Below are 44,854 nucleotides of genomic sequence, written 5' to 3'. Positions count from 1 at the left end.
GCTGGCTTTGACACGCTGACTGTTGACTATTCCGGCAGCCTTCCTGATGGCCGGACCATCCGGGGGGCAAGTTTAAATTCCACCGGGGGCGGTTATTTTTTGAGCGGCTCGTCCGGTTCTACATTGTTTACCGTGGACGGCTGGGAAAGTTTCAAAATCACCGGCAGTGCATTTGCGGATGCGTTTGAAGGAGCCAGCGGCCCTAACCACCTAATCGGAGTTGGTGGCAATGACCATCTGGTTGGCAACGGCAGCGCCGATATCCTCGATGGCGGTGAGGGCGATGATTCGCTTGATGGGGGTTTGGGAACTGATAAGGCTTCTTTTTCGGCAACACGCGCGCAGTCTACCGTAATTGTTGGACCTAATGCTCTGACAATCAGTTCGGCATTGGACGGCACTGATACGTTGGTTCGGGTCGAACAAATCCAGTTTGCTGATGGGCTCTATTCATTCACTTTCAGGAACCCCGGCGCGACGGTCATCGCAAACTTCAACCCTGCCAATGGTTGGGCCTCGCAGGATCAGTTTCCGCGCCACATTGCAGATGTTAACGGCGATGGCTTTGCCGACGTCGTGGGCTTTGGTTTTTCGGGTGTACTCGTCTCGTTTGGATCGGCAAACGGGGGCTTTTCCAGCACGAGCCTTGTAGTCGCCAACTTTGGTCAGACTGCCGGGTGGGCGTCAGACAATCAATTCCACCGCGCATTGGCAGATGTAAATGGCGATGGACGAGACGATATTCTAGGCTTTGGCTTTGCTGGAACGCTAGTCTCTCTCGCCCGCGCCGATGGCACTTTTGCCAACCCCACTACCGGCATAGCCGACTTCGGCACCAATCAAGGTTGGTCAAGCCAGAACGGCTTTGCGCGCATCGTGGGTGACGTAGACGGTGATGGCAAAGCTGACATCATCGGGTTTGGCTCCGCCGGGACATTAGTATCGCTTGGCAACGGCGATGGAACATTCAAGTCTGTCCAGACTGGCATTGCAGACTTTGGTGTGGCCCAAGGTTGGACCAGTGACAACAATTTCACCCGTGCCGTAGCCGATGTGAACGGCGATGGCCGCGATGACATTATTGGCTTCGGGATTGCCGGAACACTCGTCGCATTGTCCAATGGCAATGGCACTTTCGGTCCTGCACAACTGGTGTTGAGCGATTTCGGCGTTAATCAGGGCTGGGAGAATAACGATGCCTTCCCGCGCTTGGTTGCGGATGTGAACGGCGATGAAATTGCCGATTTAGTGGGCTTTGGAATCGCGGGCACACTCGTGTCATATGGCAAAGGCGACGGCACATTCACCACTGCCGGTTTGGATCTTGCCAACTTCGGCAAAAATCAAGGCTGGAGCAGTAACAACACTTTCTACCGTGATGTGGCCGATGTCGACAACGATGGTCTCGCCGACATTGTCGGCTTCGGCATATCCGGGGTCCTTATCGGATACAACCAAGGTGGCTTCTTGTTGTGATGTCTAATCGCTTGCGTTGTGTCGCAATGTCGCAATGTCGCAATGTCGCAATTGTCGCAGGGGGGTCAGGTCTCGGCCCGAATTGGTGTGACGTTCGAACCGTCTGCCACGGGTGAAGTGCAGTAATCTGCCCATGCTTCCATAAGCTTCACCCTTTTGGGGAACAGGCTTCCCCGCTGGTATGCCGCCTCGGCCTTGTCTGCCAATTGGTGGGAAAGCGCATGTTCTACCACTTCCCGAGCGTATGCGGTTGTTTCGCCCGCCCATTCGCGAAACGTAGAGCGGAAACCGTGAACGGTAATGTCTGGCCGTTCCATGCGCCGCAACAGCATTGCCATTGCCATGCCAGACAATTGCCCGCCGCTATTGCCGGGAAAAATCGCAGCTTCTTTAAGGCCGGTTGTGTTCAGGCCCTGAACTTCTTTCAGGATTTCCACTGCACGGGCAGACAGGGGAACGCGATGTTCCTTGGCCGCTTTCATCCGGTCCGCCGGTATCGTCCAGACTGCCCCGTCCAGATCGATTTCAGCCCATGAAGCGCCAAGCACTTCGCCTGAACGGGTTGCTGTCAGAATGGCGAATTGCAGGGCTTTGGCTGCCAAGGCTTCCCGCCCTTTCAGATCGGCCATGAATGCAGGCAGCTCAGCATAAGACAGGGAAGCATGATGCCCGCGCGCAAGTTTGTTTGGCTTGGGCAAAAGGAAATCCAGATGCCCGCGCCACCGTGCCGGATTTTCGCCCGAGCGCAGGCCTTGAACCTTGGCCGCGTCCATCACGTTCTCGATGCGCCCGCGCAACCGGCTGGCCGTCTCGGGCTTGCTGGTCCAGATCGGGCGCAAGACGTCCATAACGTGGTCGGTCGTTACCTCGGCAACGGGCATATTGCCGAATTCAGGGTAGGCATAAGTTTCCAGCGTCGAACGCCACTGCGCCTTGTGCTTGGCATTGCGCCAGCCGCTTTCCTTCAAGTCGATATAGCCCTCGGCAACTTGTTTGAATGCCTTGGCCTTGGATTGTTCCGCCAAGGCTGCCTTTGCATCCTTCGCCCGCTTCGTCCGGTCCGAAACCGGAACTGCACCGCTGGCAGCTTCCCGCGCCTTTTCCCGTGCCAGTTCCCGCGCCTGCGCCAATGTGATCGCACCGGGCGCAGCCGAACCTAAACCAATGTCGCGAACCTTGCCCGCAATGGTTGCACGGAACAGCCAAGACTTGGCCCCGCTTTCCTTCACCAACAGGTAAAGCCCTGCGCCGTCTGCATGGCGTCCGGGCTTGGCACTCTTAACCGCCAAGGGGGTAAGGGCATTGTGCAAGATGCGCGGCATTCGTTCGGCTCCCGGTTAAGGGAACAGCGCCAGCCGTGCCCATAACGATACCCTTAATAGATTACCGCCTTTAAGGGAACTAGAATGTGCAGGAATGAGCGCAGGCGGATTGAACTTTTACTAATTCCCTTATTTAAATGGGCTTTATGGTCATCTCTGAACTATGCTGAACGGGGGTTTGGCGGAATCCATCTCCGCCATTTCCTTGTCAAAAACAGCTTCTTAGCAAAAACCGCCCTTCGGGGCTTGTTGTTTTGGATTTGGCAGTCCTCCTTGGGCTTCTAGCGTATTTCTAGCCGCAAGCTCATCGGTGCAGTATTGCACATAGCTATTTGGGTGTTGGCAAAAGACAAATTCACCTACTTGCGACGCACGGACGCAAGCGTCAGTATCAATCGATGACTGAAAATCCTTACGAAGACCACGATGTGGATTGGGTTAAGCGCTATCGTGCGCGAGCGCGCAAGGGGATCGATTGGCTGGTTCGATTCACGGAATTGGTAGTCTTAACAGCAGCGCTCCAATTCGCAGCTTCAAAAACCCATAATGCTACACTCGGCTTGCTGACCCTCCTTCTCGGCTTCGCAGTGTTGTTTTACGTTTGCGATTTTGTAAATTTCCTCAGTCAGCCTTGGACTCGCCTTGGGAAACGCAAATGGTGGCAATGGCTCCTTACCATAATCGCTACATCATACTTCTTATGGGTAGTTTACCGAGGAATCGAAAATGTTACGTCGGCGATAGAGGTCTTAGCCAAAGCTCAAGGCCAATGAAATTTGGTGTTTTCATCGCGCAAATACCGAACTTTCCCATTCCCGCAGTGCAGCGACCACGACAATCATATCCTCACCATCAAGCGCACCGCTCTCCACCACCGGCAGCACAGTTTGCTCAATCCATGCGTCGAATGAACCATACCAAACCACAATAAGCGATGGCCGTGGCTTTCCCGCCTTCTCCAACTTGGCAGTCCGCCGCTGGAGTGCGCGCAGACTCATGTGGTCAGCTAAACCCCAGACGCTGACGCAGATTGTCGGGGCGAGCGCGCTTGCTGATGACCACAAGAGGCGGCGCAACATGCTGCACGCCTTCAGCTTGAGTCACCGGTAAAGGTACAGGTACAGGTACAGGCCAATGTAGTGCCCTCAATTCTGGCTTTCAGAATAGGATCAAGGCCATAGAATATTAGACAGCGTTGCTCAGGTTATCGCAGATCAATGACGCGCGGCTTCCCATGACGGTATGTCCCCGTGGCCTGGCACGAAGCGGCGAGCGGCAAAGCTGAACGGCACGTCCGGACTGCCGCCATAAAGCTCGTGATGCGGTGCCGCCTCGGCAAAGGCGGCGGCGAGGCAGAACAGATTGCTTTGTCCCTCGTCCATACCCTCCAGCGTCACCGTGGCAAGGTAGTCCAGAATCTCTGGCAGGCGGGGCATCACGGCGGCATAGAAGGCCGCGAAATCAGCTAGCCCGGCAGACCAGCGAATGTCACTTCGCTCGTTCTCGGTCGACCTCGCCCAGATGCGCGCAAGGGGGGCCAGATCGGCAAAGGCCTGAGGCAAATGCATGGTATCAGTCATAACGGGATTCCTTAGCGGGCCAGCTGGGTATCAAGGGTTCGCGCGGCGTGTCGGATCAGAAACTCCTGATCCATCAGGAACATATCGTCGATCGCCCCGGAACGGATTCCCGTAAAAGTATCTTCCATCGTGCCGGTATCTTCCAGCCAGGCATTGCGGTGAATTGCATTGGTGTGCAGTTGCGCCACGCGTTCCGCCGCATTGCGTGCCGGTCGAAAGTAGTTGACGCCCTCCCACAAAGTACGCCCGTGAGCGAGAGGCCAGAACTGATGGGTGAAGTAGGCGATCCCCGGATAGCCACAGCCCGCTGCCAAATGGATGAGAAAGTTCGGGAAGATATTGGGCAGCTCGAACTGGAAATCCGGCCGCCGCATGGGGTTGATCCCCGGCGGCAGCAAGTCGGGCCGGGGGCCGTGTTCGGCATCGGCATGGAGAACGCCGGCGAATTGCGCGGTGGATTCAGCAGATTCCATCCCCAGCCCGTAGATTGTAGACGAGGCATGGGGGCCGATAAGCTTGAAATCGCTGTGTTCTATACCACGAAAGCCCGGTAGCGATCCGGCGTGGATGGTCGGCACATGATACCCTTCGGAAAAGGCATAAAGCGCGACCTTCCAGTTGCATTCCAGCACGGTGGCATAGCGAAAGGCGCTGGTCGCCTCGGCATATGGGTAGCCCGCAAAAAGTTTGCCGAAATCGCCGAGGAATTCAGCCAGTGACTGTTCCGGCTTATCAGCAAAATTGATGAATACAAAGCCCTCCCAGATATCGCAGGCAATCTCGCGCAAACCGAGGCAGGCCTTGTCAAGCTTGCCAAAGCCATCCTCCATAGGCACCGAACGCAACGAACCATCGGTGGAGAAGACCCAGCCGTGGAACCGGCAGGACAACACATTCGCCCGCGACTTGCCGAATGTTTCGAAGCCGCTGGTCGGCACGACCTTGTTGCCGCGATGGGTGCAGACATTGTGGAAAGCACGAACCTTGCCATCTTTACCCCGCACGATCAGGACCGAAGCATCGGCAACCGGCATTTCCTTCACTTTGTAATCCCCTTTTTCAGGGATTTCCCATTCGGTCGCCACCTTTAACCAGGTCCGCTTGAAGATCTTCTCGCGTTCCAGTGCATAGACGGCGGGCTCCCTGATTGCCGCGACCGAGACCGGCTCCACGCCGAGTTCGCTGCGGATCTGTTGGGTCGAGCGGCCAAGGTGGCCGAAGGCGTCGGCACCCGGAACGGGCGTGTTGCCAGACAGTTCATTCATCGGCACTCTCTCCAGTCTTTAGGGCTTTTGCTCAGGCGTTCGCCAGAATTTCGGGCTTGGACGTCCAGCCCTGCGGATAATGGGAAATGACATCGGCTTTCAGTTCCAGGTGGCTAAAGCGCCAAGCTTCGCCATCAACCACGGCCAGCGCCTCGTAACGCCCGCCGATCCAGTAGGCTTTGCCGCTGACCGCTGTGGCGATTTCCCAAAGATAGAATTCCACCTCTGCTGTCTCGTCCCCTGTGGTCAACGCAACGCGAGGTGAAACAAGGTAATGCAGCGTCCAGCAAAAGCCGCTTTCGGCGTTGCCAGCAACGCCTTCGGCAATGCCATCGCAGCCTTCCAGCGTTCCATACCGGTCAATCACAAACCGCGCGTCGGCTGTAAAAAGGGGCCGTAAGGCCTCCGCGCTTGGACCAGCGTCAAAAGCACGGCCAAGGTCCGCAATCAGGTCGTCTATGGCGCGCAAGGCTTCAAGCCGACGGACACGCGCACCAAGTGAGGTGTCATCCACCGCATCACTCCCAAAGGAGGCGGAGAGAGGGTTGCCCCCCTCTCCACCGGTCTTGTTCAGAACTTGTAGCGCGCGCTCAGATACCATTCGCGCGGCCGCCCATACACGCCCTCGGTGATGCCACCGAAGGAGTCGGCATAGCCGGAACCAAGGTAGACTTCCTTGGTCAGGTTCTTGACACCGAGTGTCATCCCCCAAGTTTCGGTTGGGTCGTTAAAGGCAACCGAAGCGTTGATCAGGTGGTAACCTTCCTGCACCAGCAGCGGAGTATTGACCGCATCGTTGTAGACGCGCGACCGGTAGGACCAGTCAACGCGAGGCTGGAAGCTGCCGATATCGCCGGCCTCGATAGCGTAAGATACGCCTGCACTCATCGTCCACTCCGGCGCATTCTGCAGCTTGGTGTTGGTCGTGACACCGGCATTCAGCGCACGGATATCCACCTTGCGGTACTTGGCATCAAGATAACCAAGCCCCGCATCGATCCGCAGACCGGCCACCGGGACCGCCAGAAGTTCCAGCTCGAAGCCCTGAATCCGGGCCTCGGCAGCGTTCTGAATAATCGGCGCGAAGCCGAGCGTCGGATCGTTGACGGTGATCTGCAGGTTCTTGTAATTGTTCATGAACACTGCGCCATTCAGACGCACTGCCCGGTCTAGCAGATCCGTCTTGAAGCCGAATTCATAAGTTTCGCTGGTTTCCGGCTGAAACGAGGGGATAAAGGCAAACGGAGGGAACACGCGCTGGGTAAATCCGCCGCCCTTGAACCCCTTGGAATAAGACAGGTAGGTCAGGACTTCCGGGCTGAAACGGTAAGACAGACTGGCCATAGGCGTCCAGGCCTTGTCCTTGATTGTTGATGTCTGCCCCAGTGGTCCCATGAGCGGATCGCCATCCTGCAGGCCCGAACCATCGGGATTGAACGGCGCACCGGTGAGGAAACCTGCCTCGACGACGAACTGGTTGGCATTGCCAAAGGTCTTCTCGTCCTCGGTCCAGCGGATACCACCGGTCAGATTAAGTCCCGGAGCCAATTCGTAAGTAGCCTGACCGAAAAAGGCGAGGCTTTTGCCCTCCAGCACTGCACCGCTGAGAAACACAGCATCGACAATGTTGACCAGATCCTGATGGTTGCCCGCCTCGTCGGCATAATAGCCGCCAAGAACCCAGTTCAACTTGCCATCGGCCAGATCACCCAGAAGTTGGACTTCCTGCGAGAACTGGTCCTGCTTCCAATCGCTATTAGTCTGAATAATCGAGGCAGGGCTGTGGTCGGAATCGCGCGTCCAGAAGCCGGTCACCTTGCGATAGGCGGTGATAGACTTGAAAGTGACGTTATCTGCCAGCTTCCATTCCAGTGTGCCGGACACACCCCAAATGTTTACGTCGGAGCCGGATTGGTAAGGCTTGGGATTACCGTTGGCAAAGATCGGCGAGATGGCCGAGAAAGTGCCGCCGTGGCGATATGGGCCAACAGCCCATTGGCTGTTGAAGCACGCCGGGTTTGTAAACCGCGCAGGGTTGGTCGTGCTTGTGCAGGTGGCTGCAGCACCTGAATAAGCAGCATTCCAATACTGTGCTGCGGGGGCGTTTTCATCAATGGCGATGGCGACATTTGGCGCAGAGTTTTCACGGGTGCGCGATCCATCGACAGCAAGATCGATGGTCAGGTCGCTGGATGGCTCAAGCCGCAAAGCGAAGCGCCCGGCCAAGTTGTCTGTATCGCCAAGGTCTGGCGCACCGGGCACGATGCCTTTCACGTACCCGTCCCGCTTGTGATAGAAGCCTGCCAAGCTGGAATAGATGCCCTCGCCCAGCGGCAGATCGATATTGCCCTTGATTTGGACACGGCCGAACTGGCCCGTTGTGCCTTCGACCAATCCAGCCAATTCCCGGCCTGGCTTTTTCGTCACCACGCTAACGGCGCCGCCAATGGTGTTGCGACCAAACAGGGTGCCCTGTGGCCCGCGCAGCACTTCGATGCGTGCAATGTTCAAGACGTCCAGGACGTTGCCCACACCGCGCGAAATGAAGACCCCGTCAAGATAGAGCCCGACGCCGGGATCGGCTGAAAGCTGGTAATCGTTCTGGCCGATACCGCGGATGAAGATCGCTGCGGTGGCATTGCTCGCTGACACAGGGACCGAGCTGTTGAACTTCACGTTGGGCGTGAAGTCGCCGATCTGGGTAACGTTCTCGATGCCGCGCGCCTGCAAGCCTTCGCCAGTCACAGCGGAGATAGCAATCGGCGTATCCTGCATCGATTCCGCCCGGCGGCGGGCCGTGACGGTAATAACCTCAATGCCGGAAGCAGGGCTTTCACTGGCCTCGGTCTGGACCTGCGCCATGGCAGGACCTGCCGGAATGACCAGCGCCGCCAACACCGCGCCAACCAACGGCCCGAATTCTATGCAAGACCGCAATCCGTGTCCGGTCGGCTGGCGGCGAACCTGCTTTGATCCCTGTTTCGTCATGACTTTCTCCCTAGGTGCAGCCGAAGTTGCCTCGGCGACCGTGTTGTCTCGAATTGCCGGCCGGAACGGGGGATGCCGTTTCCGCCACGACCCTCCCGTGGCGTGAATCCCCGCAGCGACTTCGCAGTTGCACCTTCCTGCCAAAGCGATCCGCCCGCTATCCTCTGACCGCCATCGGCGACACCTGAGCGCCGCCAAATCGTCACAAACCGGACACATCGGCCACACGGCAGCAATGGCTAGGCTAACGCACTGGGAAGAGAGACTTCCGGGCGCCTCAAGCCCTATCGGTAATGTAGCGGCGGGAGCGGCGGGGCTGTGCTTTAACCCCGAGCGATCAATGGCTGCCCATGCGCTTCAGCGTTGCCGAAGGGCGTTCACCAAAGCGCTCGAAATAGTCGCGGGCGAACTTGGACAAGTGGGTAAAGCCGCAGGCGAGGGCAACTTCGGTAACCGTCAAGCCGCTATCGGCCCCGTCACGCAATTGGCGGTGAGCAAGCACCAGTCGGCTGTTCTTGAGGAAGGTCATTGGTGTGGTGCCGCGAAAGCGGCGGAACCCGGTGTGGAGCGAACGCGCGGAAACACCCGATACGACGATCATCTCGTCCAGCGTGATTGGATCAGCGGCATGCTGGTGGATGAATTCCTCCACGCGGCGGACATAGTAAGGCGCGGGGGCAGAAACCGGCGTATTGAAAAGTTCGGCATGATTATGCGGCACGGCAGCCAGCAGCAGACGCCGTAGCGCCTGTTCAACAGCCCCCACCGCGCGCGAATGGCTGAAGGCAGAAGCGCCATTATCCAGATCGTCGCAAATGGTCCGGGCGAGCTGGGCAAAAGCCACAGCGGCACCTTCCAAACGGATCGGCGCAGGGGAAAATCGCAATTCGCCGGGCCGGAAGCCCAGTTCCTGCGCCAGCACAGCTTCCATGCCGCTCTTAGTCAGTTTCACGGTGAAGTGCTTATAGCCCTCGCCGAACAACTGCTCCACCCGCGACGCAGGATTGAGCACGCACATATGTCCGGGCTTGAGATCGAAAGAGGTATCGTCTTGGGTGATGCGCGCCACGCCCGAAAGCGAGAACTGGACGAGGTATAGTGATTCCATCGGTGGAATTCGGACCGCGATCCGGCCGAACGGATTGCCGTAGTCCGTGGCGTTGAAGCTGACCGATTGGAGCGATGCGTGGTGATGGCGGAAATCCAGCGGCGGCACCCCGCCTTCCAGCCGCAGATCATGGGGGCAAAACATCTCGCTCATATGGTTATGAACCGCGCCCAGATCCCTGGAAATGAACCGTGGCCGGTTGGCCAGCGGCAATCCCGATCCTTCCCAGTGGCTTTGCATCTGTCCTGCCAACATTGTTGCTCACCGTTCGTGTGAAAGGGCGCCGGTATTCAACCGCCGAGAAAAACCGAATCCATGGTGCTGCCAGGTGAAAGCCAAGTGGCCTTGCTGTGGCTCAAGCCAAGTGCCAGCAGCATCTCGCAGGTCTTGTATCCGACCAGACCGGGATTAATCACCGGCACCTCCAGCCTTTCGGCCAGAAACGCGTGGGACTGGTGCATTGTGGTGGAGCCCAGAATCAGGAGATCGGCACCGTCTTCGTCGATGGCGCGGCGGGCTGCATCAAGCAGCAAAGGAAATACGCTATCCTCCTTGCCGGATAACAATTCCGCAGTATCCGGCCGCACACCGATAGACCGGATCGAGGCAAGCCGGTGTTCCATGCCCTGCTCGTGCAATACCTTGTCATACAGCCACCGCCAGCGATCCCACATTGAAATGATGGAGAACCGACGGCCAAGCTGCGTTGCCAAAGCATAAGTTGCTTGGGCAGTACCCACCACGGGTATCGAAAGACGCGAACGCAAGGCAGCCACGCCAGAGTCGCTCATCGAATTGATGCAGACTGCCGCACAACCTTCTTCCTCGGCGCGCGCACCAGCCTCAAGACACCAGGCATCAGCGATGGCGCCTTCATAATGGGAATCGAGTGCAGTGCCGCCGCGCGCCGCGCAGGTGAACTCCACCGATACACCGGGCATGAGCAAATGCTGCGGAATCTGCGCTGCAAACGCCTCCAACGCTGCCTGTGGCACAGGCACGGGCACGATCATTCTGATCCTTCGGTCCACCAGTTTAGCTCCCTGCTGGCTCCGGTCCCTCTCCCTTGCGATCGCGGCAGGCCACCGGGCCGGTGCAACGCGACGAAGGCTGCCTTGCCCATTCGGCCAAGTCCAATACCGAATTGCCGTAAAATCAGACCTGGAAGGTATGGTTGTCACCATCAAGCATCGGCGTTTTACTGACTGTGACAGGCGGCTGCGCTTATTCCGCGCTCAGCGGTCATGCGCTGCACAGGAAGGATAGCGCAGCCGACGCCAAAGCTGCAGCCTTAGGATGATCAAAGGCTCGGAGAGCATGCATGGCAGACGGACTTCCTGACGGTTTCGAAGACCTCCTCCCCTTTCTCGACTGGGCCTGCCCCACAGAGTTGGGGCGCAACGAAAGACGCTGGGCCGCCACTATGGCGGAAAGCCAGACTTTCTATGACACCATGCTGGCGCGCGGCGCAGCGGCATTGGAGTATCTCGGCCAGTTTTCGCTCGACGAAATCGCTGACGAAAACCTTGCACTTCTCAACATGTGCCTGGCTCTCGCGGAATGTTCGGCGACGGTCGAAATGTACGAGAACCCGCAACCCAAATACGTCTTCCCGATCAAGCGCTTCGTGCCGATGCACGACGCGTGGCCCCTTGCTGCCGCCGGAGTCCGCCCATGACCTTCGAACCCCGTCGCTTCATGAACCGCTACCCCGAAGAGGGCAACGATCCGGTTCCGGTCGAACGCTATACCTCGCCAGACTACTTCGAGCTTGAACGCGAACGCGTTTTCCGGCGAAAATGGCTCAACGTGGGTAATATTCTCCAGGCGCCGAAACCGGGCGACTATTTCGTGGTCGAGCTCAAGATCCTCGATACCTCGCTACTCGTCATTCATGGCAAGGATGGTGTTTTCCGTGCGTTTCACAACATGTGTTCGCACCGCGGCGCACCGGTCGCCTGGGATGCGCAAGGGTCATGCAAAGGGTATCTCGCCTGCCGTTTCCACGGCTGGGTTTATGATACCACCGGCAAGCTGGTCCACATTTCCGACGCCGAAAACTTCCCCGGCGTGAAAGCCGAGGAGAACGGCCTGACTGCCGTCCATTGTGAGGTCTGGGAAAGCTTTGTTTTTATCAACATGGCAGAGCAGTCCGAAGAAACCTTGCAAGAGCATCTCGCTCCGGTATCCGCCGAGATCAGCCGGTTCGATTTCAGCGGCTTTACGCCAGCCTTTTCCTATCGCATCGATGAGGCGGTCAATTGGAAGACCCTGCAGGAAGCTCAGCTGGAAGGCTGGCACCTGCCGTTCCTGCACGAGAAGACCCTGGCCCGCGCGGTAAAAATCGAAGGTGGGCAGTATCGCCATGCCGGAATCGAGCTTTATGGCCTGCACGGGGTGCTGGGATCACCCGCGCCGGACAACTTCACGCCCTCCCCCGTAGCGCAACTGGCCAGCCAGTTCGGTACCGGTACGGTCCAGGCCTTTGGCAGCAAGTTGGAAAACGATGGCGAAGGTTACCACTTCCGCGGATCGTTCGATTTCTGGCACATCTTCCCCAACTTCTTCGTCGGACTGCTGAACGGCCTCTATTTTACCTTCAACATCTGGCCGATTTCCGTCGATCGCAGCATCTGGGAGATCAAGGGATATTATCCCCCGGTGCGCACCGCCGGAGAGCTCTTCGCCCGCGAATACTCCAAGGTGGGCCTGCGCGATCCGATGATGGAGGACTGCTTCACCCATGAACTGATCTGCGCTCAGATGAAGTCTGGCGCGAAGAAGCACATCCATTTCCAGGATGAGGAAATCCTTGCACGACATCTCGGCAACGGGGTCGATCTTTGCGTTCGCGGACTGGCCTGAACGCAGGTTCCGGGAACAATCTGACATGGGAGAGCAGGTAAGGCCGCGAACCGCCACGCGCCAATCGTTGGCACGCGGAATTCTGGCACGGCAAGCACCGCCTGCTCCTCATGGCCTCTGCCTAATTGTGGCCATCGAGGTGATTGGTGTGGAGCGCACAGCTCACTTCGATGAGCTTCTCGAGTTCGCTGGAGATGTCTCCGACACGATGGATCATCATGATCGGCGATCGGGCACCCCGTTCAAGGATCGGCAAATAGCGCACGTCGTCGCGACGCAGGCGCTGAACGGATTCGGGCACAATGCTAAAGCCAGCGTGCGCAGCAACCAATCCGATCGCGGTCTGCAATTCGCGCACCTCGATCACATCGCGCACTTGCAGACCAAGGTCCTGATAGACGCTGAATATCTGGTCGGCATAGCTTGGTCGGGCCGGACGCGGATAAACGATCAATGGCTCGTCCAGAAGCTGCGCCAGATGGAGCGCCTCACCCCGCTGCGCCAGCGGATGATCAGCCGGCACAACGGCGACCAGCGGCTCCTCGGCCAGAACGATGCGGCGGATACCGGGGGACTCCACGCGGAGCCGTCCGAACCCGACATCGATGCGCCCGTCTTTCAAGGCAGCGATCTGCTCCACCGTCGAACATTCCAGCAGCGACACATCGACATGGCTCGCGCAATCGCGAAACTTTCGGATCACCGCAGGCAACAGACCGTAAAGCGTCGAGCCGACAAAGCCGATGACGAAGCGCCTCCGACCCACTTCGGACAAACGGTGCAAGGACGAACGCAATTGTTCGACGCCAGACAGGACGTGCACGGCCTGCTCGTAAAGCAGCCTCCCGGCCTCGGTCAGACGCAAAGGCCGGCTTTGGCGGTCAATCAGTTCCGAGCCGACTTCCTCCTCAAGCTGTCGAATTTGCCGACTGAGCGGCGGCTGGGCGATGTTCAGAACCTCGGCCGCGCGGGTGAAGTTCCGTTCGTTGGCCACGGCCACGAAGTAGCGCAAGTGTCGCAGTTCCATTTCATACCTAAAAGATACCGTAATAGACCGAGACGGTCTTTTGCCGATGGCGCAACAAACCATAGCATAAGCCTAATTTCAATGCCTTTAACGGAAATACGATGCCACTAAAGATCGAAAAAATTGATACCTGGATTGTAGATATACCGACAATCCGCCCACACGTGCTGTCGATGATTTCAATCCACAGCCAGTCCATGATGCTAGTGCGATTGCGCTACTCTGATGGCAGTGAAGGGTTGGGCGAAGGCACGACGATCGGCGGTCTGGCTTATGGCGACGAAAGCCCCGAAGGGATGAAGCTGGCCATTGACCGCTACTTTGCCCCGCTGCTAGTCGAACGGGAAGCGCAGCAGCCAGCGGTACTGATGGCACGGCTGCGGAGCCATATCGTTGGCAACCATTTTGCCACGCACGCAATCGAAACCGCCCTGCTCGACGGCGCGGCGCGGCGCGCAGGATTGCCGCTTTCGGCGCTGCTCGGTGGCGCACAACACAGCCGTCTCCCGGTACTGTGGACGCTGGCCAGCGGCGATACCGTCCGCGATATTGAAGAGGCCGAGGCTATGATAGCCGCGCGGCGTCACAACATCTTCAAGCTCAAGATTGGCAAGCGCGCCTTGGCCGATGATGTTGCCCACGTCGCTGCAATCAAGCGCGCGCTGGGAGATCGGGCCTCGGTGCGGGTCGACGTCAATCAGGCATGGGACTACCTATCTGCCCAGCGCGGTGCAGAAATGCTCGCTGATGCCGGCGTAGACCTGATCGAACAACCCCTTCCCCGCGACGACCGTTTGGGCATGGCCAGGCTGACGGCTAGTTCCCCGATTGCAATCATGGCCGATGAGGCGCTGCGCGGGCCGCACGATGCGCTGCAATTCGTCCGCGACGTGGGTGCCCATGCCTTTTCGCTGAAGCCCGCGCAGGCCGGTGGTCTGTTCGCAGCGCGCGAAGTCGCGGCCATCGCCCAAGCAGGCCGTATCGGCCTTTATGGCGGCACCATGCTCGAAGGCAGCGTCGGAACGGCGGCTTCCGCCCATCTGTTCGCCACCTTGCCCGAAATGGTCTGGGGGACCGAACTGTTCGGACCGTTGCTACAGACCGAGCAGATCCTCAGCCATCCGCTGACCTACCAAGATTTCGCGCTGGAAGTGCCGACTGGCCCGGGCCTGGGCATCTCGCTCGACTGGGATAAGGTCGCCCGCTTCCGCCGCGACGGGCCGTCGCGCACCATCTCCGGCCCCATCGCAAAGGAGACTACCTGATGCTTTTCATGGTTCGCATGGACGTTCATGTCCCCCACCATCTTGAACCGGCTACGTTCGACGCGCTCAAGGCCACCGAGAAGGCCCGGGCTGAAGACCTGCAACGTATCGGCAAATGGGTGCACCTGTGGCGGATCGCCGGGCAATACTCGAACATAAGCGTTTTCGACGTCGCCGACGCGGGCGAGCTGCACGATATCATGATCGGCCTCCCGTTGTTCCCCTTCATGACCACCGAGGTGACAGCACTGTGCCGCCACCCATCTGCAATTATCGCCTGACCGGCGACGCCAAGGAGGATGCCATGACCAACATCGTCAAGTCACCCGAAGTCCAAGCCCTGTTTGACCGTGCCGCCGGGCTTGATCAGGAAGGGGGCAATCACCGGCTCAAAGCCATCATGCGCGATCTGCTCGAAAGCCTCGCCGTGATCGTCGAACGTCACGATATCAGCGAAAGCGAGTTCTGGATCGCACTGAAGTTCCTGCAGGACGGAGCAGGCGAATTCGGCCTGATCGCGCCGGGTGTGGGGATCGAACATTTCCTAGACTTGCACATGGATGCAAAGGATGCCGAAGTCGGCCTGCTTGGCGGCACACCACGCACCATTGAAGGTCCGCTCTATGTCGCGGGCGCGCCGCTGGTTGATGGCGACCTGTCTCGCACCAATGACGTCAACCTGACAACCGATCCCGATGACACCGAAACGCTGACCATGGCAGGCCGTATCACCGGGCCGGATGGCGAGCCGGTGAAGGATGCCGTCCTCCATGTCTGGCATGCCAATTCGCAGGGCGTTTATTCTCATTTCGACCCAACGGGAGTCCAGTCTCCGTTCAACAACCGGCGGCGTATCCAGTTGGGCGTGGACGGCCGCTATTCCTTCCGCTCGAAAATGCCCCGCGGCTATTCCTGTCCTCTAGGCGGGGCCACGGAAAAGCTGATGCAAGCGCTGGGCCGCCATGGTGACCGACCCGCCCATGTCCATTTCTTCGTCGAGGCACCGGGTTATCGTACACTGACCACCCAGATCAACTTCGGTGATGATCCGCACGCACGCGACGACTTCGCCTTTGGCTCGCGCGAAGGCCTGCTGCCGGTGCCGGATCGAAGCGGCGGCAATCCGCACATCGAATTTGACTTCCGGCTGCAACGCACCGGCAGCAAAGCCACCTCAGCCCTTTCCGGCAGGCCGCGTGCGGCAGCATGAACAAGGTCTATCCGTCTCCGGGCGCCGCTCTGGAAGGGCTGCTGTTTGATGGCATGACGATCATGTCGGGCGGATTCGGGCTCGCGGGTAATCCCGAGAGCCTGATCCCGGAGATTCGCGCGAATGGCGTGAGCGGGCTGACGGTCATCTCGAACAATGCGGGTGCCGAGGGTTTCGGCCTGTGGACCTTGCTGCAAACCCGCCAAATCCGCCGGATGATCAGTTCCTACATTGGCAGCAACAAGTTGTTCGAACAGCAATATCTGGCCGGTGAACTGGAATTGGAACTCAGCCCGCAAGGGACTCTGGCGGAACGTATCCGCGCGGGCGGCGCGGGCATCCCGGCCTTCTATACACGCACCGGCGTCGGCACGGTGGTGGCAGAAGGCAAGCCCTGTGAAGAGTTCGAGGGCAAAGAATACATCCGCGAAACTTGGCTGCGTGCCGATCTGGCCATCATCAAGGCTTGGCGGGCAGATACAGCAGGCAACCTGATGTTTCGAAAGACCGCGCGCAACTTCAATCCCGACATGGCTACCGCAGCACGCGTTACTGTTGTCGAGGCCGAAGAGATCGTTCCTGAAGGTATGATCGACCCGGATCATGTCCACACACCTGGTATCTACGTGGACCGGATCGTTGCCTGCACGGTGAATGAGAAACGCATTGAACAGCGCACCATTCGCCAGCGGGAGAGTGCCTGATGCCTTGGTCACGCGAAGAGATGGCCGCCCGTGCGGCCCGTGAATTGCGCAATGGGGACTATGTCAACTTGGGCATAGGCATACCGCCACTGGTGGCAAACCACGTACCGCTTAGCGTTGAGGTCGTGCTCCAGTCCGAAAACGGCATGCTGGGCATGGGGCCTTTTCCTTATGAAGACGAAATCGACGCCGATCTGATCAACGCCGGCAAGCAAACTGTGACCCAGTTGCCCTCATCCAGTTTTTTCTCCTCCTCGCAAAGCTTCGCAATGATCCGGGGCGGCCATATCGACATTGCCGTTTTGGGGGCCATGGAAGTAAGCGCTGCGGGCGATATCGCCAACTGGACGGTGCCAGGCAAGATGGTCAAGGGCATCGGCGGTGCCATGGACCTTGTCGCCGGGGTGCGGCAGGTGGTGGTCGTTATGGAACATTGCGGCAAAGACGGCACCTCAAAGATCGTGCCGGAATGCACCCTGCCGCTTACCGGGCGACGGGCTGTTGACCTGATCATCACCAATCTGGGCGTGATCGCGTGCGATAAGGCAATAGGCGGTCTTCGCCTTGTCGAATTGGCACCAGGTGTAACAGTGGACGAGATCACCAACTGCACCGCCGCGACACTAGACACCTCTGCCTTTGTCTGAAGGAATGCCCCGATGAATACCCCCCAAGGCTTCGCGATCATGATCGACGGTTGTCGTATCGCCTGGCGGATGGACGGGCCGGCCGATGCCCCGGTACTCGTCCTGTCCAATTCGCTGGGCACGGCGATGGCGATGTGGGAGGATCAGGTTCCGGCTCTGGCCGAACGTTTCCGCGTGTTGCGCTATGACACGCGCGGGCATGGGGCGTCATCAGTCATGCCCGGCGAAACTTCGCTGGATCGCTTGGGGCGCGACGTCATCGAATTGCTCGACCAACTTGGCATCGATACCGCACATTTCTGCGGACTGTCGTTGGGCGGTATGACGGGGCAGTGGCTCGGCGTCCATGCTGCGGAGCGGTTGGACAGGCTGGTGATCGCCAACAGTACTTCCTACATGGGGCCACCAGAAGCATGGCAGCAGCGCATGACAGTGGTGCGCGAGCAAGGCATGGGGGCGATCACTCCGGCGGTGCTGGAACGCTGGTTCACTTCTGCCTTTGCCGTTTGTGAGACACCCGGGCTGGCCCGCACCCGCGAACAGCTTCTCGACACCGCGCCTGATGGTTATGCTGCGTGCTGTGCTGCCATCCGCGACATGGACTTGCGTCGTGTGGTCAACCTCGTCAATCGCCCGACGCTGGTAATCGCCGGACGTCAGGACCCAGCAACGCCCCCGGACCATGCTGAAGCGATTGTGCAAGCTATTGCCAGCGCGCGGCTGGTGTCGCTAGAGGCGGCGCACCTGTCAAATATCGAGCAGCCCGAGGCCTTTACCAGCGCGCTGCTCGACTTCCTGGGGTGATCCCGTTCAGCGTTCGATCAACAACTCGCCAGCGCGTTCGGTCACTGCATAGGCACGGATCGGCTCGGAACAGGGAGCAGCGCGCGGCTCACCGGTGCTAATGCAAAATGATCCCATGTGGTACGGACAAAAAATCTGACCACCTTCTAAATAGCCTTCCGATAGCGAAGCCTCACCGTGGGAGCAAAGATCATCGGTGCAGTAGAACTGGCCTTCCCAGCGATAAACGCTAACTGCATGGTCGTCTGCCAGCACGACCCTCAATGGTTCGTCTGCCGGCACATCTTCTACCTTGCACAATGTCTGCACGCACTCATCCTCCGGTTTGTTCGTCATTTTACCCGCTGTTTCAGTCATGGTAGACCTTCCCTGTCCAAGGGGTTGCATTTGGGCTGTCTATGCGCGGATGGAGTTGCACATGGTCGAACAACCAGACGCCGTCGTGGACACTCAAACGACTGTCGTACCAGCCGCCATACCAAGTATCGGCCTCTGTCCCGTCAGCCTGCTTCATCGTCGCCAGTTCCCACAAGTACCAGCGGCAAGTGGCAGACAGGGCATCCTTGGCCAGTTCGATCAGCGGCGAAACCATGTAATGCACAGACCACGTCACGTACGTCTTCGCGATCTGCGACAAGCCTGCGGCAATGGCTTCGCGCCCGATAAGATGCGCCACGCCGATCAGTTGCCACTCGGCATCGGTGCCAAACAGCGGGCCAAGGATAGCGGGGTCGTTCTTACGGTCCGCACCAACGGCATAAGTCGCGATCAGTTGGCGGATCGCCTCGGCGGCCTCGATCCGCCGCAGCCGCAGGTCCAGTTCAGGCTCCACGTTCATCGCGGCCCGTTAGGCGGCAGGGCACGCCAGGTTTCATCTGCGCCGTGGACAGCGATGAACCGCTCTTCTTCGAAGGCATAAGGCACCCCCGGATCGCCACGATAAAACTCAACGTGTGGTGCAATCTCTGCCATCGACAAGGCAATATTAAAGATGCCCCTGTGGCTTTCCGGCAATTCCCCGAGGGCAAAACCATCGCACGCGTCAAGAATTGCCTCCACGTGCGACAAGACCGCATCGTAGAATTCACGCAAGTCCTCACTACTCGCCTCGCGGCGTGCCTTTGTGCGCTGGTCAGCGGTTGGCAAGGCCCAGCGTGAAAAGCGAACGAGTTCTTCAAAACCTGAGGGAAGGGCCATTGGCGTCTGCATCGTCATCATCTTTCTCCCCGCGCTCAGGAATTCACGAATTCGTCTACGACCACGCAATTGTGGCGGATCAGAATTTCTTCGTCTTGGAGGTGCTGGACAGTCTTGGCGCCGGACAGCATCGCACGATACGTGTCTTCCATCGTCGCGGTATCTTCGAGCCAGGCATTACGCTGCAGAACCATCGCGCGTTCGAAACCCCACAATTCGGAATGCGTGGTCGGCTTCTTCAGGTAGTACTTGCCTTCCCACAGTGTTTTGTCGTGAGCAATTGGCCAGAACTGGTGGGTAAACCAGATGCCTTCCGAAACATGCAGCAGCACGCTGGGGAACAGAACGCTCAATTCAAAGGCCCAGTCCGGATCACGGTTCGGGTTCAGTGTCGATGGCAGACTTGAACTGCCGCCCTGCGCCGCCAGCGAGCTGCGCGAACGCGCATTGGCCATATCACCGATAGGCGTGGACGGCAGGTTGCCCACCTGAAGGCGCACCGAACAGGTCCGGTGCGGGCCAAACAATTCTACATCCTCGATCCCGGACTGGAACACGTTGGGGAACGACCCGGCATGAATTGTGTCGACGTGATAGGCTTCGGCAAAGGCGTCCGAGGCGACCTTCCAGTTGCAGTTCAGCGTGGTGTGATACGTAAACCCGTAATCGCATGCGGCAAAGTCAAAGGTACCGAAATGCTCGCCATAACCGCCCAGGAAATCTTTCAGCGACTGGACCGGACCTTGATCGACATTGACAAAGACGAAGCCAGCCCAGGTTTCGCAATGAACCTGCGTCAGGCCGTTTTCCGCCTTGTTGAAGCAGCCATAGAAGCGGTCTTCGTGCGGTACGTTCACCAGTTCGCCCTGGGCATTATAGACCCAGCCGTGAAACCGGCAGGTAACGACCCCGGCGCGGTTGCGACCGTAGGTTTCCTGACCAGCCTCTGTCACCACCGTATTGCCGCGATGCGAACAGGCGTTGTGGAAAGCGCGGATCACATTGTCCTTGCCGCGAATGATGATAACCGAGGTATCGGCGCAGTCCAGCCGGCGGACCTTGTAAGAGCCTGCATCGGGCACTTCGCGTTCAAGCGCGACATAAAGCCACTGCTTTTTGAAAATCCGGGCCTTTTCCTTTTCGTAGTATTCAGGATCGACATATGGACCAACCGGCAGCGGTTCCTGTCCCAAGTGGGGATACTTGCGAGCCCAGCGGCCGGGCGCCTTATCGACTGTGATTGTCTGGGTTACCATTGCCTGTCTCCTGCTCCGCTTTATGCCTGGACCTTAGCCGGGCGGTGGCAGCGGCGGCTATCCCGGCACTGCATCGCATTGTCCGCCCGGCGCAGATTTCGTCTCAGTCGTATTGTTCCTGGACCAGATGCAGGATGCCCATCCGGGCGAGGATCGCCTTGGGACAGAGGAACGTCACCCGCACCACGCCCGGCAGACGGCTGATTTCGATCGAACCGACAATAGTGGCGCGGTTGAGCACTTCGTCATAGGCGATGCCGGTGATCTTCGAGGCACGGTCAAGCCCGTTTTTGGTGGCATCGTTAAGGTTGGCACCGGTGCCGATGAAAGTGATCGGTGCGTTGTCTTCGATCTCGGACTGGCCGTATTTCGCACCCAACGCTTTGACCGCTACTTGCTCTGCCGCGTCCATCGGTCGGGCAAGGAAAGGCAGGTCATCCAGCGTCTGCAAAAGGATCGGGCCATCTATCGCCAGCCCCTTGATCACTTCCACCTGCAATTCCACTTCGCCTGCAACATCGGTCGCATGTCCGGCGATCTCGCCGTTGCCCTGTTGTGCGTGCATATCGCCCATGTAGACACCACCGCCCGGCACCTTCACCGGGCAAATCAGGATCGCGCCCTCACGCACCGAATTGGTGTCCATGTGACCGTCAGTCTTATGCTGGTCGAGCTCTTCTTGGGTAAAGCTGTAGCCATGCGGCGCGCCCAGCAGGAAAGAGCCGAAGTCTCCGGCATTATGGGAATCAGGAAGATCGCGCGACGGGATTGTGCCGATGTTGCCAAGGAATGGCCGCATCCGCGCGGCAAGGCCGGAAATGTCGGCCCGGGCAAGCGACAGGATCGAATGCTGGTCGGAATGTTCCGGGATGGCAGCGTAAACCTTTGCATCGGCGGCCAGACGTTCGGCCACCTCTTTGTTCACTGTCAGCGAAACCTTGTTTTCCCTGTCCAGCACAATCACGTAGCCGTTCCCGAAGCGAAAAGCGTTCACTTCCGCGCCGCAATTATCGCAATGCACGGCGCTGTCGCCGATACCTTCGATATGGCTGGACGGGCGGGTGGTCCCACAGACCGAACACAGCTTGGCGACGAAAGGATCGCCAACATAGCGCCCGTCGACAAATTCCATAACGCCCGATGAGGTGGCAAGCGAAGTAACCTGCACTTTTCTCAGCCGGATGGCGATGGCATCGCCAATTTCAGCACCCTCGACCATGACCGGGCGGGTCACTTCATGACCACCCTGGAACTTGGGGGTGATCATCGGCCCCCAGCATCCTGGCGGCGTACCGGTACGGATGATACCGCCGCTACGCACCGTGGCGGCAGGTGCGATCCCGGGACCGACAATCCCGCCGCTGTATTCATAGACGCCAACCTCGTCGCGAACGCTCGCCATTTTGTGCTCCTCGAAAGTCGAAAACCCGGAATTCCGGACAGCGCACCTTACGGGCAGGATGGCAGGTGCAAAAAGGCCGTGACCGCAGCCAATAGCCACCCAGCGAAGCAAACTATCCGCCGCCAGCTTTGCTGCGCCTGGTAGATCGTTTTAGCGGGTAAATGGCCGATTGCGACGACGTCGCACACGACGAAGCCTTCGCCGCCCAAGGCTTGCGCTGGAGAGGGTTTGATCAGTTAAACTTGCGCAGCGTCTGCGAGGGCAGCTCGCCGTATATCCGCTTGTATTCGGCGGCAAACCGCCCGAACTGGAAAAAGCCCCAGCGGCATGCGATGGCAGTCACCGTATCACTTGGCCCGGCGTTCTGCAGATCCTCGCGCACTTGCGCCAGCCGGACCGTCTTCAGGTAAACCATCGGTGATGTGCCGCGAAACCGGCGAAACCCGTCAAACAGGGCGCGCGCGCTGACCCCGCCAACTTCGATCAGCTGTTCCAAAGTCACCAACTGGTCGGCATTGTCGACGATGAAGCGTTCCACTTTGCGCACATGATACGGTGCGATCTTGCAGGGCTGCGGCTGCAACTGGTCCGAATAATTGTTCGGCTGGCTCTCTAGCAGCTTGTGGATGAACATGGTCTCGAGACTATCGATCAAGGTGCTTCCCTGACCGTTCGTCCGTCCGGACACTTCCATGCTGAGCAAGGCGGCATAGTTCCAGCACGAGGCCATGGCCGGATCAATTGCCATGGTATCGGAAAAGCGAAGCTTTCGGGTCAGCGGACGGCCGATCAGCATAGTGGCGTAATCTTCCAATACCCGATTGCTGATCTGCACGACCCTCTGGGTGCAGTCGGCAGACCAGCGCATCCGCCTTAGGTCCGCAGTATCGACCACAGAAGCCACCTGCGGCGAAATGGTGGTCGAGTGTTCGGACGTACCGATTTCTGCCGAACCGGCCAGCGGCTGCATCAGCAGCAGCATGTCCTTGTCCTCGATGCCTTCAATCGACACGTTGCGACCATAGGCCATAACGCCGATATCGAGCTTGCCGAAGCTGCGATGGTTCAGCCAGGCGTCAAGCTGTCCGCCGCGCTGTTCAATATGCAGATTGTGGGGACAATATGTTCGGCCGATATGTTCCCGCACCTCGAAGATATCCCGCGAGGTGAACACAGAAGCCCCTGGCAGCAGCTCTGCGAGCGTGACGCCGCCAATAGCAGGTAAGATAGCAACACTGTCGTTCAAACTACATCCCGCGAACAATCGCCTTCTTTGCCCATAACAGCTTGTGATCCTTAACAAGAGCGCGAGTCAATAGCGCCATCAGGCCTGCGCCTCGCAAGTCCGCATTCTACCGCGCCGGTGGGCCAAGTCTTGCGCTTCAGTGTTCCATGAGCGTAGCGATCGGGACTTCGCCGCGTTCGGGTCCCATGGCGAGATAGCCGCCATCCACCCGGATTTCAGTGCCGACGACAAAGCTCGATGCCCCTGAACAGAGGAACAGCACAGCACCGGCGATCTCGGCAGCCTCGGCAATACGGCCGGGCATGTGGAATGGACCGCCAACGGCATCGACTTTCGCACGGTCATTCCCGCTGAGAGCAGAAAGCACATTGGACCATGTCCAACCCGGTGCCACGGCATTGACACGCACCCCGCGCGGGGCAAATTCAAGCGCCTGGCTGCGGGTCAACTGGGCCATCGCCGCCTTGATAGCTGGATAAACGAAACGTCCGGCCTGGGCGCGGTGAGCACTGACGCTGGAAAAGTTGACGATGACACCTTTTCGCGCCGACAGCTCGTCTGCCAGCTTATGCGCCAGTACAGCGGCGCCTACCAGCCCGATGTCAAGCGCGCGCAGCCAGTTCTCCCTGCTCGTGGCAGGCCCGTCGTCGAGATATGACGTGGTGACGTTTACCAAAAAGTCGATGCCGGTGAACCGCTCGCGTGCTGCTGCCAAGCAGGCATCAATGGCGGTGTCGCTGGTGACGTCGGTTTCCACGAACATCACCCCTTCGCCCAATTCGCAAACCGCCTGCTTGCCACCGGCGCAGTCGATATCGGCAATGACCACACGACAGCCCTGATCCACGAAGGCGCGGGCCAGTTCGCGCCCGATCAGCGTAGCACCGCCGGCGATCAGAGCGGTGCGCCCGGCGAGGTCTTCATAAAGAGCCATGGCTCAAAACGTCCACTTCGCGCCGACCGACCATTCGCGCGCTCGGGCAAACATCTTTTCAAACAGGCCAAACGATGCGCCATAGACCCCGGTCTGCATGTATTGCTTGTTGGTCAGGTTGGTTATCCCGGCCGTCAACGCAACAACATCGCCAGGCAAGTTCCACGTCAGATTGGCGTTGATCAGGTGATAGCCCGGCTGGAAGAGCTCTGTCGAATTCAACGCGTCCATGAACATCCCCGAGCGGTATGACCAGTCCAGCCTACCCATCACGTTACCACCATCGGCCAGCTCAACGCTTTTTGAAACGGCGCCGCTCAGCGTCCAGCGTGCCACACGTTCGAACCGTGATGCGCGGGTAATTTCGACAGCGGCGGGATCGACCTTGGTAAACTCCGGATCGATATACCCCATGCTGCCTTCCAGAAACCAGCCGTCGCCTGGCGAAAGCCGCGCTTCCAACTCCAACCCGCGGATTTCGGCCGAAGCCGCATTCTTGGTGACAGGCGCGATGCCGGTGAAGACCTGCACCTGCAGGTCCTCGTAACGGGTCATAAAGGCCGAAGCATTCAGCGTTAGCATCCGGTTGAAAAACTGGGTCTTGAAGCCCAGTTCAAAGGCTTCTGCCGTTTCCGCACCGAACTGCGGCACAGACGCCTGAGCCGGAAACACGCGCTGGACGAAGCCACCGCTCTTGAAGCCGCGCGACCACGAGCCATAGACCATGGCATCGGGCGCGACGGTCCACGATGCGGTGACGGTGGGCGTCAGGGCATCTTCGGACTGGCGCACAGTCGCGAAAGGCAGGATGCGGATTTGGGGCGTATTGGGACTGGCAGCGATCAATGCTCCGCCGGTCTTGTCGACCAGAATTTCCTGATCCGGCAGGAAGGATTTGTCATCCTTGGTATAACGCAGGCCCGCCGTGAGAGAGACTGCTGGCGTGACGCTGAAGGTTGCCTGGCCGAACAAGGCAAAGCTTTCCGTCTGGAAGCGGCCACCTGATCGGAAAGTGACAGGTGTAAAGTCCAGAGAGTTGATATTGTTGCCCTTTTCCCGGAAGTAATAGGCACCAAAAACATATTTCAACCGCTTGTCCGCTGTTTCGCCCAGCAACTGAAGTTCCTGGCTCAACTGGTTTTGCATCAGCTTGTCTGACAGATGCAGGATCGTGAAGGGCGAATGATCGCCATCACGGGCATAGTCGCCATCGACCTCACGCCAGGCAGTGATGGACTTGAGCTGCACTGCACCAAGATCCCAGTCGAGCGTAACCTGCGCACCCCACAGGTTGTTGCGCGCGAATTGAGGTGCCGTACCGGCAGTGGCATTATCACCAACCAGGAACCGGTCGCTGAAGCAGGCCGGAGCATTGCTTTGCGGGCTATAGGGGGCAAAGCCCAGGCAAGGTTGGCCGCCAAGCAAGGCCGCGAAATAGTTGTGCAACAGGGTAAAATTGTCAGTCGGTGCATCGAAGGGCGGGTTCAGCACATAGGCCCCCGGCGTTGACGCGCTGCCGGGCGGCAACAACGGCAGCCCCTGCGGGTTGAAGATCGCCGAAGCATAAGTGACGTCGGACAGCACCATGGCCGGGCCATTGTTGCGATCGCGCGTGCCATCTACCGAAAGATTCACCTCAAAACTGTCGCTCGCCAGCCAGCGCAAGTCGAGACGGCCCGTGAGGGTGCCGACATCACCCAGTTGGCGCCCGTCAACCAAATGACGAACATAGCCGTCGCGGTTGAAGCTGGCGAAAGACACCTTTGAAAACAGCGTCTCACCGAGCGGGATACTCGCCATCCCTTTCACGTCGACGCGGCTGTAGCGCCCCGTTGTGACAGAGAACTTGCCGCCTGCCGTATCGTTCGGCTTGTTGGTCGCGATGCTGATTGCACCGCCGATCGTGTTGCGGCCAAACAAAGTGCCTTGCGGCCCGCGCAGGATTTCGACTCGCTCTACATCCACCAGATCGAGGAGAGCGCCGACAGAACGCGCGACGTAGACCCCGTCGACATAGACACCAACGCCGGGCTCGGTAGTGGGCAGAAATTCCTTCTGGCCAATGCCGCGAATGTAAATCGCGGCAGAAGAACCTGCCCCGCCAAAGCTGGGGTTATTCTGAAGTGTCAGGTTGGGGGTAAAGGCCGCCAGCCCGTCAATCCTGTCAATGCCACGCGCCTCGATCGCCTCGCCGGAAAAGGCAGAAACGGACAGCGGGATAGTCTGCACATTTTCTTCCCGCTTGCGCGCGGTAACGACAATTTCAGCGCTCAACGCGTCAATGCCGCTGCCCTCGCTCTGCTGGCCATAAGCCGTGACCGGAAGCAAGGCTGTGGATGCTAGAATGGACCCAAGAGCTGCGCGCAGATGTAGTATATTGCTCATGTGTCTGTTTCTCCCCAGACATGACGTCGATACCGGCCGGTTTTTTCCCGGCTTGATTGCGCGCAAAGTGGACATGATGCAGCGCGCACGAATATGCAGATGGTGCAGGTGATGTGCGGCGACTGCGGAATTGTGCGAAACGTCCAAAGCCCGAGCTTTGCCGGATCATAAAGCTGCCCTGACCGCACAGGATCGGCGCTCGCTGCATAGGCGCAATGCAACCCCCTCACTAGCCCTTGCCCTAGCCGGCAACGTGGTGCCCGGCCTTTCAAAGACGGGATGCATAAGCGTGAAGGAAACTGTCGCGATCATCGGAGCCGGCATCGCCGGGCTTTGCACCGCCAAGACCTTGCTGGCGCTAGGCTATGAGGTTGCGATCTTCGAGAAGGAGGCCGATCTTGGCGGAGTATGGTCGAGCTCAAGGCGCTATCCGGGGCTGACAACGCAGAACCCGCGCGAGACATATTGCTTTTCCGACTGGCCAATGCCAGCCGATTACCCCGAATGGCCCAGCGGCGCGCAGATGCACGCCTATCTGCAAAGCTATGCCGACCACTTTGGCATCACCCCGTTCATCCGCTTTGCCACTCCGGTCGAACGCGCAGATCCTCTTTCCGATGGAAGCGGCTGGACGCTTGGCTGGCAACACAACGGCAAAGCAGATCAGACGACGTTCGACTGGCTGATCGCTTGCAACGGCATCTTTTCGATTCCCGCCATTCCCGCATGGCCCGGCGCAGATGTCTTTACCGCAGCCGGGGGCGCAGTGCTGCACACCAGCCAGTTCACCAATCCGGAAATGGCGCGCGGGCAGCATGTCCTCGTCATAGGCTACGGCAAGTCGTCCTGCGATGTCGCCAATGCCGTGGCCCCCATCAGCGCCAGCACGGCTATGGTTGTGCGCCATTTGATCTGGAAAATCCCCAAGCTCATCGGCGGAGTGCTGAATTTCAAACACCTGTTCCTGAACCGGCTGGGCGAAGGCCTCTTTCCCTGGACCGAGCTCAAAGGTTTTGAAGCCTTTCTGCACGGGCCGGGCAAACCCTTGCGCAACGGGATGCTGAACACGGTGCAGGCCATAATTGGTCGACAACTCGGCCTGAAAAGGCTCCGCCTCGATCCCGGCACACCACTGGAAACCATTGCCCGCAGCACGGTGAGCCTGGTAACTGACGGTTTCTATGACAAAATCGGCTCGGGCCAGCTTGGCATCCACCGCAACAGCGAGATCGCAGAACTCAGCCCCGGCCAAGCGCGCCTGTCGGACGGCTCTTTCGTACCAGCCGATATCGTGATCTGCGGTACCGGCTGGCAGCAACGGGTCGACTTCCTGCCCGATGACGTGCGCCGCAAGGTAACCGATAGCCAAGGCAACTTCCGTCTCCATCGTTCGATGGTGCCTCTCGGCGTCCCCCGGCTCTTGTTCAACGGATATACTTCGTCGTTCTTTTGCCAGCTAAACGCGGAAATCGGCGCAGTCTGGCTGGCCGTCTTGATGCACGGAAAACTGACCCTCCCCGACGAGGCATCGATGGCCAGCCAGATCGACCTGCGCTTGGCATGGATGGAAGAACGGACTCACGGCAAGCATTGCAAGGGTACCAACATCGTGCCTTTTTCAATCCACCACATCGATGAACTGCTACAAGACCTTGACCTCGCTCTGCCAAGGCGAACGCGGTTCCTGCAATGGCTGCGAACAGTTCGTGCCGATGATTTTGCCACCGTCTGGCCAGACGCCGTCAGAAAACTCGCTTTGACTGGCAAGAACTTCAGCCAAAGCCCCGCTCCGGCAAGGTTGAACAAGTTTTCCAACAACATCTCTTTGCCGACATGACAGGCCGGAGTTACATCTAGGTTGTATCGCTTTTTGAAGTGCGCGAGAAAATGAAAATGTGAGCGTTTGTGCGAAGCTGCCAATAAAATAGCTGCAAAACCGTCTACATGGTTTTCAGCCCTCGCGCTCGAAATTTGGGGGCACCACAGGTGGTACTGCCCTGACTAATCGAAAAATATATTATTACGTATCAATATTTTGATGTATTCATCTGAAGGAATCCGTCTCCGCCATTCTACATATTCAATAGACATCAGACTTAGTCAAAAGTGCCGGTTTTTCCGACTTTCGGCGTGTCGTGCGTAGTCACCAATAGCCAACGATATCCTGCTGATGCCGGTTGATTGGGGGTACGGATGGAGGGACTGACTCATGAATTTGGGGATACGCTGAATTGCTGGGTTTGGCCGATTGGCCACCACCTTCGACGTTTCAGGGTTCTCGTGCTCCCGTTCAAATTTATTCATATCTTATAAGTGTTTATTAGCTGCCTGGTCCGCACTTGAGCCAGTCGGCATGCCATGAGTAGGTAATCTTGAAGCAAAGTGAACGCTAATGCCTAGAGGAAATTTAAGATGTTAACCGATGGTGAGTGTCGCGCCGCGCGTCGACGGAAGAAGGCATATAAGTTGGCTGATCTAAGCGGGCTATATCTGTTCGTGTCAGTCACTGGCCATAAAAACTTGGCAGCACCAATACAGGCTTGATCGCAAAAAAAGATACCGCTTCATTGGCACTTATCCGGAGATCAGCCTGCGGCATGCGCGGGCAGCGCGAGATGCAGATATGGGCCACAGCATTCGCGTTTAAGATCGTCTATGGCGGAGCGCTCGGTGCGCTCGTCACCCAGACGGGCCTGCGCGAAGCGCTTTCATGCTGATATCCTCGCCCGATTGAGCCAGCCTGCGACACGAAGACACAAATCGGCTTGACTGTACGAACGTACTGGATAACACCACCCGAAGAACAATTTGAGTTCGGGAGGGCATGGTGGCGGGTTTCGGTATCGGGCAGGCAGTCCTGCGCGGAGAAGATCGGCGCTTCATTACAGGCAAGGGCCGATACGTTGACGATGTGCGGCTGCCGCACATGCTGCACGCTGCCGTCGTATATTCCTCGCACGCGCACGGGCTGATCCGGTCAATCGACACGCACGAGGCAAAGCAGGCTCCCGGCGTCGTCGCCGTGCTCACCGGTCAGGACGCGTTGGCCGACGGCCTTGGCGGGTTGCCGCCCTACTTCATGCCATCGGACATGGGCGGCCCACCCGGCCATCGCACGATCAGACCGATTCTCGTGACTGACCGTGTCCGCTGCGTCGGGGACCGCGTTGCCGTCGTCATCGCCCAGTCCGCCCGTGAAGCGCGCGAGGCTGCCTCGCTCGTCGCGATCGAGATCGCCCCGCTTGCCGCCGTCACCACGCCAGCCGCCGCCACAACGCCGGGCGCCCCTGCGGTGTGGGACGAATGCCCCGGCAACGTCTGCTTCACTCTCGAATTCGGCAATCGCGAGGCCACCGACCGGGCGTTCGCATCGGCCAGCCTCGTCGTCGCGCTGACGATCCTTAACAACCGCATCAGCGCCAACCCGATCGAGCCGCGCGTCGCGCTCGGCACCTATGATGCGGCGGACGACAGCTTCATCCTGCACACCAGTTCGCAGAATCCCCATGGCGTCCGCCACGTGCTGGCCCAGTCGGTGTTCGGCCTGCCGGAAAGCCGCTTCCGGGTGATCTCGCCCGACGTCGGCGGCGGTTTCGGAATGAAGGCCGACGCCTATCCCGAAGACGCCCTCGTGCTGTGGGCCTCACGCCGTCTCGGACGCCCGGTAAAATGGGTCTCCACGCGGTCAGAAGCGCTGATGGGTGACAACCACGGCCGTGACCAGATCTCGGAGGCCGAACTCGCGCTCGACGACACGGGCCGTGCGCTCGGCCTCAGGGTCAGGGCGCAGCAGGGTCTGGGCGCTTACGTCCAGTCAGCAGCCGTAGCGCCGATCACTTACGCCATGCGCATGCTGCCCGGTGTCTACGACATCCCCGCCGTCCACTGCAGCAATTCGGCAGTCTTCACCAACTGCTCGCCCACCGGCCCCTATCGCGGCGCAGGCCGGCCCGAGGCCTGCTTCACGCTGGAGCGCCTGATGGACGAGGCCGCGGTGCTACTCGGGCTGGACCGGGTTGAAATCCGCCGACGCAACCTCATCCCGGCCAGCGCCATGCCACACACCACCGCCACCGGCGTCACTTACGACAGCGGCGATTTCGCGCAGATGATGGACCGCTGCCTCGTCCTTGCCGACTGGGACGGCTACGATCAGCGCACGGCGGACAGCGAAAGCCGCGGCCTGCTCAGGGGCAGAGCGGTCACGACCTATCTCGAAAGCGCCGGCGTATTCAACGAGCGGATGGAACTGCGCTTCGATCCCGAAGGCAACGTCACCATTCTCGCCGGAACGCACAGCCACGGCCAGGGCCACGCCACGGTCTTCCCGCAGCTCGTGCACGAATGGCTAGGCGTGCCCTATGACCAGATCCGCTATCTCCAGGGCGATACCGACAAGGTCGCCTTCGGTCGCGGCACATATGCCGCGCGCAGCTCCTTGCTGGGCGGCACCGCACTCCACGCCGCAGCGCAAAGCGCAATTGCGCAGGCCAGAACCATGGCCGCAGCCCTGCTTGATGCGGCCGAGACCGAGATCGACTTCGCCGATGGCCTGTTCAGCGTCCGGGGAACCAACCGCAGCCTTGCGTTCGTCGATGTGGCCAAGGCGTTTTTCCGCCCGATGGGCAAGCCGGGCGGCCTTTCGCTGGGCTTTACCGTTCAGGGCACAGCCGGCGGCGAAAGCCCGAACTTCCCGAACGGCGCGCATGTCTGCGAAGTCGAAGTGGACCCTGAAACCGGCGCGATCCACATCGACCGCTACGCCGTGGTTGATGATGTCGGCCACGTCCTCAACCCGATGGTCTGCGAAGGCCAGATCGTCGGCGGCATCGCGCAAGGACTGGGCCAGGCCCTGATCGAGCAGGTCGTCTACGATCCCGAAAACGGCCAGTTGCTGAGCGGCAGCTTCAGCGATTACGGCATGCCAAGAGCCACCATGATGCCGCTGCACATCCAGTCGGAACTGGCCGAAATTCCCTGCAAGACCAATCCGCTGGGCGTGAAGGGCGTTGGCGAGTCCGGCACCATCGGCTCCCCCGCCACGCTGGTCAACGCCGTGCTCGATGCGCTGCGAAGCGTTGGCGTGACAGATATCACCATGCCGCTCACGCCCGTCAAAGTCTGGACGGCGATCGAGCAGGCTCGGCAGACAACAAGGGACGCAGCATGAAGTTCACCGGCGAATATCGCATCGAAGCCCCGCGCGAAACGGTCTGGGCAGCGATCAACAATCCCGAAATCCTGCGCCAGTGCATTCCCGGTTGCGAGGAGATCGCCTGCAACACCCCGACCGACTGGACCGCAAAGGTCACGACCAGAGTCGGCCCGGTCAAGGCGCGGTTCACCGGCAACATCCGGCTGGAAGATCTCGAACCACCCGCGCGGTGCCGCATCGTCGGCGAAGGCAACGGCGGTCCTGCAGGCTTTGCCACGGGCGGGGCCACCGTCGAACTCACCGAAGCCGATGGCGCGACGCTGCTTGTCTATGAGGCTGACGCGCAGATTGGCGGCAAACTGGCGCAGATCGGCTCGCGCCTGATCGACAGTTTTGCCAAGCGCTACGCCGACGAGTTCTTTGCCGCTTTCGCAAGGATCGTCGCCGAGGGCGAGACCCTGCCAGCGCCCACTGCCCCGGCCTCCACGCCTGCGCCAGCCCCCTCATCCGCGCCAACCCCGTCATCCGCGCCACAACCGGTGGCAGCGGCGGTGCCTCAAGGCACTGCGCCCAGCTACCCGCCGAACGTCCCGGCCCATTACCCGCCGCAGCCCGGCTGGCGCTTTGATAGCCAGAGCTTCGTCATCGTCGTGCTGGCGCTGCTTCTCGTGTTCATGACGATCATGGTCGGGGTGAAGTGATGTCGCGCGAACCGACCAGCCGCGTCGAGATCGAGGTGAACGGCCAGATCGTCGCGCATGATGTGCCCAACCGGACGCTGCTGGTGGATTTCCTCCGCGACGTTCTGGACCTGACCGGCACCCATACGGGATGCGATACCAGCCAGTGCGGTGCCTGCACCGTCCATCTCGATGGCATCGCCATCAAAAGCTGCACAATCTTTGCCGTGCAGGCCCACGACAAGGTGGTGACGACCATCGAAGGGCTTGATCCCGATGGCAGGCACCCGCTCCAGACCTGCTTTCAGGAATGTCACGCCCTGCAGTGCGGCTTTTGCACGCCGGGCATGATCATGGCGGCAGCCTCGCTGCTCAACGTCGTGCCCGAACCCGATGCCGAGGATGTGCGCGAAGCGCTCGAAGGCAACCTGTGCCGCTGCACCGGCTACCAGCCCATCGTCGAAGCCGTGCTCCGCGCCAGCAAGGAGCTGGCGCAATGACGCCCTTCACCTATCACAGCCCGGCCACGCTTGATGAGGCAAGCGCACTCTTGCTCGAAAGCCCCGATGCGCGCGTGATCGCCGGGGGCATGACGCTTATCCCCACGCTCAAACAAGGGCTCGCCCGGGTCGATCGGCTGATCGACCTTGCCGGCATCGAAGCGCTCTACGGTATCGAGACACGCGGCAACACGCTGCGCATCGGCGCCATGACCCGCCATCACGACGTGGCGACATCCCCGCTCGTGCTGGCCCGGCTGCCCGGCCTTGCCACACTGGCAAAGGGCATCGGTGATTTTCAGGTGCGCAATCGCGGCACGATCGGCGGTTCGGTGGCAAACAACGATCCGGCGGCAGACTATCCCGCAGCGCTACTCGCCCTTGGCGCGACGGTCATCACCAACCGTCGCCAGATTGCCGCAGAAGCTTTCTTCACCGGCATGTTCGGCACTGCGCTCGAAGAGGGAGAACTGATCGCGGCGGTCGCGTTTCCGGCGGATATCCGGTGCGCCTATGCCAAGTTTGCCAATCCGGTGTCGGGTTATGCCATGGCCGGCACATTCGTGGCGCTGGCCGAAGGTGGCGTACGCGTGGCCGTGACCGGGGCCGGCCCCGGTGTGTTCCGCTCCACGCTTCATGAAGCTGCATTGCGTGAGCGTCTGCACCCCGACGCCGCGCGAAGCGTTCCCCTGCCTGAAGATGGCATGATTTCCGATTTCCACGCGACGGCTGCCTACCGGGCGCACCTCGTCAGCGTGATGACAGCACGTGCTCTGGAGGAATTGCTTTCGTGAACATGATAAAGACGGCGCTGGTTGTGGGCGGCGGCATCGCAGGCATGTCTGCTGCCATCGAACTTCGGCGCCGGGGCATAGCGGTCGACCTCATCGACCTCGATCCGCAGTGGCGGGTCTATGGTGCGGGCATCAGCATCACCAGCCCCTCGTTCCGCGCATTCGGCGAACTTGGCATCCTCGATGAAATTCTCGCCGAAGGGTATTCCGGAAGCGGCATCCGCATCTGCGACATTCATGGCCACCCCATCGAGGAAGTCCGCGATCCTGAAGGCCTGCCGGGCAGCGGAGGCATCATGCGCCCGGTGCTGCACCGGATCCTTGCCGGGCATACGCGCGCTGGCGGCACCAATGTCCGCCTCGGCATCACGGTCGCCTCGCTTAAGCAGAACGGCGAAGGCGTCGATGCCGAATTCACCGATGGTTCGACCGGCAGCTACGATCTGGTGCTCGGGGCCGACGGCCTCTATTCCCGCGTCCGGTCGCTGATTTTCCCCGATGCCCCCGCACCGGTCTACATGGGACAGAGCGTCTGGCGGCTGTTTGCCCCGCGCCCTGCCTGGTTTGACCGTAGGCACTTCTTCCTTGGCGGTCGGATGAAGGTTGGTGCCGCGCCGGTATCGCGCGATCACCTCTATCTCTTCCTGCTCGAAAAGACCGAGCGGCACCCGATCATCCCCGACGAGGAACTGCCCGACCGCATGCGCTTCCTGATGGAAGGCTATGGCGGGCTCGTGGGCGAACTGCGCGATTCCATCAGCCCGGAAAGCTCGATCATCATGCGCCCGCTCGAAGCGCTCGTCCTGCCTGAACCTTGGCACAAGGGACGCATCCTGCTGATTGGCGATGCAGCCCATCCCACCACGCCGCAGCTGGCGTCGGGAGCCGGGATGGCGGTAGAGGACGCGGTGGTGCTCGGGCAGGAAATCGATCATTCGGCCAACCCCGACGAAGCCATCGCGCGCTACATGCAGCGCCGTCTTGCCCGCTGCAAACTCGTTGCGCACAATTCGATGGAGATCGGACGGCTCGAACAGCGACAAGCGCCCCCGGCCGAGCAGACCGCACTGGTCGCGCAGTCGCTGCGGGTTCTCGCCGAACCCATCTGAACAGTTCTTTTTTTGACCATCACTGTACAATCGTACGGCACCGGAGACCGTTATGTTTGATCAAGAACCCCGCCTGCCGCCGCGCACCGGTGATCCCGCCGACGAACGCCCACGGACGCTGGAGGAAGCCAAGGCCTGGATGCTCGATCGCGCCGCCAAGAAGATCCACCCGATGAACAACCTGAGCGTGGAAGACACCGCTTCGGTGGTCGACGGGCTGCGCGGGCTCGATCCGGTAAACTGGGCATCGGCGTGGATCGAAGCGGGTGAAGCCGCCTTCGCACAGGCCGAAGCACAGACCGACCCGGCAAGCCGCCGGAACGGGTTCCTCAGGGCGCACGGTTTTTTCTTCATGGGCCGCTTCCCCTGCCCCAACCATCCCGACAAGCTGATCAGCGCACAGCGCGAACGCGACGCCTACCTTGCGGCTGCCGCCATGTTCGATCCCCCCGCGATGCGTGTGGTTGTTCCGTTTGACGGCAGGGACGGCGAAGGCCGCGAGACGATATTCCTCTATCGTCGGCCGGCAGGCGTTGAAAAGCCGCCGGTCATCATGATGTGGGGCGGGGTTGACGCGTGGAAGGAACAGATGACCATCGCCAGCGATCTCGCGCTTGCCCAAGGCGTGGCGACGATCGCAATTGACGGTCCGGGCACGGGCGAATCTCCGGTGAAGGGCGTGCCCGATGCCGAACGCCAGTTCCTGCCCGCGATGGACTGGGCCGCTGCACAGCCTGATCTCGACGGCGCACGCATCGGCCTGCTCGGCCGCTCGTTCGGGGGCTACTGGGCCACGAAGCTCGCCCATGTCGTGCCCGATCGCATTGCCGGCGCGGTGAACTGGGGCGGCGGTGCGCACTTCATGTTCCAGCGCGAATGGATCGAACGTTCGCGCCACCCCGACAGCTACCTCATGGAACTCGTCGAAACGCGCATGCGGATGCTCGGCGTCGATACCGAGGAAGGCTACGTCGAGGCCTTTGCCAGGCTCAGCCTCGTCGATCAGGGGTTGCTCGATCAGCCCTGCGCACCGATGCTGCTGGTCAACGGCCGGGGTGACAGCCAGTGCCCGGTCGCCGATATCGACCTCCTGACCGGTCACGGCACGCCCAAGGCGGTGCGCATGTTCCCGGGCGGGCACATGGGCATCACCCCGCACACCCTGCCGCTCATCGTCGATTGGCTCTGCGCAAAGGTAAAGCATAGGGGAGGAGCATGAGCGCGCGCAACTGGATCGAGGCCATTCCTTCCGAGCAGGCCTATGCGATCAACCGGATGATGTACGACATCCAGCACGACCGTGAAGAGGAGAAGCGCTTCTTCGCCGATCCTGCCGCCTACATCGGCAATGCCCCCCTCACCGACGAAGCGCGCGAGGCTCTGGCCAGGACCGACATCGGCAAGCTCTACCTGCTCGGCGCCAATCCCTACCTGATGCGCGCCTATTGCCTGCAACTGCGCATTCCCGAACAGGACTATCTGGACGCCCTGCGCGCCGTGGAGGACCAGGCTTATGGCTGATATCGTCGGCATCTTTGCCGTAAGTCACACCCCCGTGATGACCAACGCTCCCGATACACCGGGCGCGGAGCTGCGCGATGCGGCGTTCAACCAGTATCGCCGGGTCGGAGAAGAGATCGCCGCGCTCGATCCCGATGCCGTGGTGCTCGTGTCGAACGATCACCTGCACAACTTTTTCCTCGATAACCTGCCCGCCTTCTGTATCGGCATCGCGGCCGAATATCCCAGCCCGGTCGAAGGCTGGCTCAAAGTCCAGAAGCATATCCTCCCGGGGCATCCCGCCCTCGGCGCACACATCCTGAACGAGGTCATGGACAGCGGCTTCGATCCCTCGTTCTCGATGGAACTCACCCTCGATCACGGCGTGATGACCCCGCTCGATCTCGCCGGGATCGCGGGACGCCATCCCATTGTCCCGATCCAGGTCAACGCTGTGCAGCCGCCGATGCCCTCCATGCGCCGCTGCGTCGCGCTGGGGCATGCGATCCGGCAGGCCATCGCCTCGTTCGACAGCGTGGCACGGATCGCGGTCCTCGCCACCGGTGGCCTCAGCCATGATGTCGGAACCCCGCGCATGGGCCGCCTGAACGATACCTTCGACCGCACCTTCCTCGCCCACCTTGAAGAGGGCGGCCCGGACAACGCGGCAGACTACGCGGCGGAACACGTCAACACCGCCGGCAACGGGGCGGAAGAGGTCCGCAACTGGCTGGTCGCCCACGGCATCGCCAACTGCGCCCCGTTCGAAACCTACTACTATCGTGGCATGGCCCAGTGGTACACTGGCATCGGGCTCGGCCGCTGGAGACTGCCGGCATGAGCCTCAACTACCATCTCGAAGGTGCCGAAGACGCGCCGGTCCTCGTCCTGCTCCACGCCATCGCGACCTCGTCCGAGCTGTGGCGGCCCCAGCTCGGCGTTCTGTCGCGGCACTTCCGCGTCGTCCGCATCGACCTGCCCGGCCATGGCCAGAGCGCCCTGCTCCACCCCGATGCGACATACGCCGACTATGCCGATGCCGTAGCCGCCACGCTGGCGGGCGCTGGTATCGACCGCTACGTGCTGGCGGGCCTGTCGTTCGGTGCGATGGTCTCGATGCAAGTCGCCGTCCGCCATGCCGTCAGCGTGCGCGGCCTGGTGCTCGCCAATTGTATGGCGAAGACCCCGCCGCCCGTCGCGCAAATGTGGCAGAACCGGATCGCCGCGGTCGCAAGCAACGGCATGGACGGCCAAACCGCCCCCACGCTCGAGCGCTGGTTCACGCCCGGCTTCCACGCCAAGGCTCGGCTCACTGTCGAATGGGTGCGCAGCATGATCCTCAACACCCCGCCGCAAGGCTTCATCGCCGCTGCTGGCATGATTTCGACGATGGACCATAGCGGCCTCCTGCCGCAGATTGCCTGCCCGACGCTGGTGCTCGCCGGTGCCCACGATCAGGCCGCCCCGGTTACGGGACTGGAAGCGATCGCCGCGCAGATCCCCGGCGCCCGCCTCGAAACGCTCGACGCCGCGCACCTTGCCAATGTCGAAGCCCCGGTCGCCTTTGCCGAGGCCGTCGGCAGCTTCGCCCACAGCCTGTGATGGAGCGGCCATGACCCGAGTCTTCCTGATCCACGCGCTGCGGGAATCGGTCCAGCCGATCAATACGGCGTTCGATGCGCACTGGCCCGAGGCAGATCGGGCCAACCTGCTCGACGACAGCCTGTCGGCTGACCGCGCGCGCGATGGCGAACTGACCGACGCGATGATCGATCGCTTCCTCATCCTCGGGCGCTATGCCCGCGATGCCGGGGCGGATGCGATCCTGTTCACCTGCTCGGCATTCGGTCCGGCCATCGACGCGGTGGCCGCAGACCTCGCCCCCATGCCGGTGCACAAGCCCAACTCGGCCATGATCGACGCAGCACTTGCGCATGGTGGCAGGATCGGTCTGATGGCCAGCTTCGCACCCACACTGCAAAGCATGTTGCCCGAATTTCCTGACACCACGCAGATCGTGACGCGCCACTGCGCCGGTGCCCTCGAAGCGCTGGCCGCAGGCAACGCCGCAGAACACGACCGTATTGCCGCCGCAGCTGCGGCTGAATCCTTCGGCGATTGCACACTGGTGGCCCTCGCCCAGTTCAGTCTCGCCCGCGCAGCGCGCGCAGTGGGTGAGGCGACCGGCCTGCCGGTCCTCACCACCACTGAATGCGCAGTGCTCGCATTGAGGAAGCAGGTTGAAGGCTGAGAGCCTGATCGCGTGGGGCATGCTGCCATGCCCCAAACGCATCAGGCGCTCATACCACCGTCAACCATCAGGCAACTTCCGGTCGTGTAGCTGCTCTCGTCGCTCGCAAGGAACAGCGCAGCACGCGCGACCTCATCGGGCCGAACATGCCGTGCGAGCGGGATCATGGCGTTGAACATGGCATGAGCATCGCGCCCAGTATTGGCGGTCATCTGGGATTCAGCGGCGGCCATGAAGGCGTTGTCCACCGGGCCGGGGTTGATCGTGTTCACACGGATGCCGCGCTTGCCAACGTCCTTCGCCACGCTGCGGACAAGGCCGACCAGCGCATGCTTCGCGGCGACGTAAGCGCAGTTCGCGGGCACGCCCATGATGCCGACCACGCTCGATGTGATGATCACGGATCCGCCCTCGCGCATGTGTGGCAGCGCCGTCCGGCAGGACAGATAGGCCCCGCGCACGTGCACCGCCATGATCGAATCGAAGATATCCTCGGGATAGGCATCGATCGGCACGATCGGCCCGTCGTTGCCGGCATTGCTGAACAGCACATCGATCGCGCCGAACGCCTCGAGCGCCTTATCGACATAACGCTGCGTATCCGTACTCAGGCTCACATCTGCCGTGATCGTGGCGACGCGCTCGCTTTGCAGCACGGCCTCGGCATCGCGCAGCGCCTGTTCGGATCGATCTACCAGCAAGAGGCGCGCGCCTTCGTCGAGGAATATCCTGGCGGCAGCAAGACCGATGCTGCCGGCGCCTCCAGTGATGATGCAAACCTTGTTTTCCAGTCTATTCATGGCGAACCTTTCCGGTGGTTTGTTGCTCTTTTACAGAAGCGTTCTATGGTCGGCGCAAAGGTGGGATAACGTGAACAGGTCGAAGAAAGATCGTATACTCGACGCTGCCGAGCAGCTGTTTTCCGAGCGAGGCTTTGATGGCGTGTCGATGCGCAACGTGGCGGACACCGCTGAGGTTGGGCTTGGTTTGGTCACGTATCATTTCACAACCAAAGATGTCCTGTTCGAAGATGTTGTCACCCGCCGCGCTGAGGTGCTCAATAGCGAGCGCCGGAAGCTTCTCTCCGAACTTGATAACCCTTCGCTGGAAGAGCTGTTGGAGGCCTTTTTCGAGCCGTACCGCCGCTTCATTGCGTCTGGTTCGAAAGGTTGGCGCGCCTATGCTCGTTTGCACGCGATCCTCACCCAAGACTCACGATGGACGGATCTGGCTGCACGCAGTTTTGGGGCAGTGGCTCTTGAAATGGTCGAACGGATCATGATGGCTGAACCTGCAATCAGCAGAGGCGAGGCCGTCCGAGGGTACGTACATGTCATCGGAATTATGGTTAGCGTCTTTGCCGAGACTGGATTGATCGACCGGTTTTCTGATGGAGCAATCTCTAGCCGCGACGTAGCAACCAGCATCTCGCCGATGGTGCGCTTCGGTGCCGCAGGAATCAGGGCGCTGGCGATCAGTGAAACTGCCGCCAGCGCCCCGCTGGTCACGCTCAATAGTTGAACGACGCACGCAGCCCGTAAGTCCGTGGCGGACGCAGGGCATTGTACACGATCGGCACGACCGGCCGCAGCACGGAAGACGCGAAGATCGTCTCGTTTTCGACATTGTTGACAAAGCCGGTGATCGACCACCGCTTGTCCGCATCTCCCACGGTCAGGTAGAGGTCGGACGACATGTAACCGCCCTGCCTGCTTTCCGGCAAGTATTCGATACCGAGGAAACGGGAAGACTCGATCCGGGTACGACCGCCGGGCGTAACCAAAAGATCGGCAAGCACGAAGTCGTGCTCGTAGCCACCGCTAAACGACCACCTCGGCGCGTTGACAGCCGGACGCCCCGCGCAGTTGACGGCATAGAGGGCGGCTGGAGCGGCCACTGCAATTGACGTGTCACGCGTCACCGGGCAGCCACTGCGCGGAGGAGCGCCGTTCGCGGAAATCTGCGTGTAGACGAAGCTTTCGTACTTCGAATTCAGGTACTGCAGGTTGGCGCTGAAACGATCCTGCGGCGTAGGCTGGAACAGCAATTCCGCTTCGACACCGAACATGCGGGCGTTGCCTGCATTCACGGTCTTGCCGCCCGCGCCAAACACCCCAATCGATGTCTCGACCGGCCCGACGAAGCCGATCTGCTGATCGCGGTACTTCCAGTAGAAGGCCTCAATGTTGAGCTGGAGCTTGTTATCGAAGAACCGATTTTTTGACCCGATTGTAAATGCAGTGAGTTCTTCCGGCGCGAAGGTGTTGTTACGGATAGCGACGAAGAAGCCGCCCGCCTTGAAGCCGGTCGCGACGTTGGCATAGAGCAGCGAGCGCGGAGCAAGGTCGAACTCGACGCCTCCCTTCCACGTCACCTTGTCGAACGTCAGGTCGCCCGTCACTGTGCGGAACGGCGGGTTGGGATTGGCCAGCGTCACCTGTCGCAGTGGCGTGACCAGCGACTTGTCTTCCTTGGTGTAGCGTGCACCACCTACGAGCCGCAACTGATCGTTGATATCAAAGGTCAGCTCGCCAAAGATCGCCTTGCTCTTGGTTTCCAGATTGGGATTGAACGTAGTTGAAGTAATGCGACCCTGAGTGAAGGTGTTCTGCGCGGCCTGATCTTCTTTGAATAGGAAGCCACCCAAAACATAACGCAGGCGCTGATCGCTGGCCGATGCTAAACGAACCTCGAGGCTGTACTGGTTGTCGATTTCCTGCACACGGGATAGGAAACCTAGGGCATAGGACAGGAAGTCAGGCTCGCTACGGCGGTATGCGGGAATAACGGTAAGCGTGGCAAAGCCCAGGTCCGCCTCTATCGTACCGGTTACCCCGTAGAAGTGGCTGTCGACGAAGCCATCGTCGCGCGGCATGGCGGCGATACCGGTATTGGCCGCAGTGGTGAGCGTTGGGAAGTTCGCAGCGACTGCAGCATGACTTATCGGGTCAGACCCACCGATGCGGGCGCTTGCTGCGGGAGCGTTCTGCGTAAGCGGCCCGCGCACCAGAACCGAGCCCACGCCCTTGCCGCCTTGGTGATAGTAATCGCCCATCAGCGAAATCTTCAAGGTCTCGGTCGGCTCGAAAAGCAGCGAGGCGCGCAGGGCCTGCCCGTTGTCGTCATCATAACCGTCGGACATGTAACCATCGCGATCCGCCACCTGACCGGCAATGCGCAGGGCCGCCCTCTCGCCCAACGGGATGTTAACGGCGGCCTGCGCCTTCACAGAACTATAGTTGCCCGCTTCAATCATTGCGCTTCCGCCATACTTGCCCAGCTCAGGCAACTTGGGCAGGACGTTGATCGCACCGCCGGTGGCATTGCGACCATAAAGCGTGCCTTGCGGCCCCTTGACCACTTCAAGGCGTTCAAGATCGAAGAATGTGCCCAGCGGCGATGTGGGACGTGCGACATAGACGCCAGCGAAGTTGAACGCGATGGCATTCTCGGCGAAGGCATTGGTGGCATAGGATCCGACGCCGCGAAGATAGAAGTTTGTGCTCGAACCACCGTTAGGTTGCGCGACAAGCGCGGGCACCAGTTTGCTGATGTTTGAGACGTCTGAAATGCCCGCGGATATAAGCTGATCAGGCGCGACTGCTGACACCGCGACAGCGACTTTCTGGAGATTTTCTTCGCGGCGCTGCGCGGTCACCACAATCTCGGAAATGCCGGTAGGCTCGTCCCCCGGTGTCTCTTGCACTGCCTGCGCCAGCGCCTGCTGGCTCATGCCCAGAACCAGAACCGAAGACGTTTGCAGAATCAGTTTGTGCAGTCTCATGACTTCCCCTCCGTTGCGGCTCTACGGCCACTAATTGAACAAACAGTACGTGCGTACAAACTGTACGATCGTACAGACGGAGTCAATCCCATTTTCGCGGTTCAGGGAGCACCACTTTTTTTCGGCAATTTCACCTTTACGGCTGCCGTCGGGTAAACTTGGCTCCGAATGTAAAAACGCGGAAAGCCCGTATACTACAGCAAGATCAATGCTCGGACGATGCGCTAACCAAGCGGCTTGACATTATACCGTACGATCGTACGGTTTGTGCGTAATCAACAGACAAGCGGCACATGACCGGCTTCTCAAGATATGCTCGGAAGGTTGATGGCGTGGCAGCGTGATCCTCCGATCAGCAGGCCCGTCGATACGATACTTGGGGGTGAAACGTGTCTAGAAGCATGGCCGAAGCTACGGAAATTCCGCAGTCTGACCGCGATGGCGCAAAAGGTTGGACAGTCGCCCTTGTCGCGATGTCCTGTCTGATCGTCGGGCCAAGCTCACTGCTCGTTTCCAGCTTCGGCGTTCTGCTGGAACCGCTCTCTGTTCGCTATGGCTGGAGCCGAGGAGAGGTTGGCCTCGCTGTGACCTTCATGGCGGCGGGAATCATGCTCTGTAGCGTACTTCAGGGCGCTTTGATTGACCGGTTCGGATCGCGACGCGTGGTGCTGACCAGCATTCCCTGCTTTTCTGTGGCACTGGCCGGACTTTGCCTCCTGCCCAGTTCGCTGCCGCTATTCTACGCAACGTGGTTCGCCCTTCCCTTTGCGTCCGTTGGACTGTGGCCGGCATCGTATCTCAGGGTCGTGAGCGGATGGTTCGACCGAAAGCTCGGCTTGGCAACTGGCGTCGCTAATGCCGGCATTGCGGTGAGTGTTGTCTTGATACCGCCTTCCCTTGCTGCCATCGCGGCACGGGTAAGCTTGAACGCGTCCTATCTCACCATGGCCGCTCTTGCGCTGGTGGCCTTCCCGATCGCGCTGCTGGGCTTGCGCGAATTGCCGATCCTGCATTCGCCGTCCGTTGCCGGGCCGACCCAGTCACTGACATATGCCCGGATTATTCGGGATCCTTCTTACCGCCTGATTGCCGGATGCTTTTTGCTGCTCGGGCTGACCGGCACGGGACTTGTCGCCAATTTGGTGCCGATCCTGCAATCGAAAGGCCTGTCGACCGGGCAGGCGCTCAACGGTCTTGCCATCTTTGGCGTCATGAACCTGCTGGGCCGACTGTTCACCGGATACCTGCTCGACCAAATGCATGTTTCCCGCGTTTACTGGCTTCTCATGATTTCAACGATCGTTTCGCTCATCGTGCTCGTTCTGCCAGCCCCAGCCTTGGCCAAGATCGCCGCTGTGGGTGCACTCGGCCTACTGGCGGGCGGCGAATTCGATATCTTGGCCTTCAGCTTGCGCCGTTATTTCGGTCTGGCTAACTTCGGCCGCATGTACGGGTTGGCCTTCAGCCTCTTCCAGCTCGGCGCCGGAATAGGCGCCGCCCTTCTCGCCCTCAGCGTCGACAGATTGAAGCACTATGACTTCGGCCTGATCGTACTGGCTGTATCAGCCTTCGCGAGCGCCCTCCTCCTCGGCCGTCTCGGACCCTATCCATCGGTCGCTGGCGAGATTGACGCGGGGCGCTGAATTCGGGGCAGCGAGGGCACCACTGCTTTTTACCCTAGGCGATGCTGACAAAAGACTTCAGCGAGTGGCCGCGAGGTTGAGGAAGCTCTCGAAGGATAGGATGGTCTTGTCGTAGCAGGTGGCGATACGGCGCTGTTGCTTGAGCTTGCCGAACATGTGCTCGACGCGGTTGCGGTCCCGGTAGCGGCGATAGTCGGGATGCTCTGGCACCTTGCGGTTCGAGCGGGGCGGAATGACGGGCAGGATGTCCCGGATCAGCAGGCTCTCCCGGAAGCGGTCGCCATCATATCCCTTGGGTGTGGTGACCGGGATCTGCATCAGCGGCTCGGCTGCGGTATAATCCGAAGCCTCACCGCCAGTCAGGATGAAGCCGAGAGGCAGTCCCTGATTGTCTCAGCGGGCGTGGATCTCGCTCGTAAGGCCGCTGCGTGATCGACCAAAAGCCTGCGCACAAGCCCCCCCCTTTTCCGCCCACTGCCGAAACATGGCCGCGAATGCTGGTGCTGTCGATCATGTGCTGCCAGTCGTCGGTCAGACCAAGATCAACCAGCGTTTGCAGTAGTGCATCCCAAACGCCCTGTTCGGCCCAGCGCCGGAACCGGGCATAAACCAAGTTCCACTTGCCGTAACGCTCGTGCATATCGCGCCAAGAGTAGCCGACCCGCAGCACGTGGAGCATGCCATTGAGAAAGAACCGGTTATCTCCCACCGGTCGTGCCCAGCGGCTCCGCTCTGACGGCAGCAGCGGCTCGAACAG

General features: G+C 60.0%; 45 protein-coding genes and 1 pseudogene. 25 read left to right on the top strand and 21 right to left on the bottom strand.

The genetic code is table 11. The features are described 5' to 3' along the window. The coding region (locus tag IP81_RS16935; protein WP_231627070.1) for a VCBS repeat-containing protein at positions 1–1,476 on the top strand (1,476 nt) is incomplete at its 5' end. A gap of 65 nt (positions 1,477–1,541) precedes the next feature. Here IP81_RS16935 and IP81_RS16930 read toward each other — a convergent pair. After that, positions 1,542–2,798, bottom strand: coding sequence for a site-specific integrase (locus IP81_RS16930; RefSeq protein ID WP_054109180.1), 1,257 nt, complete (start codon positions 2,796–2,798; stop codon positions 1,542–1,544). Positions 2,799–3,196: 398 nt separating this feature from the next. Between IP81_RS16930 and IP81_RS16925 the strand changes: the two genes are divergently transcribed. Further along, entirely contained in the window at positions 3,197–3,571 is a 375-nt protein-coding gene (locus IP81_RS16925) for a hypothetical protein (protein WP_054109179.1), read from the top strand. A 12-nt stretch (positions 3,572–3,583) separates the two neighbouring features. Here IP81_RS16925 and IP81_RS16920 read toward each other — a convergent pair whose 3' ends face one another. From IP81_RS16920 to IP81_RS16890, 7 genes are all read right to left on the bottom strand, one after another. Next, entirely contained in the window at positions 3,584–3,877 is a 294-nt protein-coding gene (locus IP81_RS16920) for a hypothetical protein (protein ID WP_157573322.1), read from the bottom strand. Between the two features lie 135 nt (positions 3,878–4,012). Then, positions 4,013–4,378: a hypothetical protein gene (locus tag IP81_RS16915; RefSeq protein ID WP_054109177.1), complete on the bottom strand. Its 366-nt coding sequence runs from the start codon at positions 4,376–4,378 to the stop codon at positions 4,013–4,015. 11 nt (positions 4,379–4,389) lie between these two features. Beyond that, on the bottom strand, positions 4,390–5,643 hold the full coding sequence (locus IP81_RS16910; RefSeq protein ID WP_054109176.1) for an aromatic ring-hydroxylating dioxygenase subunit alpha: 1,254 nt from the start codon (positions 5,641–5,643) through the stop codon (positions 4,390–4,392). Between the two features lie 31 nt (positions 5,644–5,674). Further along, complete coding sequence (locus IP81_RS16905) at positions 5,675–6,157, bottom strand: nuclear transport factor 2 family protein (RefSeq protein WP_054109175.1); 483 nt, start codon at positions 6,155–6,157, stop codon at positions 5,675–5,677. A 56-nt stretch (positions 6,158–6,213) separates the two neighbouring features. Next, positions 6,214–8,631, bottom strand: coding sequence for a TonB-dependent receptor (locus tag IP81_RS16900; RefSeq protein WP_082356267.1), 2,418 nt, complete (start codon positions 8,629–8,631; stop codon positions 6,214–6,216). Between the two features lie 337 nt (positions 8,632–8,968). Beyond that, entirely contained in the window at positions 8,969–9,892 is a 924-nt protein-coding gene (locus IP81_RS16895; protein WP_231627068.1) for an AraC family transcriptional regulator, read from the bottom strand. Positions 9,893–10,029: 137 nt separating this feature from the next. Next, the gene (locus tag IP81_RS16890; protein WP_054109173.1) at positions 10,030–10,752 is read right to left on the bottom strand and encodes an aspartate/glutamate racemase family protein; all 723 of its coding nucleotides are present in this window, start codon (positions 10,750–10,752) and stop codon (positions 10,030–10,032) included. 308 nt (positions 10,753–11,060) lie between these two features. Between IP81_RS16890 and IP81_RS16885 the strand changes: the two genes are divergently transcribed. After that, entirely contained in the window at positions 11,061–11,417 is a 357-nt protein-coding gene (locus IP81_RS16885) for a hypothetical protein (RefSeq protein ID WP_054109172.1), read from the top strand. Next, positions 11,414–12,604 carry an SRPBCC family protein gene (locus IP81_RS16880; protein WP_054109171.1) on the top strand — a complete coding sequence of 397 codons (1,191 nt, stop codon included), beginning with the start codon at positions 11,414–11,416 and terminating at the stop codon, positions 12,602–12,604. Before IP81_RS16885 ends, IP81_RS16880 begins: the two co-directional genes overlap by 4 nt. Before the next feature lie 121 nt (positions 12,605–12,725). Here the strand turns inward: IP81_RS16880 and IP81_RS16875 are convergent, their stop codons facing one another. Next, the gene (locus tag IP81_RS16875; RefSeq protein ID WP_054109170.1) at positions 12,726–13,631 is read right to left on the bottom strand and encodes a LysR family transcriptional regulator; all 906 of its coding nucleotides are present in this window, start codon (positions 13,629–13,631) and stop codon (positions 12,726–12,728) included. Between the two features lie 101 nt (positions 13,632–13,732). Between IP81_RS16875 and IP81_RS16870 the strand changes: the two genes are divergently transcribed. The 6 genes from IP81_RS16870 to pcaD are packed head-to-tail and all read left to right on the top strand — an operon-like array spanning position 13,733 to position 18,261. Beyond that, positions 13,733–14,896 carry a muconate/chloromuconate family cycloisomerase gene (locus IP81_RS16870; RefSeq protein ID WP_054109169.1) on the top strand — a complete coding sequence of 388 codons (1,164 nt, stop codon included), beginning with the start codon at positions 13,733–13,735 and terminating at the stop codon, positions 14,894–14,896. Continuing rightward, positions 14,896–15,177, top strand: a complete 282-nt coding sequence (catC, locus tag IP81_RS16865) for a muconolactone Delta-isomerase (RefSeq protein WP_054109168.1) — start codon at positions 14,896–14,898, stop codon at positions 15,175–15,177. Before IP81_RS16870 ends, catC begins: the two co-directional genes overlap by 1 nt. 23 nt (positions 15,178–15,200) lie before the next feature. Then, positions 15,201–16,106 (top strand): dioxygenase, encoded by a 906-nt coding sequence (locus tag IP81_RS16860; protein WP_054109186.1) that lies wholly within the window; start codon positions 15,201–15,203, stop codon positions 16,104–16,106. Beyond that, the gene (locus IP81_RS16855) at positions 16,103–16,810 is read left to right on the top strand and encodes a CoA transferase subunit A (protein ID WP_054109167.1); all 708 of its coding nucleotides are present in this window, start codon (positions 16,103–16,105) and stop codon (positions 16,808–16,810) included. Before IP81_RS16860 ends, IP81_RS16855 begins: the two co-directional genes overlap by 4 nt. Continuing rightward, on the top strand, positions 16,810–17,457 hold the full coding sequence (locus tag IP81_RS16850) for a 3-oxoacid CoA-transferase subunit B (protein WP_054109166.1): 648 nt from the start codon (positions 16,810–16,812) through the stop codon (positions 17,455–17,457). Before IP81_RS16855 ends, IP81_RS16850 begins: the two co-directional genes overlap by 1 nt. 12 nt (positions 17,458–17,469) lie before the next feature. Beyond that, the gene (gene pcaD / locus IP81_RS16845) at positions 17,470–18,261 is read left to right on the top strand and encodes a 3-oxoadipate enol-lactonase (RefSeq protein ID WP_054109165.1); all 792 of its coding nucleotides are present in this window, start codon (positions 17,470–17,472) and stop codon (positions 18,259–18,261) included. Between the two features lie 6 nt (positions 18,262–18,267). Here pcaD and IP81_RS16840 read toward each other — a convergent pair whose 3' ends face one another. From IP81_RS16840 to IP81_RS16805, 8 genes are all read right to left on the bottom strand, one after another. Continuing rightward, positions 18,268–18,618: a non-heme iron oxygenase ferredoxin subunit gene (locus tag IP81_RS16840; RefSeq protein WP_231627062.1), complete on the bottom strand. Its 351-nt coding sequence runs from the start codon at positions 18,616–18,618 to the stop codon at positions 18,268–18,270. Continuing rightward, positions 18,611–19,099, bottom strand: coding sequence for a nuclear transport factor 2 family protein (locus IP81_RS16835; protein WP_054109164.1), 489 nt, complete (start codon positions 19,097–19,099; stop codon positions 18,611–18,613). Before IP81_RS16835 ends, IP81_RS16840 begins: the two co-directional genes overlap by 8 nt. Continuing rightward, entirely contained in the window at positions 19,096–19,476 is a 381-nt protein-coding gene (locus IP81_RS16830) for a hypothetical protein (protein WP_231627060.1), read from the bottom strand. The genes IP81_RS16835 and IP81_RS16830 overlap by 4 nt, the downstream gene beginning before the upstream one ends. 17 nt (positions 19,477–19,493) lie before the next feature. Next, positions 19,494–20,714, bottom strand: a complete 1,221-nt coding sequence (locus tag IP81_RS16825; RefSeq protein WP_054109163.1) for an SRPBCC family protein — start codon at positions 20,712–20,714, stop codon at positions 19,494–19,496. A gap of 103 nt (positions 20,715–20,817) precedes the next feature. After that, complete coding sequence (locus tag IP81_RS16820; protein WP_054109162.1) at positions 20,818–22,116, bottom strand: acetamidase/formamidase family protein; 1,299 nt, start codon at positions 22,114–22,116, stop codon at positions 20,818–20,820. Positions 22,117–22,348: 232 nt separating this feature from the next. Continuing rightward, the gene (locus tag IP81_RS16815; protein ID WP_231627058.1) at positions 22,349–23,362 is read right to left on the bottom strand and encodes an AraC family transcriptional regulator; all 1,014 of its coding nucleotides are present in this window, start codon (positions 23,360–23,362) and stop codon (positions 22,349–22,351) included. Positions 23,363–23,498: 136 nt separating this feature from the next. Further along, positions 23,499–24,296: an SDR family oxidoreductase gene (locus tag IP81_RS16810; protein WP_054109161.1), complete on the bottom strand. Its 798-nt coding sequence runs from the start codon at positions 24,294–24,296 to the stop codon at positions 23,499–23,501. Between the two features lie 3 nt (positions 24,297–24,299). Beyond that, the gene (locus tag IP81_RS16805; protein ID WP_082356266.1) at positions 24,300–26,681 is read right to left on the bottom strand and encodes a TonB-dependent receptor; all 2,382 of its coding nucleotides are present in this window, start codon (positions 26,679–26,681) and stop codon (positions 24,300–24,302) included. A 289-nt stretch (positions 26,682–26,970) separates the two neighbouring features. On the opposite strand from IP81_RS16805, the gene IP81_RS16800 reads away from it, so the two are divergent. The 13 genes and pseudogenes from IP81_RS16800 to IP81_RS16750 all read left to right on the top strand — a co-directional run bounded on the left by IP81_RS16800 (position 26,971) and on the right by IP81_RS16750 (position 38,670). Further along, positions 26,971–28,518 carry an NAD(P)/FAD-dependent oxidoreductase gene (locus IP81_RS16800; protein WP_082356265.1) on the top strand — a complete coding sequence of 516 codons (1,548 nt, stop codon included), beginning with the start codon at positions 26,971–26,973 and terminating at the stop codon, positions 28,516–28,518. Between the two features lie 651 nt (positions 28,519–29,169). After that, positions 29,170–29,253, top strand: a pseudogene (locus tag IP81_RS21725) (hypothetical protein); the annotation flags it as partial. Continuing rightward, complete coding sequence (locus IP81_RS20590) at positions 29,249–29,398, top strand: hypothetical protein (protein ID WP_197274686.1); 150 nt, start codon at positions 29,249–29,251, stop codon at positions 29,396–29,398. The pseudogene IP81_RS21725 and the gene IP81_RS20590, both read left to right, overlap by 5 nt. Positions 29,399–29,505: 107 nt before the next feature. After that, on the top strand, positions 29,506–31,851 hold the full coding sequence (locus tag IP81_RS16795; protein WP_054109160.1) for a xanthine dehydrogenase family protein molybdopterin-binding subunit: 2,346 nt from the start codon (positions 29,506–29,508) through the stop codon (positions 31,849–31,851). Further along, positions 31,848–32,537, top strand: a complete 690-nt coding sequence (locus IP81_RS16790) for a carbon monoxide dehydrogenase subunit G (protein ID WP_054109159.1) — start codon at positions 31,848–31,850, stop codon at positions 32,535–32,537. Before IP81_RS16795 ends, IP81_RS16790 begins: the two co-directional genes overlap by 4 nt. Then, positions 32,537–33,016 (top strand): (2Fe-2S)-binding protein, encoded by a 480-nt coding sequence (locus IP81_RS16785; RefSeq protein ID WP_054109158.1) that lies wholly within the window; start codon positions 32,537–32,539, stop codon positions 33,014–33,016. Before IP81_RS16790 ends, IP81_RS16785 begins: the two co-directional genes overlap by 1 nt. After that, positions 33,013–33,810, top strand: a complete 798-nt coding sequence (locus IP81_RS16780) for a xanthine dehydrogenase family protein subunit M (protein ID WP_054109157.1) — start codon at positions 33,013–33,015, stop codon at positions 33,808–33,810. The genes IP81_RS16785 and IP81_RS16780 overlap by 4 nt, the downstream gene beginning before the upstream one ends. A 2-nt stretch (positions 33,811–33,812) precedes the next feature. Continuing rightward, positions 33,813–34,919, top strand: a complete 1,107-nt coding sequence (locus IP81_RS16775; protein ID WP_054109156.1) for an FAD-dependent oxidoreductase — start codon at positions 33,813–33,815, stop codon at positions 34,917–34,919. Between the two features lie 52 nt (positions 34,920–34,971). Further along, complete coding sequence (locus IP81_RS16770; protein ID WP_054109155.1) at positions 34,972–36,138, top strand: S9 family peptidase; 1,167 nt, start codon at positions 34,972–34,974, stop codon at positions 36,136–36,138. Then, positions 36,135–36,440 carry a hypothetical protein gene (locus IP81_RS16765; RefSeq protein ID WP_054109154.1) on the top strand — a complete coding sequence of 102 codons (306 nt, stop codon included), beginning with the start codon at positions 36,135–36,137 and terminating at the stop codon, positions 36,438–36,440. The genes IP81_RS16770 and IP81_RS16765 overlap by 4 nt, the downstream gene beginning before the upstream one ends. Then, positions 36,433–37,260, top strand: a complete 828-nt coding sequence (locus IP81_RS16760) for a 2,3-dihydroxyphenylpropionate 1,2-dioxygenase (RefSeq protein ID WP_082356264.1) — start codon at positions 36,433–36,435, stop codon at positions 37,258–37,260. Before IP81_RS16765 ends, IP81_RS16760 begins: the two co-directional genes overlap by 8 nt. Continuing rightward, positions 37,257–38,021 (top strand): alpha/beta fold hydrolase, encoded by a 765-nt coding sequence (locus IP81_RS16755; RefSeq protein WP_054109153.1) that lies wholly within the window; start codon positions 37,257–37,259, stop codon positions 38,019–38,021. The genes IP81_RS16760 and IP81_RS16755 overlap by 4 nt, the downstream gene beginning before the upstream one ends. 10 nt (positions 38,022–38,031) lie before the next feature. Then, a complete protein-coding gene (locus IP81_RS16750) occupies positions 38,032–38,670 on the top strand; it encodes an aspartate/glutamate racemase family protein (protein WP_054109152.1) in 639 nt (212 codons plus the stop codon). A 41-nt stretch (positions 38,671–38,711) separates the two neighbouring features. Here IP81_RS16750 and IP81_RS16745 read toward each other — a convergent pair whose 3' ends face one another. Next, positions 38,712–39,470, bottom strand: a complete 759-nt coding sequence (locus tag IP81_RS16745; RefSeq protein WP_054109151.1) for an SDR family NAD(P)-dependent oxidoreductase — start codon at positions 39,468–39,470, stop codon at positions 38,712–38,714. A gap of 70 nt (positions 39,471–39,540) precedes the next feature. On the opposite strand from IP81_RS16745, the gene IP81_RS16740 reads away from it, so the two are divergent. Beyond that, entirely contained in the window at positions 39,541–40,191 is a 651-nt protein-coding gene (locus tag IP81_RS16740; protein WP_197274685.1) for a TetR/AcrR family transcriptional regulator, read from the top strand. Here the strand turns inward: IP81_RS16740 and IP81_RS16735 are convergent. Then, positions 40,181–42,454 carry a TonB-dependent receptor gene (locus tag IP81_RS16735; RefSeq protein ID WP_054109149.1) on the bottom strand — a complete coding sequence of 758 codons (2,274 nt, stop codon included), beginning with the start codon at positions 42,452–42,454 and terminating at the stop codon, positions 40,181–40,183. The genes IP81_RS16740 and IP81_RS16735 overlap by 11 nt on opposite strands. Positions 42,455–42,855: 401 nt before the next feature. On the opposite strand from IP81_RS16735, the gene IP81_RS16730 reads away from it, so the two are divergent. Further along, entirely contained in the window at positions 42,856–44,097 is a 1,242-nt protein-coding gene (locus IP81_RS16730; RefSeq protein ID WP_054109148.1) for an MFS transporter, read from the top strand. Between the two features lie 57 nt (positions 44,098–44,154). On the opposite strand, the gene IP81_RS21415 is transcribed toward IP81_RS16730, so the two are convergent. After that, complete coding sequence (locus tag IP81_RS21415; protein WP_369800782.1) at positions 44,155–44,460, bottom strand: transposase; 306 nt, start codon at positions 44,458–44,460, stop codon at positions 44,155–44,157. Continuing rightward, a partial coding sequence (locus tag IP81_RS21410) for a transposase (protein WP_231627050.1) occupies positions 44,447–44,854 on the bottom strand: 408 nt, incomplete at its 5' end. The genes IP81_RS21410 and IP81_RS21415, both read right to left, overlap by 14 nt.

The organism is Novosphingobium sp. AAP83, from assembly GCF_001295795.1.
Classification (GTDB): domain Bacteria; phylum Pseudomonadota; class Alphaproteobacteria; order Sphingomonadales; family Sphingomonadaceae; genus Novosphingobium.
This window is presented reverse-complemented; position numbering and strand designations above follow the sequence as displayed.

Excerpts from the sequence above, each read along its gene's own strand:
- IP81_RS16755 (WP_054109153.1), top strand. The coding sequence starts at position 37,257 with ATGAGCCTCAACTACCATCTCGAAGGTGCCGAAGACGCGCCGGTCCTC.
- IP81_RS16915 (WP_054109177.1), bottom strand. The coding sequence starts at position 4,378 with ATGACTGATACCATGCATTTGCCTCAGGCCTTTGCCGATCTGGCCCCC.
- IP81_RS16730 (WP_054109148.1), top strand. The coding sequence starts at position 42,856 with ATGGCCGAAGCTACGGAAATTCCGCAGTCTGACCGCGATGGCGCAAAA.
- IP81_RS16885 (WP_054109172.1), top strand. The coding sequence starts at position 11,061 with ATGGCAGACGGACTTCCTGACGGTTTCGAAGACCTCCTCCCCTTTCTC.
- catC (WP_054109168.1), top strand. The coding sequence starts at position 14,896 with ATGCTTTTCATGGTTCGCATGGACGTTCATGTCCCCCACCATCTTGAA.
- IP81_RS16765 (WP_054109154.1), top strand. The coding sequence starts at position 36,135 with ATGAGCGCGCGCAACTGGATCGAGGCCATTCCTTCCGAGCAGGCCTAT.
- IP81_RS16830 (WP_231627060.1), bottom strand. The coding sequence starts at position 19,476 with ATGACGATGCAGACGCCAATGGCCCTTCCCTCAGGTTTTGAAGAACTC.
- IP81_RS16855 (WP_054109167.1), top strand. The coding sequence starts at position 16,103 with ATGAACAAGGTCTATCCGTCTCCGGGCGCCGCTCTGGAAGGGCTGCTG.
- IP81_RS16825 (WP_054109163.1), bottom strand. The coding sequence starts at position 20,714 with ATGGTAACCCAGACAATCACAGTCGATAAGGCGCCCGGCCGCTGGGCT.
- IP81_RS16750 (WP_054109152.1), top strand. The coding sequence starts at position 38,032 with ATGACCCGAGTCTTCCTGATCCACGCGCTGCGGGAATCGGTCCAGCCG.
- IP81_RS16820 (WP_054109162.1), bottom strand. The coding sequence starts at position 22,116 with ATGGCGAGCGTTCGCGACGAGGTTGGCGTCTATGAATACAGCGGCGGG.
- IP81_RS16925 (WP_054109179.1), top strand. The coding sequence starts at position 3,197 with ATGACTGAAAATCCTTACGAAGACCACGATGTGGATTGGGTTAAGCGC.
- pcaD (WP_054109165.1), top strand. The coding sequence starts at position 17,470 with ATGAATACCCCCCAAGGCTTCGCGATCATGATCGACGGTTGTCGTATC.
- IP81_RS16860 (WP_054109186.1), top strand. The coding sequence starts at position 15,201 with ATGACCAACATCGTCAAGTCACCCGAAGTCCAAGCCCTGTTTGACCGT.
- IP81_RS16760 (WP_082356264.1), top strand. The coding sequence starts at position 36,433 with ATGGCTGATATCGTCGGCATCTTTGCCGTAAGTCACACCCCCGTGATG.
- IP81_RS16775 (WP_054109156.1), top strand. The coding sequence starts at position 33,813 with ATGATAAAGACGGCGCTGGTTGTGGGCGGCGGCATCGCAGGCATGTCT.
- IP81_RS16785 (WP_054109158.1), top strand. The coding sequence starts at position 32,537 with ATGTCGCGCGAACCGACCAGCCGCGTCGAGATCGAGGTGAACGGCCAG.
- IP81_RS16850 (WP_054109166.1), top strand. The coding sequence starts at position 16,810 with ATGCCTTGGTCACGCGAAGAGATGGCCGCCCGTGCGGCCCGTGAATTG.
- IP81_RS16835 (WP_054109164.1), bottom strand. The coding sequence starts at position 19,099 with ATGAACGTGGAGCCTGAACTGGACCTGCGGCTGCGGCGGATCGAGGCC.
- IP81_RS16745 (WP_054109151.1), bottom strand. The coding sequence starts at position 39,470 with ATGAATAGACTGGAAAACAAGGTTTGCATCATCACTGGAGGCGCCGGC.
- IP81_RS16900 (WP_082356267.1), bottom strand. The coding sequence starts at position 8,631 with ATGACGAAACAGGGATCAAAGCAGGTTCGCCGCCAGCCGACCGGACAC.
- IP81_RS16910 (WP_054109176.1), bottom strand. The coding sequence starts at position 5,643 with ATGAATGAACTGTCTGGCAACACGCCCGTTCCGGGTGCCGACGCCTTC.
- IP81_RS16780 (WP_054109157.1), top strand. The coding sequence starts at position 33,013 with ATGACGCCCTTCACCTATCACAGCCCGGCCACGCTTGATGAGGCAAGC.
- IP81_RS16895 (WP_231627068.1), bottom strand. The coding sequence starts at position 9,892 with ATGAGCGAGATGTTTTGCCCCCATGATCTGCGGCTGGAAGGCGGGGTG.
- IP81_RS16870 (WP_054109169.1), top strand. The coding sequence starts at position 13,733 with ATGCCACTAAAGATCGAAAAAATTGATACCTGGATTGTAGATATACCG.
- IP81_RS16805 (WP_082356266.1), bottom strand. The coding sequence starts at position 26,681 with ATGAGCAATATACTACATCTGCGCGCAGCTCTTGGGTCCATTCTAGCA.
- IP81_RS16840 (WP_231627062.1), bottom strand. The coding sequence starts at position 18,618 with ATGACTGAAACAGCGGGTAAAATGACGAACAAACCGGAGGATGAGTGC.
- IP81_RS16890 (WP_054109173.1), bottom strand. The coding sequence starts at position 10,752 with ATGATCGTGCCCGTGCCTGTGCCACAGGCAGCGTTGGAGGCGTTTGCA.
- IP81_RS16770 (WP_054109155.1), top strand. The coding sequence starts at position 34,972 with ATGTTTGATCAAGAACCCCGCCTGCCGCCGCGCACCGGTGATCCCGCC.
- IP81_RS16735 (WP_054109149.1), bottom strand. The coding sequence starts at position 42,454 with ATGAGACTGCACAAACTGATTCTGCAAACGTCTTCGGTTCTGGTTCTG.
- IP81_RS16880 (WP_054109171.1), top strand. The coding sequence starts at position 11,414 with ATGACCTTCGAACCCCGTCGCTTCATGAACCGCTACCCCGAAGAGGGC.
- IP81_RS16810 (WP_054109161.1), bottom strand. The coding sequence starts at position 24,296 with ATGGCTCTTTATGAAGACCTCGCCGGGCGCACCGCTCTGATCGCCGGC.
- IP81_RS16930 (WP_054109180.1), bottom strand. The coding sequence starts at position 2,798 with ATGCCGCGCATCTTGCACAATGCCCTTACCCCCTTGGCGGTTAAGAGT.
- IP81_RS16875 (WP_054109170.1), bottom strand. The coding sequence starts at position 13,631 with ATGGAACTGCGACACTTGCGCTACTTCGTGGCCGTGGCCAACGAACGG.
- IP81_RS16795 (WP_054109160.1), top strand. The coding sequence starts at position 29,506 with ATGGTGGCGGGTTTCGGTATCGGGCAGGCAGTCCTGCGCGGAGAAGAT.
- IP81_RS16790 (WP_054109159.1), top strand. The coding sequence starts at position 31,848 with ATGAAGTTCACCGGCGAATATCGCATCGAAGCCCCGCGCGAAACGGTC.
- IP81_RS16920 (WP_157573322.1), bottom strand. The coding sequence starts at position 3,877 with ATGTTGCGCCGCCTCTTGTGGTCATCAGCAAGCGCGCTCGCCCCGACA.